General features: G+C 73.3%; 47 protein-coding genes and 1 tRNA gene (2 of these 48 only partly in view). 32 read left to right on the top strand and 16 right to left on the bottom strand.

The features are described from left to right. Together ACVW07_RS07220 and ACVW07_RS07215 are read right to left on the bottom strand one after the other, a co-directional pair. Positions 1-672, bottom strand: the 5' portion of a protein-coding gene (locus ACVW07_RS07220; protein WP_456818573.1) for a glycosyltransferase family 4 protein. It extends 459 nt beyond the left edge of the window; only the first 672 of its 1131 coding nucleotides appear in the window; its start codon is at positions 670-672; the stop codon falls past the left edge of the window. Continuing rightward, a complete protein-coding gene (locus ACVW07_RS07215) occupies positions 669-1577 on the bottom strand; it encodes a glycosyltransferase (protein WP_456818572.1) in 909 nt (302 codons plus the stop codon). The genes ACVW07_RS07220 and ACVW07_RS07215 overlap by 4 nt, the downstream gene beginning before the upstream one ends. A gap of 173 nt (positions 1578-1750) precedes the next feature. Here ACVW07_RS07215 and ACVW07_RS07210 point away from each other — a divergent pair, with 173 nt between their 5' ends. The 5 genes from ACVW07_RS07210 (at position 1751) to ACVW07_RS07190 (ending at position 6504) form a co-directional block, all read left to right on the top strand. Then, positions 1751-2770, top strand: a complete 1020-nt coding sequence (locus ACVW07_RS07210; protein WP_456818571.1) for a glycosyltransferase — start codon at positions 1751-1753, stop codon at positions 2768-2770. Positions 2771-2969: 199 nt separating this feature from the next. Continuing rightward, complete coding sequence (locus tag ACVW07_RS07205) at positions 2970-4163, top strand: DUF1972 domain-containing protein (protein WP_456818570.1); 1194 nt, start codon at positions 2970-2972, stop codon at positions 4161-4163. Continuing rightward, the gene (locus tag ACVW07_RS07200) at positions 4160-4972 is read left to right on the top strand and encodes a CDP-alcohol phosphatidyltransferase family protein (protein WP_456818569.1); all 813 of its coding nucleotides are present in this window, start codon (positions 4160-4162) and stop codon (positions 4970-4972) included. The genes ACVW07_RS07205 and ACVW07_RS07200 overlap by 4 nt, the downstream gene beginning before the upstream one ends. Further along, the gene (locus ACVW07_RS07195; protein ID WP_456818568.1) at positions 4969-5925 is read left to right on the top strand and encodes a glycosyltransferase family 2 protein; all 957 of its coding nucleotides are present in this window, start codon (positions 4969-4971) and stop codon (positions 5923-5925) included. The genes ACVW07_RS07200 and ACVW07_RS07195 overlap by 4 nt, the downstream gene beginning before the upstream one ends. 138 nt (positions 5926-6063) lie before the next feature. Then, positions 6064-6504 carry an adenylyltransferase/cytidyltransferase family protein gene (locus ACVW07_RS07190; RefSeq protein WP_456818567.1) on the top strand — a complete coding sequence of 147 codons (441 nt, stop codon included), beginning with the start codon at positions 6064-6066 and terminating at the stop codon, positions 6502-6504. A gap of 202 nt (positions 6505-6706) precedes the next feature. Here ACVW07_RS07190 and ACVW07_RS07185 read toward each other — a convergent pair whose 3' ends face one another. Continuing rightward, positions 6707-8392: a polysaccharide biosynthesis tyrosine autokinase gene (locus ACVW07_RS07185; protein WP_456818566.1), complete on the bottom strand. Its 1686-nt coding sequence runs from the start codon at positions 8390-8392 to the stop codon at positions 6707-6709. Positions 8393-8629: 237 nt separating this feature from the next. Here ACVW07_RS07185 and ACVW07_RS07180 point away from each other — a divergent pair, with 237 nt between their 5' ends. Both ACVW07_RS07180 and ACVW07_RS07175 read left to right on the top strand, forming a co-directional pair. Beyond that, complete coding sequence (locus ACVW07_RS07180; RefSeq protein WP_456818565.1) at positions 8630-9325, top strand: hypothetical protein; 696 nt, start codon at positions 8630-8632, stop codon at positions 9323-9325. Positions 9326-9466: 141 nt separating this feature from the next. After that, positions 9467-14845: a PKD domain-containing protein gene (locus ACVW07_RS07175; protein ID WP_456818564.1), complete on the top strand. Its 5379-nt coding sequence runs from the start codon at positions 9467-9469 to the stop codon at positions 14843-14845. Between the two features lie 104 nt (positions 14846-14949). On the opposite strand, the gene ACVW07_RS07170 is transcribed toward ACVW07_RS07175, so the two are convergent. Next, entirely contained in the window at positions 14950-16263 is a 1314-nt protein-coding gene (locus ACVW07_RS07170) for a hypothetical protein (protein ID WP_456818563.1), read from the bottom strand. 128 nt (positions 16264-16391) lie between these two features. Here ACVW07_RS07170 and ACVW07_RS07165 point away from each other — a divergent pair, with 128 nt between their 5' ends. The 8 genes from ACVW07_RS07165 (at position 16392) to eno (ending at position 28518) form a co-directional block, all read left to right on the top strand. Beyond that, positions 16392-17498 carry an acyltransferase family protein gene (locus tag ACVW07_RS07165; protein WP_456818562.1) on the top strand — a complete coding sequence of 369 codons (1107 nt, stop codon included), beginning with the start codon at positions 16392-16394 and terminating at the stop codon, positions 17496-17498. A 68-nt stretch (positions 17499-17566) separates the two neighbouring features. After that, positions 17567-18634: an acyltransferase family protein gene (locus ACVW07_RS07160; RefSeq protein ID WP_456818561.1), complete on the top strand. Its 1068-nt coding sequence runs from the start codon at positions 17567-17569 to the stop codon at positions 18632-18634. Between the two features lie 259 nt (positions 18635-18893). Continuing rightward, positions 18894-22592: a transcription-repair coupling factor gene (gene mfd / locus ACVW07_RS07155; RefSeq protein WP_456818560.1), complete on the top strand. Its 3699-nt coding sequence runs from the start codon at positions 18894-18896 to the stop codon at positions 22590-22592. A 73-nt stretch (positions 22593-22665) separates the two neighbouring features. Continuing rightward, positions 22666-23304, top strand: a complete 639-nt coding sequence (locus tag ACVW07_RS07150; RefSeq protein WP_456818559.1) for a hypothetical protein — start codon at positions 22666-22668, stop codon at positions 23302-23304. 10 nt (positions 23305-23314) lie between these two features. Further along, positions 23315-24037, top strand: a complete 723-nt coding sequence (locus tag ACVW07_RS07145; RefSeq protein WP_456818558.1) for a MazG family protein — start codon at positions 23315-23317, stop codon at positions 24035-24037. A 122-nt stretch (positions 24038-24159) separates the two neighbouring features. Next, positions 24160-25722 (top strand): Re/Si-specific NAD(P)(+) transhydrogenase subunit alpha, encoded by a 1563-nt coding sequence (locus tag ACVW07_RS07140; RefSeq protein ID WP_456818557.1) that lies wholly within the window; start codon positions 24160-24162, stop codon positions 25720-25722. Beyond that, positions 25722-27110: a Re/Si-specific NAD(P)(+) transhydrogenase subunit beta gene (gene pntB / locus ACVW07_RS07135; RefSeq protein WP_456818556.1), complete on the top strand. Its 1389-nt coding sequence runs from the start codon at positions 25722-25724 to the stop codon at positions 27108-27110. The genes ACVW07_RS07140 and pntB overlap by 1 nt, the downstream gene beginning before the upstream one ends. A 124-nt stretch (positions 27111-27234) precedes the next feature. Next, complete coding sequence (gene eno / locus ACVW07_RS07130; RefSeq protein ID WP_456818555.1) at positions 27235-28518, top strand: phosphopyruvate hydratase; 1284 nt, start codon at positions 27235-27237, stop codon at positions 28516-28518. Positions 28519-28683: 165 nt separating this feature from the next. On the opposite strand, the gene ACVW07_RS07125 is transcribed toward eno, so the two are convergent. Next, positions 28684-29205 carry an N-acetyltransferase family protein gene (locus tag ACVW07_RS07125; protein WP_456818554.1) on the bottom strand — a complete coding sequence of 174 codons (522 nt, stop codon included), beginning with the start codon at positions 29203-29205 and terminating at the stop codon, positions 28684-28686. 383 nt (positions 29206-29588) lie between these two features. Here ACVW07_RS07125 and ACVW07_RS07120 point away from each other — a divergent pair, with 383 nt between their 5' ends. Further along, a complete protein-coding gene (locus ACVW07_RS07120; protein WP_456818553.1) occupies positions 29589-30017 on the top strand; it encodes an FtsB family cell division protein in 429 nt (142 codons plus the stop codon). Between the two features lie 1717 nt (positions 30018-31734). Here the strand turns inward: ACVW07_RS07120 and ACVW07_RS07115 are convergent. Beyond that, the gene (locus tag ACVW07_RS07115; protein WP_456818552.1) at positions 31735-32475 is read right to left on the bottom strand and encodes a hypothetical protein; all 741 of its coding nucleotides are present in this window, start codon (positions 32473-32475) and stop codon (positions 31735-31737) included. A gap of 173 nt (positions 32476-32648) precedes the next feature. Beyond that, positions 32649-33305 carry a DUF6318 family protein gene (locus ACVW07_RS07110; protein ID WP_456818551.1) on the bottom strand — a complete coding sequence of 219 codons (657 nt, stop codon included), beginning with the start codon at positions 33303-33305 and terminating at the stop codon, positions 32649-32651. 167 nt (positions 33306-33472) lie between these two features. On the opposite strand from ACVW07_RS07110, the gene ACVW07_RS07105 reads away from it, so the two are divergent. The 7 genes from ACVW07_RS07105 (at position 33473) to ACVW07_RS07075 (ending at position 40148) form a co-directional block, all read left to right on the top strand. Beyond that, positions 33473-33976: a DUF501 domain-containing protein gene (locus ACVW07_RS07105; RefSeq protein ID WP_456818550.1), complete on the top strand. Its 504-nt coding sequence runs from the start codon at positions 33473-33475 to the stop codon at positions 33974-33976. Between the two features lie 20 nt (positions 33977-33996). Continuing rightward, positions 33997-34950, top strand: a complete 954-nt coding sequence (locus tag ACVW07_RS07100; protein WP_456818549.1) for a Ppx/GppA phosphatase family protein — start codon at positions 33997-33999, stop codon at positions 34948-34950. Positions 34951-35255: 305 nt separating this feature from the next. Beyond that, a complete protein-coding gene (locus tag ACVW07_RS07095; protein ID WP_456818548.1) occupies positions 35256-35585 on the top strand; it encodes a PadR family transcriptional regulator in 330 nt (109 codons plus the stop codon). After that, positions 35582-36790 carry a hypothetical protein gene (locus tag ACVW07_RS07090; RefSeq protein WP_456818547.1) on the top strand — a complete coding sequence of 403 codons (1209 nt, stop codon included), beginning with the start codon at positions 35582-35584 and terminating at the stop codon, positions 36788-36790. The genes ACVW07_RS07095 and ACVW07_RS07090 overlap by 4 nt, the downstream gene beginning before the upstream one ends. A gap of 39 nt (positions 36791-36829) precedes the next feature. Beyond that, positions 36830-38338, top strand: a complete 1509-nt coding sequence (locus ACVW07_RS07085) for a GH1 family beta-glucosidase (RefSeq protein WP_456818546.1) — start codon at positions 36830-36832, stop codon at positions 38336-38338. Positions 38339-38450: 112 nt separating this feature from the next. Beyond that, positions 38451-39950 (top strand): NAD(P)/FAD-dependent oxidoreductase, encoded by a 1500-nt coding sequence (locus ACVW07_RS07080; protein ID WP_456818545.1) that lies wholly within the window; start codon positions 38451-38453, stop codon positions 39948-39950. A 121-nt stretch (positions 39951-40071) separates the two neighbouring features. Then, positions 40072-40148: transfer RNA gene (locus ACVW07_RS07075), tRNA-Leu, on the top strand. Positions 40149-40154: 6 nt separating this feature from the next. On the opposite strand, the gene ACVW07_RS07070 is transcribed toward ACVW07_RS07075, so the two are convergent. The 4 genes from ACVW07_RS07070 to ACVW07_RS07055 form a co-directional block, all read right to left on the bottom strand. Further along, positions 40155-41015: a siderophore-interacting protein gene (locus tag ACVW07_RS07070; protein ID WP_456818544.1), complete on the bottom strand. Its 861-nt coding sequence runs from the start codon at positions 41013-41015 to the stop codon at positions 40155-40157. Positions 41016-41057: 42 nt separating this feature from the next. Next, a complete protein-coding gene (locus ACVW07_RS07065) occupies positions 41058-41531 on the bottom strand; it encodes a MarR family winged helix-turn-helix transcriptional regulator (RefSeq protein WP_456818543.1) in 474 nt (157 codons plus the stop codon). A 178-nt stretch (positions 41532-41709) separates the two neighbouring features. Continuing rightward, complete coding sequence (locus ACVW07_RS07060; protein ID WP_456818542.1) at positions 41710-42564, bottom strand: ABC transporter permease; 855 nt, start codon at positions 42562-42564, stop codon at positions 41710-41712. After that, positions 42561-43520 carry an ABC transporter ATP-binding protein gene (locus tag ACVW07_RS07055; RefSeq protein ID WP_456818541.1) on the bottom strand — a complete coding sequence of 320 codons (960 nt, stop codon included), beginning with the start codon at positions 43518-43520 and terminating at the stop codon, positions 42561-42563. Before ACVW07_RS07055 ends, ACVW07_RS07060 begins: the two co-directional genes overlap by 4 nt. Before the next feature lie 196 nt (positions 43521-43716). Here ACVW07_RS07055 and ACVW07_RS07050 point away from each other — a divergent pair, with 196 nt between their 5' ends. The 3 genes from ACVW07_RS07050 (at position 43717) to ACVW07_RS07040 (ending at position 47193) form a co-directional block, all read left to right on the top strand. Continuing rightward, positions 43717-44547, top strand: a complete 831-nt coding sequence (locus tag ACVW07_RS07050) for a Bax inhibitor-1/YccA family protein (RefSeq protein WP_456818540.1) — start codon at positions 43717-43719, stop codon at positions 44545-44547. A 98-nt stretch (positions 44548-44645) separates the two neighbouring features. Further along, entirely contained in the window at positions 44646-46052 is a 1407-nt protein-coding gene (locus ACVW07_RS07045; RefSeq protein WP_456818539.1) for a cystathionine beta-synthase, read from the top strand. A gap of 100 nt (positions 46053-46152) precedes the next feature. Continuing rightward, complete coding sequence (locus tag ACVW07_RS07040) at positions 46153-47193, top strand: acetylxylan esterase (RefSeq protein ID WP_456818538.1); 1041 nt, start codon at positions 46153-46155, stop codon at positions 47191-47193. Positions 47194-47464: 271 nt separating this feature from the next. On the opposite strand, the gene ACVW07_RS07035 is transcribed toward ACVW07_RS07040, so the two are convergent. The 3 genes from ACVW07_RS07035 to ACVW07_RS07025 form a co-directional block, all read right to left on the bottom strand. Next, positions 47465-48034 (bottom strand): aromatic ring-opening dioxygenase LigA, encoded by a 570-nt coding sequence (locus ACVW07_RS07035; protein ID WP_456818537.1) that lies wholly within the window; start codon positions 48032-48034, stop codon positions 47465-47467. Positions 48035-48379: 345 nt separating this feature from the next. Beyond that, complete coding sequence (locus ACVW07_RS07030; protein ID WP_456818536.1) at positions 48380-48967, bottom strand: TetR-like C-terminal domain-containing protein; 588 nt, start codon at positions 48965-48967, stop codon at positions 48380-48382. Next, a complete protein-coding gene (locus tag ACVW07_RS07025; RefSeq protein ID WP_456818535.1) occupies positions 48960-49832 on the bottom strand; it encodes an alpha/beta fold hydrolase in 873 nt (290 codons plus the stop codon). The genes ACVW07_RS07030 and ACVW07_RS07025 overlap by 8 nt, the downstream gene beginning before the upstream one ends. A gap of 100 nt (positions 49833-49932) precedes the next feature. Between ACVW07_RS07025 and ACVW07_RS07020 the strand changes: the two genes are divergently transcribed. Genes ACVW07_RS07020 through ACVW07_RS07010 form a run of 3 tightly spaced genes read left to right on the top strand, consistent with a single transcriptional unit; the run spans position 49933 to position 52335 of the window. Continuing rightward, positions 49933-50340 (top strand): FKBP-type peptidyl-prolyl cis-trans isomerase, encoded by a 408-nt coding sequence (locus tag ACVW07_RS07020; RefSeq protein WP_456818534.1) that lies wholly within the window; start codon positions 49933-49935, stop codon positions 50338-50340. A 59-nt stretch (positions 50341-50399) separates the two neighbouring features. Beyond that, entirely contained in the window at positions 50400-51278 is an 879-nt protein-coding gene (locus ACVW07_RS07015; RefSeq protein WP_456818533.1) for a MerR family transcriptional regulator, read from the top strand. 34 nt (positions 51279-51312) lie between these two features. Then, the gene (locus ACVW07_RS07010; protein WP_456818532.1) at positions 51313-52335 is read left to right on the top strand and encodes a transglutaminase-like domain-containing protein; all 1023 of its coding nucleotides are present in this window, start codon (positions 51313-51315) and stop codon (positions 52333-52335) included. Positions 52336-52410: 75 nt separating this feature from the next. Here ACVW07_RS07010 and ACVW07_RS07005 read toward each other — a convergent pair whose 3' ends face one another. After that, positions 52411-53661 (bottom strand): D-arabinono-1,4-lactone oxidase, encoded by a 1251-nt coding sequence (locus ACVW07_RS07005; protein ID WP_456818531.1) that lies wholly within the window; start codon positions 53659-53661, stop codon positions 52411-52413. Positions 53662-53990: 329 nt separating this feature from the next. Further along, positions 53991-54659: a peptide-methionine (S)-S-oxide reductase MsrA gene (msrA, locus tag ACVW07_RS07000; RefSeq protein ID WP_456818530.1), complete on the bottom strand. Its 669-nt coding sequence runs from the start codon at positions 54657-54659 to the stop codon at positions 53991-53993. A gap of 116 nt (positions 54660-54775) precedes the next feature. On the opposite strand from msrA, the gene ACVW07_RS06995 reads away from it, so the two are divergent. The 3 genes from ACVW07_RS06995 to ilvA form a co-directional block, all read left to right on the top strand. After that, positions 54776-56008 (top strand): cystathionine gamma-synthase, encoded by a 1233-nt coding sequence (locus ACVW07_RS06995; protein WP_456818529.1) that lies wholly within the window; start codon positions 54776-54778, stop codon positions 56006-56008. A 65-nt stretch (positions 56009-56073) separates the two neighbouring features. Beyond that, positions 56074-57390 carry an AI-2E family transporter gene (locus tag ACVW07_RS06990; RefSeq protein WP_456818528.1) on the top strand — a complete coding sequence of 439 codons (1317 nt, stop codon included), beginning with the start codon at positions 56074-56076 and terminating at the stop codon, positions 57388-57390. Then, positions 57387-57671, top strand: the start of a protein-coding gene (ilvA, locus tag ACVW07_RS06985) for a threonine ammonia-lyase (RefSeq protein WP_456818527.1). 915 nt of this gene lie beyond the right edge of the window; the window shows 285 of its 1200 coding nt (coding positions 1-285); its start codon is at positions 57387-57389; its stop codon lies off the right edge, out of view. Before ACVW07_RS06990 ends, ilvA begins: the two co-directional genes overlap by 4 nt.

The following is a 57671-nucleotide window of genomic DNA, read 5'->3' as shown; positions in this document are numbered from 1 at the left end:
GAGACCCTGGGCCGCGAGCAGGGCCACGGCCTCGAGGGCGACGTCCGTGCCCTTGCGCGGGGACAACCGCCCGACGGCCGCGAGGCGCCACGGGGCACCGGTGGCGTGCCCGGCGTCCGCGGGCGGAGAGGGCGGTGCGGGCACGCCGTTGTGGACCACCTCGGTGCGCGCGGCGAGCGGCGGCAGGGCGGCGACGAGGATCGCGGCGGCTGCGGCGCTGTTCGCGACCACGCGGCGGGCGAGGAGCATCGGTGCGGCGAGGGCTGCGGCCACGAGCCGGCCGCCGTCCTCGGCCTCGTGCACGTGGGCGAGCACGGGGACCCGGGCGAGCCGCCCGGCGAGCAGCCACACGGGGATCGTGACGGTGTTGACGTACAGGAGGTCCGGCCGCACGCGGCGCAGCCAGCGGGTCGCCCGCACGGTCGCGGTCGCGGACCGCCACAGCAGGCCCGGCAGCCGCAGCGGGTGCAGCAGCCGCTTGCGCAGCACGGGGAACGACGCGACGAGCACCTGGGCACCGCGGTCGCGGGCCAGCGGCAGCAGCGGGCCGTCCGCGGGGAGCACGAGCTCCACGGTGCCGCCGCGCCCCACGATCGCGCTGATCGACTCCAGGAGCTGGCGGTCCGAGCCGTACAGGTCCGGCGACGGGTGCGCGACGACGACGTGCGTCATGCCGTCACCGGGTGGTCGTTCCGCTGGTCGTCCCGGTGGTCGGCGCGCGCGAACCACAGGCCCTCGGTGGTCCCGCGCAGCGCCGCCCAGAGGGGGCCGGGTGAGCGCAGCAGCTGCCGCCTCCCGCCCCGCAGGACCACCAGCCGGGCGTAGCCGAGGGAGCCCCGCGCCCACGCCCGCACCGCGGGACGGTCGAGGTTGCGGGCCGCGAAGACCAGCCGGCCCCGGCAGTTGTGCCGGTAGTAGAGGTCGGACTTGCGACGGCTGCCCGCGGGCTCCTGCGTGCCACCGACGTCGTGCACCGCCGTGAGGCCGTGCTCGACGACGAGGTGACCCCCGGCCGCACGCACCCGCGCGGACAGGTCGATGTCCTCCCAGTACATGAAGAACGCGTCGCTGAACCCGCCGACCCGGTGCCACAGGTCCTCGTGCAGTGCGAGGCACGCGCCGGTCAGCCACACGGGCGACGGGCCCACGAGGTCCGGGCGCGTGCGGGTGCGTCCGGTGGCGACGTCGAGGTCGCCGCCGGCGAACCACACCGTGCCGTCGGGGCGCAGGATCCGCGGGCCGACGAGGGCGCCACGGTCCTGGCGGGCCGCGTCGAGGAGGCCCCGCGCGACGTCGGGTGCGAGCTCGAGGTCGGGGTTGACGAGGAGGAACACGTCGCACCCGAGCACTTGGGCGCGGGCCACGCCGCGGTTGACGCCCGCACCGAAGCCGTCGTTGGGGGCCGTCACGAGGTCCCAGCCGTGCGCGTCCGTCACGGCCCGGACGGCGTCCCGCTCCTCGTCCGTGGAGCGGTTGTCGACCACCACGACCCGGGCGTCGAGCCCGTCCGAGGTGGCCGCCAGGTTCTGCTCCAGCAAGGCGTGCGACCGGTGGTTGACGACGACGAGCGCGTCCACCGTCCACCTCCACCTCGCCGGGCGCGCCGCCGTCCCCCGCGCATCGGCGCAGGTCGCAGGCGCCCCCGTTGTCGTCCCTGGTCGGGAACTGTATCCGTGGATCGCCCCACCGGGGAGCGGCGGGGCGGGTGATGATCGGTACGATCCGGACGTCCCGAGCCCAGGAGGGTGCCGTGCCCGACCCCGTCGCCGGAACACGCCCGCGCGTGCTGCAGTCGTTCGCGGAGCCCGGCCCGACCACCAACCCGCACCTCGTGCTCCTGCTGCGTGCGCTGCGCCGCAGCACCGTCGTCGAGACCTTCTCGTGGCGTCGGGCCCTGCTGTCCCGGTACGACGTGCTGCACGTGCACTGGCCCGAGGTCGTCGTGACGAAGACCACGCCGATGCGCACCCTCGCCGCGGCCGGGCTCCTCGCGGCCACCCTCGTGCGGTGCCGCCTGCGCCGCACGGCGGTGGTCCGGTCGGCGCACAACGTCGCGCCGCACGAGCAGCTGCCCCGGGTCACGCGTGCCGTGCTCCGGCTGTGCGACCGGTCGACGACCTGGTGGATCCGGTTGAACCCGACCACGCCGCTGCCACCGGGTGCCCGGGCGACGACGATCCCGCTCGGGGACTACGGCGACTGGTACGCGGCCCACCCGGAGCCGTCACCCGTGCCCGGGCGGCTCGTGCACGTCGGCATCGTCCGGCCGTACAAGGGGGTCCTCGACCTGGTCGCCGCCTTCCGCGAGGTCGACGACGAGTCGGTGTCGCTGCGCATCGCCGGCCGGCCGGGCTCGCCTGCGACGGCCACCGAGGTCGCCGGTGCGGCGGCCGGGGACGCCCGCGTGTCCGTGGCGCTGCGGCACCTCGACGACGCCGAGCTGGTGGCCGAGGTGGGTGCCGGCCAGCTCGTGGTGCTGCCCTACCGCAACATGCACAACTCGGGGGCGCTGCTCCTCGCGCTGACGCTGGGCCGGCCCGTGCTCGTCCCCGCGAACGCCGTGACGGACGCGCTCGCCGACGAGGTCGGTCCGTGGTGGGTGCAGCGGTACGCCGGAGCCCTCACCGGGACGGTCCTGACGTCCGCGCTGACCGCCGTCGCGGGGCCGCCCCCGGCGCCGCCCGACCTGTCCGGCAGGGACTGGGCGGTGCTCGCCGAGCGGCATCTCGAGGTCTACGCGGACGCCGTCCGGGCGGCGCGCGGCGGCTGACCGGCGCGGTCCTGGCGCACCCCTGAGCGGCACGGTCGGGCCCCGCGCAGCCCGGTGCCGCGCGGGTCTGGACGAGCGTCCTAGCAGGTCCGAGGGGGTGAACCTCGGGCGAAAAAGGTCCGATCCGGTACCCTTCGTCCGATTTCTTGGGCACACTCGACGCGTCCACACAGCACGTTCGGGTCCGAGGAGACACGCCTTGTCGCACGCGGTACCCCTGCACGTCGCCCTCGTCGGCACCCGCGGGGTGCCCGCCCGGTACGGCGGCTTCGAGACCGCCGCCGAGGAGGTCGGGCGCCGGCTGGTGGACCGCGGGCTGCGCGTCACCGTGTACTGCCGGACCGGGCGGGCCGAACCCCGTCCGGACGCGTTCCTCGGCATGGACCTCGTGCACCTGCCCGCCCTGCGGCGCCGCTCGCTGGAGACGCTGTCGCACACCGCGCTCTCGGTCGGCCACCTCGTCCGCCACCGCGTCGACGCGGCGATCATGTTCAACGCCGCGAACTCGCCGTGGCTGCCCGGTCTGCGTGCCGCCCGCATCCCCGTCGCCACCCACGTCGACGGCCTCGAGTGGAAGCGCGCCAAGTGGGGGCCGTCGGGGCAGCGGTACTACCGGACGGCCGAGGCGCTCGCGGTGCGGTGGTCGGACGCGCTCGTCGCCGACGCCGTCGGCATCCAGGACTACTACCGGGCCGAGTTCGACGTGCCCACGGAGCTCATCAGCTACGGCGCCCCGCGGCTCGTCGACCTGCCGTCCACCCGGCTCGCCGAGCTCGGCCTCGAGCCGCACGGCTACCACCTGGTGGTCGCGCGCTTCGAGCCGGAGAACCACGTCGACGTGCTGGTCGAGGGCTACGTCGCGAGCGGGGCACGGCTCCCGCTCGTGGTCGTCGGCTCCGCGCCCTACGCCGACGAGCACACGGCGCGGATCCACGCGCTCGCCGACGACCGGGTCCGGCTGCTCGGCGGGGTCTGGGACGGCGAGCTGCTCGACACGCTCTACGCGCACGCCCGGACCTACCTGCACGGCCACTCCGTGGGCGGCACCAACCCGTCGCTGCTGCGGGCCATCGGCGCCGGCACCGCGACCGTGGCGTACGACGTCGGGTTCAACCGCGAGGTGCTCCGTGACGACGGCCGGTACTTCGGCAGCGCGGCGGACGTGACGGCGCAGGTCGAGGCGGCCGAGGCGGACCCCGAGGACTGCCTGCGTCGAGGGCGGGCGCTCGCCGGCCGCGCGCTCGACTACGACTGGGAGGTCGTCGCCGACCGGTACGAGGACCTGGCCCGCCGGCTGGCGTCCGGAGACCTGCGCCGCACCCGCGGCGCAGGCCGTCGCAGCGGTCTGGGTACCGCCGCCGTCAGCAGCCGGGTCCCGGCGGAGGTCGCATGAACCCCACCTATCGTCAGGCGCTCACGGAGCTGCGCGGCGCGCAGAAGGCGGTGGCCCGGTCGGCACCGGCGTACTCGCGGTTCGTCAACCGTCGCTGGGGCAGGTACCTCGCGGCGGGTGCGGCATCGCTGGGCCTGACGCCCGACGCGGTCACGGGCATCTCCGCGCTGTGCACCGCCGCGGGCATCGCCGTGCTGGCTCTCGTGCCGATCTCGGTCGTGTCCGGAGTCGTGGTCGCCGTCCTGCTGGCCCTGGGGTACGCGTTCGACTCCGCGGACGGCCAGGTCGCGCGTCTGCAGGGACGGAGCTCCACCGCGGGAGAGTGGCTGGACCACGTGGTCGACGCCGCCAAGTCCGTGCTGCTGCCGCTCGGGCTCGCCGTGGCGCTGTTCCGGTCCGAGGAGGTCGACGACCGGTGGGTGGTCCTGCCGCTCGTCTCCACGGTCGTCACGAGCGTCCTGTTCTTCGCGATGATCCTCACCGAGCAGCTCCGGCGCGTGCACGGCGTGCGGTCCAAGGCCGACACCGACCCGGGCTCGCGGTCGTGGGTGCGCGCTCTGCTCGTCGTCCCGATGGACTACGGCGTCCTGTGCTGGTCGTTCGTGCTGCTCGGCTTCCTGCCCGTGTTCCTCGGCGTGTACACCGTCATCACCGTCGGCACCGGCCTGTTCCTCCTGCTCGCAGCCGTCAAGTGGTACCGCGAGCTGGCTGCCCTCGACGCGGTCCGGGCCGGCGCAGCGGCGGCCGCCCCCGGCCGACCCGCCGTGCCGCCGGCCGCGGCGTCGTCGGCCGAGCAGGTCCCGGCATGACGCGCGCCGGCAACGCACCGGCGGCCGCCCACGCCGGGGCCCGCACCTTGCAGGTGGTCGTCGCCATGCTCACGTACCGCCGGCCGGACGACCTCGCGGTCGCCGTCCCGGCCCTGCTCGCACAGGCGGGCACCGTGCCCGACGAGGTCCGGCTGCTCGTGGTCGACAACGACCCGGACGGTTCCGCCCGCGGCCTCGTCGAGGCGAGCGGCGCCCACTACGTGCACGAGCCGCGCCCCGGCATCGCAGCCGCACGCAACGCGGCGATGAGCGCGGCGGCCGACGCCGACGTCCTCGTGTTCATCGACGACGACGAACGGCCCGTGGACCGGTGGCTGGCACTTCTGCTGGACACGTACCGCGACACGGGGGCGCCCTGCGTGGTCGGACCCGTGGTCTCCGAGTTCGCCGCACCACCGGACGCCTGGGTGCGCGCCGGTCGGTTCTTCGACCGCCGACGGATGCCCACCGGCACGCCGGTGACCGTCGCGGCGACGAACAACCTGCTCCTCGACGTGGCCATGCTGCGTGAGACCGGCGTGCGCTTCGACGAGGCGTTCGGTCTCAGCGGCGGCTCCGACACCCTGTTCAGCCGCACGCTGGTGGCCCGTGGCGTCCGCATGGTCTGGTGCGACGAGGCCGTCGTGGTCGACGTGGTGCCCGCCGACCGGTCCACCCGCTCGTGGGTGCTGCACCGCGCGCGCCGCAGCGGCAACTCCGCGAGCAGGTGCGCCGTCGCGCTGGCCAGCTCGCCGGTCGGCCGCTCCCGTGCTCGGGTGCGCGCCGTGCTGGAGGGGTCGGTCCGGATCGCCGCCGGGGCTGCCCGGACGGCCGTGGGCGCCGTCCTGCGCTCACCGGAGCACGACGCCCGGGGACGCCGCACGGTCGCGCGCGGCACCGGCATGGTGTCGGGCGCCGTCGGCCATGTCGTGTACGACTACGCACGAGCCTGAGGGGGCTGCAGTGAGTTCACCCGGAAGACGCCTGGCGGTCATGTCGTATTTGTCTGTAACGTCCCCAGCAATCGACTACGTCGGTGGGCCCTCGATGGCGCGGGTGTTCGTCACCATCTCGCAGAGGAAGGCTCGCGCATGATCACCGGCTACGCGCCCGGCGCCTACGACCTTTTCCACGTCGGTCACCTGAACCTCCTGCGGCACGCCGCCGCACGGTGCGACCGCCTGATCGCCGGAGTCGTCGACGACGACACGCTCGAGATCACGAAGGGCATCCGTCCCGTGGTCCCCATCGCCGAGCGGATCGAGATCGTCCGCTCCCTGCGGCTCGTGCACGACGCGGTCGTCGAGGACGTCCCCAGCAAGCTCGAGATGTGGGAGCGGCTGCAGTTCGACGTCATCTTCAAGGGCGACGACTGGCGCGGCACCGACAAGGGCCGCCGGCTCGAGGCGATGTTCGCGGAGGTGGGCGTCGAGGTCGTCTACTTCCCCTACACGATGCACACGTCGAGCACCGCGCTGCGGCGGGCGCTGTCCCGCCTCGACGGTGCGGTCTACGCGACCGCTGGTCAGTAGGCCGCTGCCGCTGACGCACGAAGGGCGGGACCGGTCACCGGTCCCGCCCTTCGTGCGTGCTGCCCGGCGTCAGGCGATCTCGACCTCGGTGTGCATCCGGGGGCGTGAGGTGCCGTCGTGCAGCCCGGCGGTCGCGACCAGCACCGCGCCCGCAGGCACGGGTTCGTCGTGGGCCTCGGGGTCGGCGTGCCGGCCGGTGGTTTCACCCGCCGTCGCCAGCCGGTCGGCGGGATCGGCGGCCGGACCGAGCTCGTCCGACTCGGCGATCTCGTCCAGGACGGGTCCGGTCGGCGCGGCGTGCGGTGCGACCGGCTCGAGCGGCGCGATCGGCTCGACGGGCGTGACCGGCTCGACGGTCGTGATCGGCGCGACGCGCGCGACCGGCTCCAAGGGGGCGACCGGCTCCAAGGGGGCGACCGGCTCCACCGGCACGACCGGCGCGACCGGTCGAGCAACCGGAGCGACGGTCTCCACCGGCTCCGCCGCGGTGACCGACGCGCCCGCGTTCCGGCCGGAGCGCCGCGTGCTCAGCAGCCGCCGACGCGGCTCCATGTACCCGTACGACGTCGCGCGGCGCATCCGCGGGCCGCCGTTGAGCACGATGCCGAGACAGGGGGCGCCGAGCGTGTCGAGCGTCGACAGGGCGCTCGGCGAGGTGGTGCCGGTCGACCTTGCGGGCCCGTGCCACGACGATCGCGCCGTTGGTGCGGCGAGCCAGCACGGCGGCGTCGCTGACGGCCAGGAGCGGGGACGTGTCGACGATGACCATGTCGTAGCTGGCCTTCGCCTCCTCGAGGAACGCCGCGATCGCCACGGAGTCGATGAGCTGCGTCGGGTTGGGCGGCACGCGCCCGGCGGTCACGACGTCGAGGCCCTCGACGCCCCACGGCTGGCGGACGTCGGCGAGGGTCGCCTTGTGCGCGAGGATCGTCGTGAGACCCACCTCGCCCTCGAGGCCGCAGATGCGGGCCACGGCAGGACGCCGCAGGTCGGCGTCGACGAGCAGCACCCGGCGGCCGGTGTGGGCGAGGGCGAGCGCGAGGCTGACGGACGTCGTGGACTTGCCCTCGCGCGGCACCGTGGACGTGACGACGAACGCGCGGACCGGCGCTGTCGAGTCGAGGAAGTCGAGGTTGGCCCGCACCCGCCGGTAGGCCTCGGCGAGGGCGCCGCGGGGGTGCTCGATGATGGTGCGCGGGCCCTCGGTGGAGATCGACCGGTCGAACGGGATCAGGCCGAGCAGGGGCCGTGCCGGCTCGCGCGGGAGGTCGGCGGTACCGCGCACCTTGGTGTCGAGCCGGGCCCACGCCAAGGCGATGACGAGACCGAGGGCGAGGCCCAGCGCTCCGCCGGTCGCCACGAGCAGCTTGGTCTTCGGGGAGAACGGCGCCGCTGCCGGGGTCGCTTCGCCGACCATCGTGATCTTCACGCTCGCGACGCCGTCGCCCGACGTCGGGGACAGCGACTCGACGGTCGTGGAGAGCTGGTCCGCGACGGCGTTCGCGACGGCGGACGCCCGTTCCGGCGACTGGCTCGTCGCGGAGATCTCGATGAGCATCGTGTCCAGCGGAGCCTCGGCGTGCACCACCGACGCCAGCTGCTTGGGCGTCACCGTCAGGTCGAGCCGGTCGATCACCGGCTTGAGGACCGCGGGGACGGTGGCGAGCTGCACGTACGACTCGACGAGGTTCCGGGTGTAGGTGGACCCCTGCACCAGGTCGGCCACGGTGTCGCCGCGCGCGAGCGACACGAACACCTTCGAGGTCGAGCGGTACATCGGCGTGGCCGCCTGTGCCTGCTGGTAGCCGATGCCGGCGCCGAGGACCGCGAGCACCACGATCACGTACCAGCGCTTGCGCAAGGCGGCGAGGTACTCGCCGATCTCCATCCGACACTCCTTCGGTCCCGCCTCGGTCGGTGTGGCGCAGGGTGTGCCACGACCACCGGGACGACTTCCCCCCGGCCCTGCGGTCGTCGAACGCTACGGCGGGAATGCAGCAATTCTGGCACCAGTGCCTGAATTCACCCGATTGTCACGAGGGTGAACCGCAGTTCTGCACGGCTCCTGCACACCTACACTGGCGCGTGCGCCGACCCGGGCGCCCTGGTGGACGGTGGTTCGAGCATGAGCGACGAGACGGCTCCCGACCCCGGCCGGCGGCCCTGGGTCCTGTGGACCGGTGTCGGCGTGCTCGTCGTCGCGGTCGTGCTGACGGTGGTGCTGCTGATGCAGGGCCCGGACGACGACACCGCCGGGGGCGCCACTGCGAGCGCGTCCCCCAGCACCACGTCGGCGTCGCCGACGGTCTCGGCCTCGGTGCCCGCCGAGGTGTCGCCGGCACCGTCCGCGACCGACGAGCCCGGAGAGCCTGCGCCGCAGCCCGGCGTGCCGGGCGCGACGGCCGGCCCGGACGGCCGGCCCACCGCGCCGCCGGTGGCGCTCGACGCGCCCGCGCAGGCCGCCGAGGGCGTGACGGTCCAGCTCGGGTCCATCGAGCAGGTCACCGGCGAGGCGACGGTGCCCGGCGAGGTCGGCGGTCCGTCGCTGCGGTTCACCGTGGCGGTCGCGAACCGTTCGGGTGCCGCGCTCGACCTGTCCACGGCGGTCGTCAACGCCTACGCGGGTGACGACCTCGCGCCGGCGACGCCGCTGCAGAAGCCGGGCGGCCAGCCGTTCCCGGGCCAGCTGAACGTCGGCGGATCGGGCTCGGGGGTGTTCGTGTTCAACGTCCCCGTGGAGGACCGCGGGCACGTCCGGCTCGAGGTCGACCTCGCCCCCGGCCTCACCGTGGTCCTGTTCGACGGTTCCGTCCCGCAGTAGGCGGATTCACCCGATCTGGACAACAGTTCACCCGGGTGCTTATGACCCCAATTGTCCGAACTCACCTAAAGTCGCTCCCGATCGTCTACGGCCCGCCGACCCCGGCGCGGGACCGCTGACGCGTGTGGAGGGAAACCGATCATGGTGGGACCGTCGAAGCTCTCTCGACTGGTAGGGCTGCTCGGCGCAGGTGCGCTCGCGATCACGGGACTGCTGGTCGCCGCTCCCGCGCAGGCCGACACTGCACCGCCGAACCCGGCGGACCCGGTCACGGTGAGCGCCGACGCGCTGCCGACGGCGCAGATCAACGGCGTCGTGTGGAACCAGCAGGTCGCGGGGGACACCGTGTACGTCGGCGGTGAGTTCACGCGGGCACGGCCCCCGGGGGCGGCGGCCGGCACCAACGAGGTGGTCCGCAACCACATGATGGCGTACAGCCTGAGCACGGGGGCGCTCAGCACCACGTTCGCCCCGTCGTTCAACGCCGAGGTGCGGGACCTCGCCCTCACGCCGGACGGCACCAAGCTGGTGGCCGTCGGCGCCTTCACGGCGATCAACGGCGAGAACCGCTACCGCGTCGCCGCGTTCGACGTCGCGACGGGCGCGCTCATCAGCTCGTTCCGTCCCACGGTCAACTCGGCGGTCAACGCGGTCGCCGTCACCAACAGCACCGTCTACATCGGCGGGAACTTCTCGTCCACGAACGGCGTCGCCCGCAACCGGGTCGCCGCGTTGCGGCTCGACACCGGGGCGACGCTGCCGCTGACCGCCGACGTGGCAGACGGCGCGGTGGAGGCGATCACGGTGGCGCCGGACGGTGCCTCGATTGTCATCGGTGGCGCGTTCACGTCGGTCAACGGGTCGAGCGACCCCGGCTACGGCCTGGCGCGGCTCGACGTCGCGACCGGCACGAGCCTGGCGCTCCCCGTCAACACGCAGATCCGCAACGGGGGCGCGGAGTCCGCCATCCTCAGCCTGGAGACCGACGGCGACACGTTCTACGGCACGGGCTACCACTTCGGCGGCGGCGGCAACGTGGAGGGCACGTTCTCGGCCGACTGGGCCACGGGCTCCCTCCGGTGGGTCGAGGACTGCCACGGCGACACCTACTCGTCGTTCCCGCGGGGCGACGTCATCTACTCCGCGAGCCACAAGCACTACTGCGGCAACTCGGGCGGCTTCCCGCAGACCGACCCCTGGTCGGTGTACCGGGCGACGGCGCTGTCGAAGTCCGCGACGGGGATCAACACGCCGGACATCTACGGCTACCCGGACCACGACGGCGAGCCCTCGCCGACCATCCTCAACTGGTACCCGACGATCAACACGGGCACCTACACCGGCAAGTCGCAGGGCCCGTGGACCGTGACGGCGGCGGGCAAGTACGTGCTCTACGGCGGCGAGTTCACCCAGGTCAACGGGGTCGGCCAGCAGGGCCTCGTGCGCTTCACCACGGTCGACCAGGCGCCCAACAAGCAGGGTCCGCGCCTCTCGGGCACGAACTTCCCGCTGTCGGTGGCGTCCTTCTCGTCGGGCGAGGTCCGGCTGTCGTGGAACTCCAACTTCGACCGGGACAACGAGACGCTCCGCTACGACCTCTACCGCGCGACGCAGACGGCCCCTCCGATCTACTCGGAGACGATGTCCACGACGTTCTGGAAGGTCAGGACGATGAGGTTCAAGGACCTCGGACAGACGCCGGGGACCTCGGTCCGGTACCGGGTCGTCGCGACGGACCCGTTCGGGAACACCGCGTCCTCCGCGTGGATCACGGTGACGGTCAGTGACGCCGTGCTCTCGCCCTACGCGGCCAAGGTGCTCGACGACAACCCGACGAACTTCTGGCGGCTCGGAGAGCCCACCGGCACCACGGTGACCGACTGGGTGGGCGGGTCCGACATGGTGACCCAGGCCGGCGTGACGCGTGGCGCCACCGGCGCCCTGGGGACCACGGACACCGACCTGGCGTCGTCGTTCAACGGCACGCCGACGGGGCTCGCCTCGACGCAGACCGCCATCACGGGTCCGCAGACGTTCGCCCTCGAGGGGTGGTTCAAGACCACCACGACCGCCGGCGGCAAGATGTTCGGCTTTGGCAGCGCGAACACCGGCAACAGCGGCAGCTACGACCGGCACATCTACATGGACACGGGCGGGCGCGTGCTGTTCGGCGTGTACCCGGGCACGTCCCGCACCCTGTCGTCCACCGCCAAGTACAACGACGGGCAGTGGCACTACGTGGTCGGCTCCCTCGGCGCCGACGGCATGAAGCTCTTCCTCGACGGGAAGCGCGTCGGTCAGCGGTCCGACACCACGTCCGCCCAGAGCTACTCCGGCTACTGGCGGATCGGCGGGGACAACTCGTGGAGCGGCGCCCCGTACTTCAGCGGCACGGTCGATGAGGTCGCGGTCTACCCGGCTCCGCTCACCACGACGCAGGTCGACGCGCACTGGGTCGCGTCGGGCCGCACGTCGACCGCTCCGCCCGCACCGGCCGACGCCTACGGCGCCGCCGTCTACAACGGGCAGCCGGACCTGTACTGGCGGCTCACCGAGGCGACGGGGACCACGGCGAACGACACCGGCGTCCTGAACAACACCGGCACCTACAGCGGGACCCTCACCCGGAACCAGACCGGCGCGCTCGTGGGCGTCAACAACGCGGCGGTGAAGTTCAGCGGGACCAACGGCCTGCTCGCGAGCACCGCACAGTTCAACGACCCGTCCGTGTACTCCGAGGAGCTGTGGTTCAAGACGAACACCACAGCCGGCGGCAAGCTCATCGGCTTCGGTGACGCGGCCACAGGGCTGAGCGGCAGCTACGACCGGCACGTGTACATGGAGACCGACGGCCGCCTCACCTTCGGCGTCTGGACGGGCACCGCCAACACCATCACCACGGCGGCCGCGTACAACAACAACGTGTGGCACCACATGGTCGCCACGCAGGGTCCGGACGGCATGAAGCTGTACGTCGACGGCGTGCTGCGCGGCACCAACCCGCAGACCGACCAGCAGGCCTACTCCGGCTACTGGCGGGTCGGCGGGGACAACACCTGGGGCCCGCAGCCGTGGTTCGCCGGCACGATCGACGAGGTCGCGGTGTACTCCGCCGTGCTCACGCCGACCGCGGTGGCGCAGCACTTCTCGCTCGGCTCGGGCACCCCTGCGCCGAACGTCCCCCCGACGGCGGCCTTCACGGCGACCCCGACGGACCTCTCGGTCCAGGTCGACGGCACGGCCTCGAGCGACCCGGACGGCACGATCGCGTCCTCCGCCTGGACCTGGGGCGACTCGACCCCGGACGGCACGGGATCCACCGCGTCGCACACCTACGCCGCCGACGGCACCTACACGGTGACGCTCACGGTGACGGACAACCGCGGGGGCAGCGCCTCCGTGAGCCACGACGTGGTGGTCGCCGCGCCGCCGCCCAACCAGCCGCCGCTGGCCTCGTTCACCACCGCGGTGAACGTGCTGACGGTCGGGGTCGACGGCTCCGGGTCCAGCGACCCGGACGGTGCGGTCGCGTCGTACGCCTGGAGCTGGGGCGACTCGACCCCGGACGGCTCCGGTGCCACCGCGTCGCACACCTACGCCGACACCGGCACCTACGCGGTGACGCTGACGGTCACGGACGACGACGGCGCGACCACCACGTCCACGCAGAACGTGTCGGTCACCGCCCCGCCGCCCAACCAGGCGCCGACGGCAGCGTTCACCTCGACGGTGAACCAGCTGGGAGTGCAGGTCGACGGCTCGGGCTCCGCCGACAGCGACGGGACGCTCACGTCCTACGCCTGGGGCTGGGGTGACTCGACCGCCGGTGGCACGGGCGCCTCGGCGTCGCACACGTACGCCGCGGCCGGCACCTACCCGGTGACGCTCACGGTGACGGACGACGACGGCGCGACCGGCACGATCACGCACGACGTGACCGTGACCGCTCCGCCGCCGGATGCGCCGTTCGCGCAGGACTCGTTCGCCCGGACGGTCACGGCCGGCTGGGGCGTCGCCCCGACGGGCGGTGCGTGGACCACGGCCGGCACGGCGAGCCGGTTGTCGGTCGCGGGTGGCCGCGGCGTGCTGACCGACCCGGTGGGCGGCACCGTCGGTGCCTACCTGGGGTCGGTCGTGCAGACGAGCTCGGACGTCACCGCGACGCTGAGCACGGACCGGCTCTCCACCGGGACGTCGTACGCCACGCTGCAGGGCCGTCGGGTCGGGAACGACGCGTACGGCGCCCGGGTGCGGCTCGGTGCCGACGGGTCGGTCCAGGTCCACGCGACGCGTGAGATCGCCGGGACCACCACGGCCGTGGCGGGCGGTGCGGTCGCAGGCCTGACGTTCGCGGCGAACGACCAGCTCCTGGTCCGCACGCAGGTCGAGGGCGTCTCGCCGACGACGGTGCGGGTCAAGGTCTGGAAGGCCGGCACCTCCGAGCCGGCCGACTGGCGGGCCACGATCACCGACTCCGCAGCGAGTCTGCAGGTCGGTGGCGGCGTCGGCGTGACCGTCTACCACGGCGGCACGTCCGGCAACCCGGCCGTCGCCTTCTCCTGGGACGAGCTGACGGCCAAGAACGTCGGGTCCACCCCGCCGCCCCCGCCGCCCCCGCCGCCCGCGAACGTCGCACCGGCCGCCGCGTTCACGGTCGGGGCCGCGGGCCTCACCGCCAACGCCGACGGCACGGGTTCGACCGACAGTGACGGGGTCGTCGCGGCGTACGCCTGGAGCTGGGGTGACGCCACCGCCACGGGGTCCGGTGCCACGGCGTCGCACACCTACGCGGCCGCCGGGACGTACACGGTGACGCTCACGGTGACGGACGACGACGGCGCCACGGCGTCGACCACGCACGACGTCACCGTCAGCGAGCCGCAGGTCGGCGACGCGTTCGCCCAGGACGACTTCGCCCGGACGGTGGCCGGCGGCTGGGGCACCGCGCTCGTCGGTGGTCCCTGGACGACGGTCGGGACGGCGAGCCGGCTGTCGGTCGACGGTCGAGGGCTGTTCACCGACCCGGTGGGCGGCACCGCGGGCGCGTACCTGGGATCGGTGGTGCAGGCCAGCACCGACGTGACGGCGACGCTGAGCGCCGACCGGCTCTCGACGGGGACCTCCTTCGCGACGCTGCAGGGCCGCCGGGTCGGCAACGACGCGTACGGTGCGCGGGTGCGGCTCGGTGCCGACGGGTCGGTGCAGGTGCACGCGACGCGTGAGGTCGCCGGGACCACCACCGCGCTGGCGGGCGGCGCGGTCGCGGGCCTGACGTTCGCTCCGAACGACCAGCTCCTGGTCCGCGCCCAGGTCCAGGGGGCCTCCCCGACGACCGTGCGGGTCAAGGTGTGGAAGGTCGGCACGACCGAGCCGGTCGACTGGCGCGCGACCACGACGGACGCCTCGGCGACGCTCCAGGTGGGTGGCGGTGTCGGCGTGACCGTCTACCACGGCGGCACCGCCGGCAACCCGGCTGTGGCGTTCTCGTGGGACGACCTGGCGGCTCGCCCGGTGCAGTAGCAGCAGGGCACGACGAGCAGGGGGCAGCAGACCGCAGGGGGTGCGGGGTACGGACGGGCGAGATGCCTGCCGTGCCCCGTGTGTCGTCTCCGGGGCAGGAGCGCTCAGGGACGTGCGGTCGGCGGTGTCCGTCGGACCGCGAGCAGCCCGACGGCGAGCGCGAAGAGGACCACCGAGCTGGACAGCGGGCTGAACAGGACGTCCCAGAGCGAACGGATCGCCAGGTAGGTGAGGAGCGCGCTCGCGGCGTGCCGGCTGAAGGCCAGCGTGTAGCCGCGCACCACGATCCACAGGGCGTAGAGGGCGAGAACCAGCCCGGCCAGGCCGAACCTCGCCCACAGGTCGGCCGCCGTCGAGTGCAGCTCGATGCCGTTGCCGAACATGTACCGCTCGACGTACCCGTTGTCCGGGTTGTACCGGAGCTGGGCCATGCCCGCCTTGGCCACGAGCAGGTCCTGGGTGCTGGGCATCGTGCCGACGCCGAAGCCGTAGGGCCGGTAGCGCACCAGCGCGTCGGTCGCGCCGAACTCGGGGCGCGCGCCGGCGATGAGGGAGCCCGAGAGCGCGATCTGCTCCTCGGTCCGTTCCTGGGCGTCCTTGCCGAGGTACCCGTCGAGGATCGCCGCCTGCCCCAGGTAGTAGAGCGCCACGCACAGGCCGCCGACGAGCACGACCGCGCGCACGCGGGACGCCGCCTTGGACCCCCGGCGACGCCAGGCCGACTGCTGGAGGGTGACGACGCCGGCGAGGAACAGCATGGCGGCCATCGACCGGCCTCCGTTGGCGGCGGACATGCCCGCGAGCGCGAAGGCGGTCACCACCTGCAGCCAGCCGCGTCGGGACATCCATGCCAGGCCGAGCAGCAGCACCGTCAGGGGGATCGAGAACCCGAACCGCCACGGGCTCTCGGCGAACCGGCCCCCCGTGTCGATACCCAGCACCATGCCGAGCCCGAACAGGGACGCGACGGTGGCGTCCCGCATGCGCGTCCGCGCCCACACCACGACGGCCGCCCCGAGCACCGCCTCGAGCAGCACGAGGACGCCGTTGATCGTCATGCGCGTCGGGGTCCGGTGGTCCTCCGACGCCAGCTCGGTGAGCCACACGCCCATGACGACCGCGAGGCCGCAGAGCAGCAGGAGCGTGCGCACGTCGTGGTACGACCGGGTGGAGCGCCACCACACCGGGATGAGCACGACCGCTAGGAGGGCGCCGAGGGTGAGCGACTGGTAGAGCGGACGGGACATGCCGGTCGCGACCAGGGCGACGGCGGCGACCGCCGTCGTCGCGGGCACACGGGTGCGCAGCAGCGACCGCCGTTCCGGCTCCTCGGACCCGGGTCCGACCGCGACGGAACCGCTCTGCGCGCTGCCGTCGTCCTCCGCGCCCTGGTGCGCGGCCACGGGGGCCCCCGTCACGTCGCTCGGCCTCCTGGTCCTGGTCCGGCAGCAATCGTCGCACCACGCCGACGGAGGGCGGTCCAGGGCACACCTTTTTCGCCCGCTTCGCACCTGTTCGGCATGATCCGGCCGCCTAGACTCGGCGCATGACCAGCCCGGCACCCGCCCCGTCGCCGCTCGGCGCCAAGGTCCGGGTGACCTGGGTGGACACCGGACGTGGCATCGCCATCACGCTCGTCGCGCTGTTCCACGCGACCAACTGGCTGCTCGGTGCGGGTGCGCACGTGGAGTGGTGGGTCGAGGCCAACCTCGTGATGTCGTCGCTGCGGATGCCGCTCTTCTTCACGCTCGCCGGCCTGTTCGCCGGCAAGTGGGTCGCCGGCGCCTGGCGGCCGCTGTGGCGGCACAAGATCCGGCTGTACCTGTGGGTGTTCCTCGTGTGGGGCGCCATCGGGTCGGTCACCTACTACCTGGGTCTGCGCATGCGCGGCGCCGGCTCGGTGACCAGCAGCATCATCCAGCCGTACGTGCTGTCGCCGTTCATGCCGCGCCTGGAGCTCTGGTTCATCTGGGCGCTCGCGGTGTACTTCGTCGTCGCGAAGCTGACGTCCCGCATCGCGCCCGGCGTCCAGGTCGCCGTGGCGATGGCCGGTGCTGCGGTTGCGCTCAGCGGCTGGGACACCGCCAGCCCGGGGTGGAGCGGCGCCGTCAAGTACTACGGGTTCTTCCTCGTCGGCATGTACGGCCGGGACCTCGTCCTGCGGCTCGGTTCCACCGCCGGACGTCCGGTGCTGGTGGCCGCGTTCGTCGTCTGGCTGGCGGTCGCGGTCGGGCTGTGGGCGCTCGGCTGGCGCGAGGTTCTGGGGCTCTACTTCGTCAACTGCCTCCTGGGCGTGCTCGGCGGCATCGCCCTGAGCCGCGCGCTCGCCCGGTTCGCCCTGCTGCGTTCGCTGGGCTCGCAGACGCTGCCGATCTACCTCGCGCACACACCGATCGTCATCCTGTGCGCGGTGCTTCTGAGCCACACCGGACTGCTCACCGTCCCGCTGGTGGACGTGCTCGGTCCGCCGGCCCTCGCCGCGGTGGCCATCACGCTCGCGCTCGGCCTGCACCGGGGCGCACAGCGGGCCGGTGCCGGTTGGCTGTACGCACCACCCGACTGGTTCGACGTCGACGGTCGCAGCGCGGTGGGCCGGCGCCGCGACGACGCCGTGACGGTCCCGGTCGTCACCACGGCGGAGCCGCGGCCGTGACGACCCGGTCGCCGACCGTGGACAGGACGCCCGCGGGAGCCCCGCGTCGTGGTGCTCGGCTGGAATGGGTGGACGCGGCCCGCGGGTACAGCGTCGCCGCGGTCGTCGTGGCGCACGTGGTGCTGTGGCACGTGCAGGACCCGGGCGTGCCGGTCGCGCACCTGGGCGCGTCGTTCTGGGACCGCGTCTACGGGCTCATGGGCAGCGTGCGGATGCCGGTGCTCCTGGCGGTCTCCGGTCTGGTGATGGCGCGGCGGGTGCGCGCGGGCTTCCGGGCGGGCGGGCTGCTGCTGAGGTCGGTGCGCAACTACTACCTCTACGTCGTGTGGCTCGTGGTGTATGCGGTGTTCTACGCCGTCGTCGCCGAGCCGACGCTGCCCCACCACATCGACGGGGCCGCCGACGCGGCCCGCCAGCTCGTGGTCCCGGACACGACGCTCTGGTACGTGTTCGCGCTCGCCGCGTACATCGCGGTGCTGGGCGCGCTGCACCGGGTCCCCGCGTGGGTCGTGCTGACGGCGCTGTCCGTGCTCTCGGTCGTCATGCACGTGACCACGTCGTCCGACCAGGTGTGGAGCAAGGTCCCGGAGCTGGCGGTGTACTTCGCGCTGGGCGTCTACGGCGCGGACCTGCTGCGGCGGCTCGCGGACCGGGCGTCGGTGGTCGTCGTCGCGGTGGCGGCCGTGCTGGCTGCGGGGGTCACGCTGTGCGGTCGGCTCACGGCGGGGAACGAGATCGCGGAGGGCGTCCTGTTCCTCGTCCGCGGGGCCGCGTTCCTGGTGCTCGCCGTCGCCGTCGTCGCCGTCGCGGTGCGGTGGTCGCCGGTGCTCCGGCTGGGTGTCGCGCTCGGGCGCCGGACCCTGCCGGTCTACGTCCTGCACCCGCTCTGGATCGCGCTCGTGCTGCTCGCCGCTGCCGGGTTCGCGCACGGCGCGCTCGCCGACGTGCTCGCGTCGCCCGTCGGTGCGCTGCTGTACCCGCTCGTCGTCGCCTCGGCGGTCATCGCGCTGTGCCTCGGGACGCACGCCCTGGTGGCACGGGTGCACCTCACGGTGCCGCTGTTCGAGATGCCGCGGCGCTGGGTGGCGCGGCTCGACCGCCCGAGCGCCGTCACGGCCGAGCGCACGGAGGCCTGACCGGCGCGGCCGGCGCGGCCGGCGCGGCCGGCGCGGCCGGCGCGGCCGGCGCGGCCGGCGCGGCCGACGCGGCCGACGCGGCCGACGCGGCCGACGCGGCCGACGCGGCCGACCCCGGGGGACGTGCGGACGGCGGGCGATCCCGACGCCCCGCGGGACGGGCGCCACCTCGTAAACTGGCGCCAACCCCGTGGTCTCGCCGACGCGGGGCGTTCGTGCTGCGCCGGTGTGCCGGCCGTCGACCCTGCGAAGGACCCTCATGGACCTGTCCGGCCTCCTCCCGACGCTGCTCGCCGACCCTGCGGCGGCGCACGCCGTCGAGCTCGTCCGGGCGCGCGGTGAGCTCGACGTCGTGAGCCCGGCAGGGGTGCGCCCGCTTCTGCTGGCGTCGCTCGCGGGGGCCGCGCCGGGTGTGAAGGGTCGGCCCCTGGCGGTCGTGACGGCGACCGGGCGCGACGCCGACGAGCTCGCTGCGGCGCTGCGCTGCTACCTGGAGGACGACGACGTCGCGGTGCTGCCGTCGTGGGAGACGCTGCCGCACGAGCGGCTGTCGCCGCGGTCCGACACCGTGGCGCGTCGGCTCGCGGTGTTCCGCCGGCTCGCCCACCCGGCGGAGCAGCGGGGACCCGCGGGGCCGATCCGGGTGCTCGTCATGCCGGTCCGGGCGCTGCTGCAGCCGGTCGTCGACGGTCTCGGGGAGCTCGAGCCCGTCTCGGTGGAGGTCGGGGACCGGGTCGACCTGACCGCCCTCTCGGAGCGGCTCGTCGCGGCGGCCTACCAGCGGGTCGACATGGTGGAGAAGCGGGGCGAGTTCGCGGTGCGCGGCGGCATCCTCGACGTGTTCCCGCCCACCGAGGACCACCCGCAGCGCGTCGAGCTCTGGGGCGAGGACGTGGAGGAGATCCGGTGGTTCTCCATCGCCGACCAGCGCAGCCTGGAGATCGCGGACCACGGGGTCTGGGCGCCGCCGTGCCGGGAGATCCTGCTGACCGACGACGTGCGGGCGCGCGCCGCCGAGCTGGTGCCGCAGCTCCCGGGTGCCATGGACATGCTCGACAAGCTCGCCGCCGGCATCGCGGTCGAGGGCATGGAGTCGCTCGCACCGGTGCTCGTCGAGCGCATGGTGCCCGTGCTCGACCTCGTGCCGGACGACACGCTGCTCGTCCTCGCCGACCCGGAGCGGGTGCGCCGGCGGGCGCACGACCTGGTGGCCACGACGCAGGAGTTCCTCGAGGCGGCGTGGACGTCGGCGGCGGCCGGCGCCGCGACGCCGCTGGACCTGTCGGCCGCGTCGTTCGCATCGTTCGCCGAGGTCAGGGCGCTGTCCGCGGTCCGGGGACTGGGCTGGTGGACGCTCAGCGGCTTCACGCTCGACGCCGAGGCCGCGGTGGCCGCCGGCGCGCCGGGCGCCGACCCGGAGGAGCACAGCACCGCGCGCACCACGCAGGCGCAGCGGACACCCACCGCGGCCGACCGTGCGGCCGACGCGGCCGACGACCTGCTCGCGGGGGAGCGGACGGTCGTGGTCGCCGCGCGCGACGTGGAGCGCTACCGCGGCGAGGTGGCCCGCGCCGTCGCCGACGTCCGCACGCTGCAGCAGGCCGGGTGGCGGCTGGTGCTGGCCACCGAGGGGCACGGCCCGGCGCAGCGCATGGTCGAGCAGCTCAGGGCCGCCGACGTCCCGGCGAGGCTCGTCGGCGGCATCGAGCAGGAGCCCGAGGGCGGCGTCGTCCTCGTCGTTCCCGCACCCGTCGGCGCCGGGTTCGTCGCCGAGCCGCTGCACCTCGCGGTGTTCTCCGAGGCGGACCTCACGGGCCGGGCGGGCAGCAGCACGCGGGACATGCGGCGGATGCCGAGCCGCCGGCGCAACGTCGTCGACCCGCTACAGCTGCGGCCCGGCGACTTCGTGGTGCACGAGCAGCACGGGGTCGGCCGGTTCGTGGAGCTGGTCCAGCGGACCATCGGCACGGGCGCGAACGCGGCGACCCGCGAGTACCTGGTCATCGAGTACGCGAGCAGCAAGCGGAACCAGCCGGGCGACCGGCTGTTCGTCCCCAGCGACCAGCTCGACCAGGTGACCAAGTACGTCGGCGGCGAGGCGCCCACGCTCAACAAGATGGGCGGCGGCGACTGGGCCAAGACCAAGGGCCGGGCGAAGAAGGCCGTCAAGGAGATCGCCGCCGAGCTCATCCGGCTCTACAGCGCACGGATGGCGACGGCGGGCCACGCGTTCGCCCCGGACACCCCGTGGCAGCGCGAGCTGGAGGACGCGTTCGCGTACGTCGAGACGCCCGACCAGGCGGCCACGATCGACGAGGTCAAGGCCGACATGGAGAAGCCGATCCCGATGGACCGCCTCGTGTGCGGCGACGTCGGCTACGGCAAGACGGAGATCGCCGTCCGGGCCGCGTTCAAGGCCGTGCAGGACGGCAAGCAGGTGGCGGTCCTCGTGCCCACCACGCTGCTGGTGCAGCAGCATCTCGACACGTTCAGCGAGCGCTACAGCGCCTTCCCGGTGACCGTGCGGGCCCTGTCGCGGTTCCAGTCCCCGAAGGAGTCGAAGGAGGTCGTCGCCGGCCTGGCGGACGGGTCGGTCGACATCGTCATCGGCACGCACCGGCTCATCACCGGCGAGGTGCGGTTCAAGGACCTCGGGCTCGTGGTGATCGACGAGGAGCAGCGGTTCGGCGTCGAGCACAAGGAGACGCTCAAGGCGCTGCGCACCAACGTCGACGTGCTCGCGATGAGTGCTACGCCCATCCCGCGCACGCTGGAGATGGCGGTGACGGGCATCCGGGAGATGTCGACGCTCGCGACCCCGCCGGAGGAGCGGCACCCCGTCCTCACGTTCGTCGGCGCGTACGACGAGAAGCAGATCTCCGCCGCGGTGCGCCGCGAGCTGCTGCGCGAGGGCCAGGTGTTCTACGTGCACAACAAGGTCGAGTCGATCGAGCGGGCGGCCTCCCGGATCACCGAGCTCGTCCCCGAGGCCCGCGTCGCGGTCGCCCACGGGAAGATGAACGAGCACCAGCTCGAGCGGGTCATCGTCGACTTCTGGGAGAAGCGGTTCGACGTGCTCGTCTGCACCACCATCGTCGAGACCGGCCTGGACATCTCGAACGCCAACACGCTCATCCTGGAGCGGGCCGACCTGCTCGGTCTCTCGCAGCTCCACCAGCTGCGCGGGCGGGTCGGCCGGGGCCGCGAGCGGGCGTACTCCTACTTCCTGTACCCGCCGGAGAAGCCGCTCACCGAGACGGCGCACGACCGGCTCCAGACGATCGCGGCGAACACCGACCTCGGCGCCGGCATGGCCGTCGCGATGAAGGACCTCGAGATCCGCGGGGCGGGCAACCTGCTCGGCGGCGAGCAGTCGGGGCACATCGAGGGCGTCGGCTTCGACCTGTACATCCGGATGGTGGGCGAGGCGGTCGCCGGCTTCCGCGGGGACGTCCCCGAGGAGCTGCCCGACGTCACGATCGAGCTGCCCGTCGACGCCCACCTGCCGCACGACTACATCGCCCACGAGCGGCTCCGCCTGGAGGCCTACCGCAAGATCGCCGCCGCCGCGGACGCCGCGACGCTCGGCGAGGTCCGGGCCGAGCTCGTGGACCGGTACGGCGCGGTCCCGCCCGCGGTCGACAACCTGTTCGAGGTGGCGGAGTTCCGGATCGGGGTGCGTGACGCCGGGCTGGCCGACGTCACGGCGCAGGGCAAGTTCGTGCGGTTCGCGCCGGTCGAGCTGCCCGAGTCGGCCCAGCTGCGGCTCAAGCGGCTCTACCCGGGGTCGGTGCTCAAGCCCGCGACGCGCACCGTCCTGGTCCCGTTCCCGACGACCGCGCGGATCGGCGGCAAGCCCTTGCACGGGCGCGACGTGCTGGTGTGGGCGCGCCAGTTCGTCGACGCCGTGGTGCGCGGGGACGTGGCTGCCGCGGCGAGCGTCGGGACCGGGCGCTGACGATGTCGCCGCGCACGTGGCCGGGGGCTCTACGATGACGGCGATCGACGAGCGACGACGCAGGAGGTCCCAGGTGGCGGTGCAGTGGCGTGCGGGTACGGCCGGTCGACGGCACCCGGTCCGCGGGGTGCTCGTCGCGAGCGTGGTGGCAGCGACGGTCGCGGGCACTCTCGCCGGGTGCTCGGACGGCGAGCCGGGTGACGCCGCGGTCGTGAACGGGACGGCCATCCCCACGGCCGACGTCCGGGCCGCGAAGCAGGAGCTCGGCCCCTACCTGCAGGCGGTGACGTCGCTCAACATCCTCAACGTGCTCGTGGAGGCGCCGACGTACCTCGCCGTCGCGGACGACGAGGGCGTCGGCGTGTCCGACGAGGACGCCCAGGCCCTGCTCGACGCGATCGTCGAGCGGAGCGGCACGCCGGACCGGCCCACGTTCACCGAGCCGTCCCTCACGGTGGCCAAGTACTCGATCGCGTTCAACAACCTGCAGGCTCTGCCGAACGCGAAGGACGTCGCGGCGCAGGTCAGCGAGGACCTCGGCAAGCTCGACGTCACCGTGAACCCCAGGTTCGGCGAGCTGGCCGACGGCAACCAGATCTCCGCTCCCGGGCGGCAGCCGTGGATCGTCGAGCCGAAGGGTGCCGGCGGGTCCGACGGCGGCTCGGACGCACCCGCGCCCGACGCCACGCCGACCCCGACCCCGACGTCCTGAGCCCTCGCGGATGAGCCCTCAGCCGGACCTGCCGGGCGGCTCCCAGGAGAGCGCGCACGACGACCCGCTGCGTCGGCTCGTCGACGTCATGGACCGGCTCCGCTCGCCCGGCGGCTGCCCCTGGGACGCCGGGCAGACGCACCGGTCGCTCGTGCCGTACGCGCTCGAGGAGGCCCACGAGCTGGCCGAGGCGATCGAGACGGACGACCGTCCCGGCGTGCGCGAGGAGCTCGGCGACCTGCTGCTCCAGGTCGTGTTCCACGCCCGCATCGCGCAGGAGGACACGCAGGACCCGTTCGACGTCGACGACGTGGCCGACGACCTCGTCGCGAAGCTGGTCCGTCGCCACCCGCACGTGTTCGGCGACGGCCCGGCCGACTCGGCCGACCGGTCGGGAACCACGGACGTCGAGGGCATGCACGTCGCCTGGGACCGCATCAAGCGCACCGAGAAGCGTCGTGCGTCCGCGCTCGACGGCGTGCCGCTGAGCCTGGGGGCGCTGGCCCGCACCCAGAAGGTGCTCGCGCGCGCCGAGCGGGCCGGGCTCGCGGTCGACGGCCCGGCGGGCGACGGCCTCGGCGAGCGGCTCTTCGTGCTCGTGGCCGAGGCGCACGCGGCGGGCCTGGACGCCGAGGGGGAGCTGCGTCGGGTGACGCGCGGCTGGGAGCAGGACGTCCGCGAGACCGAGCGTGCCGGTGCGGGGTCCGCCGGCCCGGAGGCACCCTCGGTGTGACCAGGGCGGACGTCGCGGCCACGGATGTGGGACCTGCGTCTCAGACGCCCACCCGTCGGGTCGATACCCTCGGCCCTCTGGCCCACAGCTCGACCCGACTGCCCAGCTCGACGGAGGTACGTGTGACGACGATCGGTGTCCCCCGGGAGATCCGCGCCGGCGAGCGGCTGGTGGCGGCGACGCCCAGGACGGTCGCCCAGCTGCGCGCGCTCGGCTACGAGGTGGTGGTGGAGACCGACGCGGGCGCGGGGGCGACCTTCACGGACGCCGCCTACGAGGCCGCCGGTGCGGTGGTCGGCGACGCGACCGAGGTGTGGGGCAGCGACGTCGTCACGGCCGTCGGTGCACCGTGGGGCACCCAGGTGGACGCGATGCGGCCTGGCGCGACGCTCGTCGCGATGCTGCAGCCGGCCACCCGGGCGGACCTCCTCGAGCGGCTGGCCGCGCGCCGCGTCACGGCCCTGTCGCTCGACGCGGTGCCGCGCATCTCCCGGGCGCAGAGCATCGACGTGCTGAGCACGCTGTCCAACGTCGCCGGCTACCGGGCGGTCGTCGAGGCGGCCGAGGCGTACGGCGGGATGTTCTCGGGCCAGGTCACCGCGGCGGGCAAGACGCCGCCCGCGAAGGTGTTCGTCATCGGTGCCGGGGTGGCCGGTCTCGCGGCGATCGGCACGGCGGACAGCCTCGGTGCGCAGGTCCGGGCGTTCGACGTCCGGCCCGAGGTCGGCGAGCAGATCGAGTCGATGGGCGCGACGTTCGTCCGGGCTGACCAGGCGCAGCAGCAGGTGAGCGCCGACGGCTACGCCTCCGCTCTGACGGCCGACCAGGAGCGGCTCACCGCCGAGGTGTACGCCCGGGAGTCGGCGGAGGCGGACGTGGTCATCACCACGGCGCTGGTCCGCGGCCAGGCGCCCACCACGATCACCGCGGAGATGGTCGCCGCGATGCGGCCGGGCAGCGTGATCGTGGACCTCGCGGCCTCGGGCGGCGGGAACTGCGAGCTGACCGTGCCGGGACAGCGGCTGGTCACCGACAACGGCGTGGTGATCGTCGGGTGGACCGACCTGGCCGGGCGGCTGCCGCAGCACACGTCGCAGCTGTTCGGCACCAACGTCGTGCACCTCCTGCAGCTCCTGACGCCCGGCAAGGACGGCGTGCTCGTGCTCGACCTCGACGACCCCGTGCAGCGGGGCATGACGGTGACGAGCGCCGGCGAGCTCATGTGGCCGCCGCCGCCCGTCGCGGTGTCGGCGGCGATGCCCGGCCCGTCCGGCCCGGCACCGACCGCGGAGGATCTCGCACGTGCCGAGGAGGCCGCGCACCAGGCGGCGGCCCGGCGACGGCAGCGAAGGACAGTCGGGCTCGCGCTCGCGGCCGTGCTCGTGACGCTCGCGATCTCGTTCGCACCGGCCGCGTTCCTCGGCCACTTCACGGTGTTCGTGCTGGCCGTGGTGGTCGGCTTCTACGTCATCTCGAACGTGAGCCACTCGCTGCACACGCCCCTGATGGCACAGACGAACGCCATCTCCGGGATCATCCTGGTCGGCGCCCTGCTGCAGATCGGGTCGTCCGACCCCCTCGTCACGGTGCTGGCCTGCATCGCGGCGGCCGTCGCGAGCGTCAACATCTTCGGCGGCTTCCTCGTCGCGAACCGCATGATCCGCATGTTCCGGAAGGACGCCTGATGACCCTGACGTCCCTCGCGCAGGCGGTCTACGTCCTGGCCGCGCTGCTGTTCGTGCTGAGCCTCGCGGGGCTGTCCCGTCAGGAGAGCGCCCGTCGGGGGAACGCCCTCGGGATGGTCGGCATGGTCCTCGCGCTCGCCGCGACCATCGCCCTGTCCCTCGACGCGAGCGAGCGGCCCGTGCCGACGACGGCCACCCTCATCGCCGTCGTCCTGCTGGTCGGGGCGGCCGCCGGGACGTGGCAGGCGCGCCGCGTCGAGATGACGCAGATGCCCGAGCTCATCGCGATCCTGCACAGCTTCGTCGGCCTCGCCGCGGTGCTCGTCGGCTACAACTCGTTCCTCACCGAGTCCACGCCGGACGCCGTGCACCTCGTCGAGGTGTTCCTCGGCGTGCTGATCGGCGCGGTGACGTTCACCGGGTCGGTGGTCGCGTACCTCAAGCTGTCGGCGAAGATCCCGTCGGCGCCGCTCACGCTGCCCGGCCGGAACTGGATGAACCTCGGCGCGCTCGTCGCGTCGGGCGGCCTGCTGTGGTGGTTCGTCGGCGCGCAGTCCGTGGTGCCGCTGATCCTCATGACGGTCGTCGCCCTCGCGCTCGGCTGGCACCTCGTCGCGTCCATCGGCGGCGGGGACATGCCGGTGGTCGTCTCGATGCTCAACTCGTACTCGGGCTGGGCGGCCGCGGCGGCCGGCTTCATGCTGAGCAACGACCTGCTCATCGTCACCGGTGCCCTCGTCGGCTCGTCCGGTGCGATCCTCAGCTACATCATGTGCCGGGCCATGAACCGGTCGTTCGTCAGCGTGATCCTCGGCGGCTTCGGCACCTCCGAGGGGACGGTCGTCGCGGGGGACCGCGACTACGGGGAGCACCGCGAGGTCAGCGCCGTCGACGTCGCGGACATGCTGCGCGACGCCCGCCGGGTCATCGTCACCCCCGGCTACGGCATGGCCGTCGCGAAGGCCCAGTACCCGGTCGCGGACCTCGTCGCGAAGCTCCGGGCCCGCGGGGTCGACGTGCGGTTCGGCGTGCACCCGGTCGCAGGGCGGCTGCCCGGGCACATGAACGTGCTGCTCGCCGAGGCCAAGGTGCCGTACGACATCGTGCTGGAGATGGACGAGATCAACGGCGACTTCGGCGACACCGACGTCGTCCTCGTGATCGGCGCGAACGACACCGTGAACCCCGCCGCGCTCGACGACCCGGGCTCTCCGATCGCCGGCATGCCCGTGCTGGAGGTGTGGCACGCCAAGCAGGTGATCGTGTTCAAGCGGTCCATGGCGACCGGGTACGCCGGCGTGCAGAACCCGCTGTTCTTCCGGGACAACACCGCGATGCTCTTCGGGGACGCCAAGGACCAGACGGAGAGGATCGCGCAGGCCGTCTGACCAGCGCGACGACCTCCCTACTCCCGCGGTCGTCCTGTGTCCAAGGTCCGACGTCCCACGACGACCGTGCCGGGGCGCCACTAGGGTGAGGTCGTAAACCCACCCTGCTGTCGAAGGAGCACGCATGGCCAGCATCGAGGCCGTCGGCGCCCGCGAGATCCTTGACTCTCGCGGCAATCCCACTGTCGAGGTCGAGGTGGCACTCGACGACGGCACCATCGCGCGTGCAGCTGTGCCCTCGGGCGCCTCCACGGGCGCGTTCGAGGCGGTGGAGCGTCGCGACGGCGACAAGTCCCGCTACCTGGGCAAGGGCGTCGAGGAGGCCGTGAACGCGGTCATCGACGAGATCGCCCCGGAGCTCATCGGCTTCGAGGCCACGGAGCAGCGTCTCGTCGACGCCGCACTCATCGACCTCGACGGCACCCCCAACAAGGGCAAGCTCGGCGCCAACGCCATCCTCGGCGTCTCGCTCGCCGTCGCGAAGGCCGCCGCCGACTCGGCCGACCTGCCGCTGTTCCGCTACCTCGGCGGCCCCAACGCGCACGTCCTGCCCGTCCCGATGATGAACATCCTCAACGGTGGGTCGCACGCCGACTCCAACGTCGACATCCAGGAGTTCATGGTCGCCCCCATCGGTGCGACCACGTACCGCGAGGCGCTGCGCAGCGGCGTCGAGGTCTACCACTCGCTGAAGGCCGTGCTCAAGAGCAAGGGCCTGTCGACGGGCCTCGGCGACGAGGGCGGCTTCGCGCCGAACCTGTCGAGCAACCGCGAGGCGCTCGACCTGATCCTCGTCGCGATCGAGAAGGCCGGCTTCACGCCGGGCGTCGACCTGGGCCTCGCGCTCGACGTCGCCGCCACCGAGTTCTTCAAGGACGGCGCCTACCAGTTCGAGGGCAAGTCCCTGTCGAACGAGGAGCTGTCGGCGTACTACGAGCAGCTGGTGAACGACTACCCGCTGGTCTCCATCGAGGACCCGCTGTCCGAGGACGAGTGGGAGGGCTGGTCCCACCTGGTCGCCACCATCGGCGACAAGGTGCAGATCGTCGGCGACGACCTGTTCGTCACCAACCCGGAGCGCCTGCGCAAGGGCATCGAGCTCAAGGCCGCCAACTCGCTGCTGGTCAAGCTCAACCAGATCGGCACGCTGACGGAGACGTTCGAGGCCGTCGAGCTGGCCCAGCGCAACGGCTTCACGACGATGACCTCGCACCGCTCCGGCGAGACCGAGGACACCACCATCGCCGACCTGTCCGTCGCCTCGAACGCCGGCCAGATCAAGACCGGTGCACCCGCCCGCGGCGAGCGCATCAACAAGTACAACCAGCTGCTCCGCATCGAGGAGGAGCTGGACGACGCCGCCCGCTACGCCGGCCGCTCCGCCTTCCCGCGGTTCCGCCAGGCCTGACGGCGCCCGTGACGCGCGGCTGACGCTGCGCGTCCGGGTCACAGCACCACCACGAGAGCGTGCGCTCCGAGCCTTCCGGCCGGGTCGCACGCTCTCGTGCGTGTGGCCCCTCGGGCGTGCCCGGGGCGGGCACGGTCGTCGAACCAGGCCCTCCGCGCAGCGGCTCTACGGGAGCGGCGGCCCGGTCGGGGGTGCCAGGACGCAGCGCATCTCGTAGTTGGGTACCACCACCCCGCCGGGGGCGGTGTTGTCGGGGCGGTAGGTCACCACCGTGAACCCGAGGCGCTCGAACGCCGGCTCGGCGCTCCGGCTGGCGAACGTGCGCAGGACCGTCATGCCGCGTGCGCGGGCGTCGTCCTTGACCGCTTCGACGAGCAGGCGCGCCACGCCTTGCCGACCCGCCCGCGGATGGACGAACAGCATGTCGACCAGGCCGTCCTCGCAGAGGTCGGCGAAGCCCACGACCGCGCCCCCGGCTTCCGCCACGAGAGTGGTCGCCTGACGGCGTCGGTGGTCCCAGCCCGTCAGGTCAGGGTTCGGTGGGCCGGCCCAGGCCTCGATCTGCTGCGGGTCGTAGACGGCGGCGGCCGTCTGCCGGATGGCAGCCTGGAACACGTCGAACGTCGCCTGGGCGTCGCCCGGGTGTCCGTAGGTCCGGAGGGTGACCGACGGCGCGTCGCTGCTCACACCCCCGAACGCTACTCACACGGTGGCCTCGGGCGGCGCGCCCGGTCGACGTCCGCGCAGGTCGATGGGGTCCAAGGCACAATCGACGCATGTCAGCCCCCCGTCGTCCGGTGCAGCCGGGTGCGTCCGGGCGGCGACCGGTACCGCCGAGGACCACCCCGTCGGCCTCCCCGCCCACGCCGTCGTCGGGCACGCCACGGGCAGCATCCGGCCGTCCCACGGCCATCCGGTCCTCGTCCCCCCGCTCCGGTGCGACCCCGCGCGTGGGTGGCGGTCCCACGGCGGCCCGCGGACCGGCGCCCCGGGCCGGCGCATCCGGGCCGACCTCGCGGACGCCGACCCCGGCGCGCGGCACACCGCGGGCCGAGCGCGTCCAGGTGCGGATGCCGAGGCTGTTCACCGTCCGGGTGCTCGTGTTCTCGCTCGTCCTGCTGCTCGCGTTCATCCTCGTGTCACCCACCCTGCACTCGTACCTTCAGCAACGGCAGGCCCTCGAGGAGCTGCGTCGTGAGGTCGCGGCGGCGCAGGCCCGCAACGACGACCTCGCGGCCGACCTGAAGCGGTGGGACGACCCCGCGTACGTCGTCGCGCAGGCCCGTGAGCGGCTGTCGTTCGTGATGCCCGGCGAGATGGCGTTCCGTGTGAAGGACCCGGAGACCGTTCCCGACACCACCGTGACGACGTCTGGACCCGCCGCGACGGTGCAGGGCGACGGCGTGACCCGGCCGTGGTACGCGACGGTCTGGGAGTCGGTGCAGATCGCGGGCGCGACACCGGCCGACACTGTCCCTGACGCCACCACGACGCCGTAGCTCTGGCCCGTCCCGCCACCAGCACTGAGGAGACCCGCGCACTCAGGTGTTCTTCAGCGTCAGCCGGACACCATGGGCGGATGAACGCGCGCGACGCACCGACCGTGTCGCCGCCCGCGCGCGCGGTCGCGCGGTGCGTCGCGGCAGGGGCCGCGCTCCTCGCTATCCTGGTCCGGTGGAGCGCGCTCGGCGGCGCGAGCGGGTTGTACGGCTACCACGGGTACGACGACGGCGTCTACTTCGCCTCAGCGGTCGCGTTCGTCCACGACCGCCTGCCGTACCGGGACTTCCTGCTGCTGCACCCGCCAGGGATCATGCTGGCACTCGCCCCCTTCGCGCTCCTGACGCGATGGCTCAGCGACTCCGAGGCCCTGGCCGCGGCCCGCCTCGGATTCGTCTGCCTCGGAGCGATCAACACCATCCTGGTCACCCGGCTCGCGAGGCGCTGGGGCACCTCAGCCATGGTCGTCGCCGGCCTGCTGTACGCGGTCTCGTCGGCGGCCGCGTACGCCGAGCGGCTGACGCTCCTCGAACCGCTCGGAACGCTCACCCTGCTCGCGTCGGTGCTCCTGCTGCTGCGGGCGCGGGTCGCGGGGGCGACGTCGTGGTGGCTGTGCGCCGGCGGTGTCGTGCTCGGACTGGGCCCGGTCGTGAAGATCTGGAACGTCGTGCCGGTCGTGGTCGTGATCGCGTGGGTCGGTGTGACCCGCGGGTGGAGGTCGGTGGCCCTCGTCGCCGGGGCGGCCACCGCAAGTGCCGCCGCGGTCCTGCTCCCGTTCGCGATCGCGGCCCCGTCGAGGATGTTCCGACTCGTGATCCTCGATCAGCTCGGGCGCCCGCGCACGCCCGGCTCGGTCGTGCTCCGTCTCGAAGGGATCACGGGCGTCGACGTCACCGCAGCCGCCCCGATCGCGGCGCAGACCGCGCTCGCGGCTCTCGTCTGCGCCGCCGTGACGGCCGCGGCGATCGTGACGTGGGTGCACCGACGCGCCCGACTCTGGGTCGTCCTGCTCGGGACCCAAGTGCTGGTCATCCTGGTGTCACCGTCCTTCTACGCCCACTACTCGGCGTACTCGGCCGCGGCCCTCAGCGTGGTGACGGCCGCCGCGGTCTCGCTCGTCCCTGCGTCGCGTCGTCCAGCTGTCGCGGTAGCGGCCGGTGCCCTGTTCGCGCTCACGGCCGCCGCCGTCCCGGTCCACCCCGTCCCTGCATTTCCGGCCGCCGCGGTACGCGGTCTTCTGCCGGCCACAGGGTGCATCCGGTCGGACTCGCCCGGCGCCCTTGCGCTGCTCGACGTGTTGACCCGCGACGTGGTCCGGCGTTGCGACGTGCCTGTCGACGTGTCCGGGCAGACCTACGACGTCGGCAGCCGAGACGCCGCCGGCCGGCCCGTACCCCGGATCCGCAACCAGCGCTGGCAGGCCGCCGCCACCACGTACCTCACGTCGGGGTCCGCCACGATCATGGTTCGCGGGGTCGGGGACGGCTTCGACGCCGCGACGCTGCGTGCTCTGCAGTCACAGATGACGACCGAGCGGCTGCACGGGGTCCGTCTACTTCTACCGAGGCGGCCCGATCCCGAGGACCGATCGTTCACACGTGATGGGGTTGCCGAGCCCTGGCCTGCGGCCTGTCCGCGTCCACGGTGGTGTCCGATACGTGCCCCATCGGGAGGGCGACCGGTTCCCTTCGATGCACCCTCGGGTCGGTGGGTGGTTCAGCAGTCGGCTGGTTGGGGGATGTCGGTGCAGAGGCCGCTGACGAGGTGGGAGCGGCGTTCTTGGACGTCGAAGGGTGCGCCGGTGATGGTGGTGTGGGCGGTGCCGGTGATGTCGCGCCAGATGCTGGTGCCGTCGACCCGGTAGCGGCCGGTCCAGGTCGTGGTCAAGGTGATCTGCCGGGTGCCGGTGCTCTGGTAGACGTGCGCGGTGTCCTGGTGGGGCCAGGGGTGGCCGGGGCTGGTGGTGACCAGGCCGTCCAGGTCGTCGCCGAAGTCGTAGTCGAAGGTGGTCGGGGTGGCGATGACGTCCACGCCGTAGCCGAGCAGGTCGGTACGGAAGGACTGTGGGGTGGGGTCGGTCATCACGATGGTGTCGATGTTGACCAGGACCCAGCCCTGGTCGGGTTCCATCCGCAGGACCGGTGGTGGCAGGGGCAGGCGTCGGAAGTCGGCCTCGGTCATGGTCGGCACGGCGTCCTCGGGGCAGGAGTACCCGATCGCCAGGGTCCAGGGCAGGCCCGCCCAGGAGTCCGTGATCGAGGCGCGGGTCTGGCGCCACAGCGGCAGGATCGCGGGACCGTCGATGCAGGTCGGCACGATGATCGTCGCGTTCGTGCTGCCGCACGCCGGCAGCGCGCCGCCGTCCACGGGCGCCGGCCCGACCGGCGCACCCGGCTCCGCGGCACCACCGGTCGGCACGTTGCACTGCGGGGCACGCATGTACCGGGTGGTCAACAACGCCGGATCCTGCCGCGCAGCCGCCTCATAGAACTGCCTGGCTTGGAACGCGGTCAGGTGAATCGTGTCGTCATCGGCTCGGCTGTCTGTTGTGAAAGCTTGCGCGCATGGCGTGAACGTGGCGCCGATCACGACGATGAGGAGAGCGACGGCGGAGAGGCGCCCGCGTGCCGTCAAGGGCCGACCTTCTCATGAGAAACGCCCCGAACGGTCCACGCACCATCTCGATAGAGAACGATGCCTTGGACCTTATAGGTGCTTTCCTCCGGGTAGTCCTTCGTCAGCGTCCCGAACTGATTTTCTTCGTGAGACGGCGCCTCATGCATGATCAGGTCAACCGTGTACCAATGGCCCGCGTCCAGTTCTGTCACCGCTGGCTCGGCGATGGACACGCCTCCACCGACAGAGTGGATCTGGTTGTTGACCATTCCTGCTACACCGTCGATCTCGCTCGCACAGAACAAGCACTCCGGATCGCTGAGCGCCTTGATGTCTGACAGGTCGCCCGTGTTCTGTGCGTAGGGACCGAGTTGCAGGAAGTACGCAAGTACTGCGGCTGCGAGCTCGGGCGACGGCGCTCCTTCCATGCCCGAGGGTGGAGCTGGCTTCACTCCGTCTGGGAGAGCGGCAGTCACACCTGGCGCCGGGGCCGGGGTGCTGATCGTGGGCGTAGGGGTGGGCGTCGCGCTCTCCGTCAGCCACGGCGCCGCGGTCGAAGGCGCCGGCCGCAACCCTGGCCCCTCGCCGGTGCACCCGCCGAGAGCCGCGCACGCCACCCCGGACAGAAGGATCGCGACGACGCGTCGGACGGCTGCACGGCGGTGAGGCATGGCCGCGAACCTACTGGAACCGCGCATCCCGGAACGAGGCCCGACCCAGCCTGTGGATGACCAGCGATGACCGAGGCCCGCAGTCCCGGGAGACAATGGAGGCCGACCGCCCCCGCCGCACGCCGCACCGCGGCCGCGCCGGACCGCCCGACGCGAACAGGACCCGCATGCCGCCCACCCCTGACACGACCGTCACGGACCAGGACCTGGCGGTGCTGGCCGAACAGCTCGGGCGTCCTCCGCGCGGCGTGGTCGGCGTGGCGGCGAGGTGCGTGTGCGGCCGGCCGCTGGTGGTCCGCACAGCCCCGCGGCTGGACGACGGCACGCCGTTCCCGACGACGTACTACCTGACGTGCCCGCCTGCGGTCGCCGCGGTCAGCACGCTGGAGGCGTCGGGCGTCATGAAGGAGCTGACGGCGAGGATCCAGGACGACGAGGAGCTCGCGGCAGGCCATCGTCGGGCGCACGAGGCGTACCTCGCGGACCGGGAGGCTCTCGGGCACGTCGAGGAGATCGCGGGCATCTCGGCAGGGGGGATGCCGACGCGCGTGAAGTGCCTGCACGTCCTGGTGGGGCACGCACTCGCGGCCGGCCCGGGCGTGAACCCCGTGGGCGACGAGGCGCTGGCGCTGGTCCGGGACGAGTGGCGGCCGGACCGGTGCACGTGCTGACCGGTGCAAGGATGACGGGCGTGACGCGCGTGGCAGCCATCGACTGCGGGACCAACTCCATCCGTCTGCTCGTGGCGGACGTGGACCGGGAGGCGGGCACGCTCGTCGACCTGGACCGCCGCTCGGAGGTGGTGCGGCTCGGGCAGGGTGTCGACCGGACGGGCCGGATCGCCCCCGAGGCGATGGCGCGCACGCTCGACGCCGCGCAGCGGTACGGGCGGATCTGCGACGACCTCGGTGTCGAGGCGGTGCGCTTCGTCGCCACGTCGGCGTCGCGCGACGCCGAGAACCGGGCGGAGTTCGTCACCGGCGTGCTGGACGCGCTCGGGGTGGAGCCGGAGGTGCTGGAGGGCACCGAGGAGGCCGCGCTCTCGTTCCGCGGGGCCACGGGCGTGCTCGCCGCGCGCCACCCGGGGCCGTACCTGGTCGTGGACCTGGGCGGTGGCTCGACGGAGCTGGTCCTCGGCACGGCGGCGCCGGACGCGGCGTTCTCGATGGACGTCGGGAGCGTCCGGATCACGGAGCGCCACCTGCTCGGCGACCCGCCGACCGCCGACGAGATCGCGGCCGCCAAGGCAGACGTGCGCGCGGCGCTCGACGTGGCCTCGGCGGTGGTGCCGCTCGGCAAGGCCGTGACGCTGGTGGGGCTCGCGGGTTCGATCACGACCGTGACCGCGCACGGACTCGGCCTCGACAGCTACCAGCCCGCCGTCATCGACGGCGCCGTGCTCCCGGTGGAGACGGTGCTGGCGGCGTGCGACGACCTCCTGAGCCGGTCCCACGCGGAACGCGCCGCCCTCGGCTTCATGCACCCGGGCCGGGTCGACGTGATCGGGGCCGGCGCCTTGCTGTGGCACGAGGTGGTGAGCAGGGTGCGCGACGAGGTGGCCGCTGCCGGAGGCAGCCTGACGGACGTGGTGACGTCCGAGCACGACATCCTCGACGGCGTCGCCTGGAGCGCGGCCGAGGCCTGATCCGTCGCCACCGACCGGCAGGCTCGGCCGGGACGCCCGCTCCCGCTGACAGGGTCCCAACGGCGGGCTCGCTCCCGCTGAGAGGGTCCCAACGGCGGGCTCACTCCCGCCGACCGTGTCCCGGCGGCGAGCCCGCTCCCGCCGACGGGGTCGCGCGACTCGGGCCGTCCGCGCCGGTGTGCCGCCCTGGACGGTAGTGCGCAGTGTGCACTACCGTCCGACGTGCGGGGACCTGAGGGGGTCCCCGCACCAGACATCGCGGCGCCTTCCAGGGCGGCCGGTGCGCGCGAGACGAGGGAGGTCGCATGGACACCACCCAGCTGCTCAAGGGGGTGCTCGACCTGGCCGTCCTGGCGGTGGTCGCGGACGAGGACGGGTACGGCTACGACGTCGTCCGACGGCTGCGGAACGCGGGCATCGACGAGGTCGGCGACGCGTCCGTGTACGGCACGCTGCGCAGGCTGTACTCGTCGGGCGCGCTGACGTCCTACGTGGTGCCGAGCGACGAGGGTCCGCACCGCAAGTACTACGGCATCAACGCCCAGGGCCGGGCGATGCTCGAGGCGCAGCGCAAGGACTGGCAGGAGTTCGCGGGCACCATGGCCCGGCTGCTCGGGACGGAGACCGTGCGATGAGCATGCCCGCAGACCCCACCGGCCTGGACGTCGCCGGCTACGCCACGGCCGTGCGCCGCAGCCTCGTCGGGCTGGAGCAGGAGCAGGTCGACGACCTCACCGACGACCTCGAGGCCGACCTCGCCGACGCCCTCGCCGACGAGCGCCGCACGGCGCACGGCCAGGGGCTCGTCGAGCAGTTCGGGACGCCCGAGGCCTACGCCGCCGAGCTGCGGGCGGCCTCTGGCCTGGCACCCGCGGACGGCAGGCGGTCACGCTGGGACCAGCTCTTCCCCGACCCGGTGGAGCAGGCGCAGCGGCTGGGCCGCGGGATGCTCGTGGCGCTGCGCTCGCAGGCGTGGTGGCCTCCGGCGGAGTCCTTCCTGGTGTCGCTCCGACCGGTGTGGTGGGTGTTGCGAGGGTGGCTGGTGCTCCAGCTCTGCAGCGCGGTGGTGCTCGGCAGGCACCGGATGGCGTGGATGCCGCGGGAGCTCGTCGAGTGGCTCGTGCTGGTTGGGCTGGTCGTGCTCAGCGTGCAGTGGGGCCGGGGCGCATGGTTCCAGTCGCGCGGCACCCGGTGGCTCCCGGTGCTCGCCAACACGGTGGTCGTCGTCGCGGCGCTGCCCGTCCTGGTGACGATGCACGCCCAGTACGACCGGGTCGAGGCCGTGTACAGCGCCTGGGCGTCGGGGGCGTTGAACGGTGACGGGCAGACCGTCTACCAGGACCGGCCTGTCGACGGCGTGGTGGTCGACGGCATCCAGGTGAGCAACCTGTTCGTGTACGACGCGCAGGGCAACCCGCTGCAGGACGTGCAGGTCTACGACGACCGTGGCCGCCCGGTCCGCACCACCTTCGACGACGGACGCGGCCAGTTCTGGTTCCCGGAGGCCGATGAGCCCTGGTCGTTCGTCCCGGCCGCGGACGCCGACGGGCGTTCCCGCTGGAACGTGTACCCCTTGCGCGGGGCACCGTCCGCGCAGTTCGTGTACAACGACGACGGCGCGCCCGTGCTCCGGGTCGGGTTGACGGCGGGCACGCCACCGTGGCCGTTCGCGAAGGCGCCCGCGCTCGCCGGTCCGGGGGATCTGCCGGCGGCGGCGGACGGGACCGTGAGCGCGTCGGGCCACCCGTCGACGAGCCCGACGCCGACCACGCCGGGTGACGTGAGCCCCGGCCCCACCACGACGCCGACCCCGGAGCGGACCGCGCCGGCCGACGGCTGACCGCGACACCCGGGGCGGGCCTCGACAAGGAGCAACGACATGCCCGACCGTGCACGACCCACAACCCGCCCCTGGGACCTGCCCGTGGACCGCCGGACCGCCCTCCGGCTCGGCGGGGGACTCGTCGCCCTCGGAGCCCTCGCGGCCTGCACGCCGGACGACGCCGGCCCCGACTCGCCGACGCCGACGCGCAGTGCCTGGGCTCCGCCCTCGGACCCGATGACGTTCCCCGCCGCGTTCCTCTTCGGCGCGGCCACCTCGGCGTTCCAGGTGGAGGGCTCGACGACGGCGGACGGCCGCGGCCCGTCGATCTGGGACACCTTCGCGGCGGTCCCGGGCAACGTCGCCGGCGGTGCGACAGGTGACCCGGCGGCGGACCACTACCGGCGGTGGGAGCAGGACCTCGACCTCATGGTCGACCTCGGCCTGCAGACCTACCGGTTCTCGGTGGCGTGGCCGCGGATCCAGCCGGCCGGTTCGGGACCGGTCAACCAGCCGGGCGTCGACTTCTACCGCCGCCTCGTGGACGGGCTCGTCGCGCGCGGCATCGCGCCCGCTGTCACGCTCTACCACTGGGACCTTCCCCAGCCTCTGCAGGACGCGGGCGGCTGGGCCGTGCGGGACACGGCGGACCGCTTCGCCGACTACGCCGGGATCATGTTCGGGGCGCTCGGCGACGTCGACGCGACCTGGCTCACCATCAACGAGCCGAAGACGACGGCCGCCGTCGGCTACGGCACGCCGTACCACGCGCCGGGCGCCGCGGACGTCGAGCAGTACGTCGCCGCCGTGCACCACCAGCTGCTCGCGCACGGGCTCGCCGTGCGGCGGTTCCGCGAGAGCGGGGCGAAGGGCGGCATCGGGATCGCGCTCAACCTGCTGCCCGTCTACCCGTCGGGCGACGGCGCGCAGGAGGCGACCACGAGGGCGGACGCGGTCGAGAACCGGTTGTACCTCGACCCGGTGCTGCTCGGCGCGTACCCCGACGACGCGATCGGTGAGGAGGCCGGCCAGGTCCCCGCCGACCCGGCGGCGTTCCGGGCGCTGGTCCACCCGGGCGACCTCGACGCGATCAGCGAGCCGCTCGACGTGCTCGCCGTCCAGTACTACGGCGTCGCCGGCATCGACCGGACGGGCAACGTCGTGACGATCGCGCCGCAGTCCGACGCCCCGTGGCAGCAGATCCGCCCGGAGGGCCTGTACGACGTGCTGACCCGGGTCAGCCGCGACTACCCCGACGCGCCGCCGCTGCTGGTCACCGAGAACGGCATCCCCGACCGCACGGCACAGGGGACCACGCAGGACGAGGAGCGCACCGAGTTCCTGCGCGCCCACTTCCAGCAGGCTGCCCGGGCCCTGCAGGACGGCGTCGACCTGCAGAGGTACTACGTGTGGTCGCTGCTGGACAACTTCGAGTGGGCGGAAGGGCTGACCCAGCGCTGGGGCCTGGTCCACGTCGACTTCGAGACCCAGGAGCGCACCCCCAAGGCCAGCGCGCTCTGGTACCGCGACGTGATCGCCGCAGGAGCGGTGCCGCCGGCGGGGTGAAGGCGGGTGTCACGGCAGCGTCCGGCGACGCACAGGAGGCGCTCAGGTGGTGTGCCGAGCGTCACCGTCCAGCGGTGAGGCGGGGTATGTCGGGCGGCGATACCGTGAATCCATGCCCCAGACTGTCCCCGCCCCGGCCGACGCGTCCCCCTCCGGCGCCTCCGCCGTCGCCCCACGGCCCAAGCCCCGCAAGGTGCCGCGCGTCGTCGTGCTCGGCGGCGGCACGGTCGGCCTGTACACCGCCCGCCGGCTGCGCAAGCGGCTCGGCAAGCGCGAGGCGGCCATCGTGGTCGTCGACCCCCGGCCGTACATGACGTACGCGCCGTTCCTCCCGGAGACGGCCGCAGGCTCCATCGACGCCCGCAACGTCGTCGCGCTGCACCGTCGCGCGCTCAAGGGCATCGACGTGCTGCAGGGCAAGGTGACGCAGATCCACCACGCCGAGCGGACCGTCGAGATCACGCCCGAGGAGGGCGACGCGTACTGGATCACCTACGACCACCTGGTCGTCGGCCTCGGGTCGGTCGCCCGCACGCTGCCGATCCCGGGTCTCGCGGAGCAGGGCATCGGCTTCAAGAACGTCGAAGAGGCCATCGCGCTGCGCAACCACGTGCTCAACCGGATCGACGTCGCGTCGAGCACGTGGGACCCCGAGCTGCGCCGCAAGATGCTGACGTTCGTGTTCGTCGGTGGCGGCTTCGCCGGGATCGAGGCGCTCGCCGAGGTCGAGGACATGGCCCGCGTCACCGTGAAGTACTACAAGGCCATCGAGCAGGGTGAGCTCCGGTTCGTCCTGGTCGAGGGCTCGCCGCGCATCCTCCCGGAGGTCAGCGAGGAGCTCGGCGGCTACACGCTGGAGCAGCTGCGCAAGCGGAACATCGAGATCTTCCTGTCCACGTTCCTCAGCTCGTGCGTCGACGGCCACGTGGTCCTGTCGGACAAGACGGAGTTCGACGCCGAGACGATCGTGTGGACCGCCGGCGTGAAGGCCAACCCCGTGCTGCGGAACTCGGACCTGCCGCTCGACAAGATGGGCCGCGTCACCACGAACGCGAAGCTGCAGGTCGTCGACGCCGACGGTGCCGTGGTCCCGGACGCCTACGCGGCCGGCGACTGCGCCGCGGTGCCGGACCTCTACAACCCCGGCGGGTTCTGCCCCCCGAACGCCCAGCACGCGCTCCGTGAGGGCAACCACCTCGGTGACAACCTCGCCCGGGTGCTGCGCTCCGCCGAGCCGACCGAGTACAAGCACAAGAACATCGGTGCCGTCGCGTCGCTCGGCATGTACAAGGGCGTCGCGCAGATGTTCGGCCGGATCAAGGTCCGCGGGTTCCTCGCGTGGGTGCTGCACCGCTCGTACCACGTGGCGGCGATGCCGACGTGGAACCGCAAGATCCGCATCGCGGCCGGCTGGACGGGGTCCCTCCTGCTGCGTCGTGAGGTCGTGGCGCTGGGCGCGCTGCACGACCCGCGTGCGGAGTTCCGTGCCGCGTCGGTGCCGGCGAAGCCGCGCGCCGTGGAGCCCGGTGAGAAGGACCCGTCGCTACCGGCGATCAAGGCCGAGCCGGGTTCGCCCGCCGCCAAGGGCCGTGAGGCCAAGAACGCCAGCTGAGGTCGTGCCCAGGCTCGAGCCCTCGCCCGACCGGGCGGGGGCTCGAGCCGTGCCGGGTCGACGGCTCGAGCCGTGCCGGTAGGCAGGCCGCGCGGGCTGGCAGGATGAGGCCGCCGGTGGAGCCCCCGTAGCCCAATCGGCAGAGGCAGCCGGCTTAAACCCGGCCCAGTCCGGGTTCGAGTCCCGGCGGGGGCACCATGTGGGTCAGGCGAGCCCGGCCGCGAGCTCCGACTCCTCGATGCCGGCGAGCCAGGTGCGCTTGGCGGCCCGCCAGCCCTCGTCGTCGGCGCCCAGGCGCCAGTAGCCGGACGCCGACAGGTCGTCGCGGGACACGCCCCGGTCGACCCGCAGGTGCCTGCGCAGGTCGCGCACGGCGCCGGCCTCGCCGTGGACGAACGCGCTGACCGGTCCGGGCAGGGCGGGCAGGGCGGTCACGTGCTCGACGAGAGCCGTGCCCGGGATGCCGTCGCCGAGGTGCACCCAGTGGACCTGCACGTCGGACGGTGTGTCGAGCGGGAGCTCGTCCTCGGGTCCGTGCACCTCGACGACGACATGGCCGACGGCGTCGGCCGCCAGGCGTTCGACTGCGACCGCGATCGCCGGCAGAGCGCTGAGGTCGCCGGCGAACAGGTGCGAGGCCGCCGACGGGTCGGGGGACCAGGCACCGCCGGGCCCGACCAGGAGCACCTCGTCGCCGGGACGGGCGCGGTCGGCCCACGGCCCGGCGACACCGGTGTCGCCGTGCACGACCATGTCGAGCGTGAGCTCGCCACCTGCGAACGCGCGGACGGTGTACGACCGCCGGCGCGGCTGCTGCTGCGGCGGGAGCGCCGCGCACAGGGCGTCGAGGTCGAGGCGGCCGTCGTCGCGCAGCGGCCGGTGCGTGCCCGCCGCCGGGGGCAGGAACACGAGCTTCACGTACGAGTCCGCGTGCGTGGACGGCACGAAGCCCGCGAGCCCGGCACCGCCGACCACGACGCGCACGAGCGACGGCGAGAGGCGTTCGACGCGCAGGACCTCCCCGACGAGCGGGGCAGGGCGCGGACGGGCGGGTGCGTCGGTCACCGGGTCACGGTAGCCGCGGCTCCGAGCCGGGCAGGACGGTGCTCACCGGCCGGTCGCGGTGGTGCTCCCCGTCAGCGGGCGTCCGATGCGGGTGTCCATGTCGGCGTTCAGACGGGTGAGCAGGTCGGCCAGGAGCTGACGGTCGTCGGGCGACCAGTCGGAGAGGAGGTCGTCGTACACCTCGGCGCGCGCCTGCCGGGTGGAGGCGAGGGCCTCGGCGCCCGCCCCGGTCATGGTCACGACGGCCCGGCGGCCGTCGTGGTCGTCGCGCTCCCGGGTCACGTGGCCCGCGGCCTCCATGGCGAGCACCTGGCGGGTGACCGTCGAGGCGTCGAGGCGCAGGTGGTCGGCGATCTCGTTGATGCCGCACGGTCCGTGTGCGGCGAGCTGGCGCAGCGCCAGGTAGGCGGAGCGCTCGAGCGTGCCGTCGAGGCGCGGGGTCCGTCGCCGGCTGCGGTCGGCCAGGCGGAGCAGGAGTGCGATCTGCAGCTCGACGTCCTGGACGGGGTCGTCCACGGGCTCACCTCCGGCTCGGCACACGCTCGTCGACACCATCCTGCCTGCCGTGCGCACCACCAGGTGGCGGATCGAGCCCCGGTCCTGCGTGGGTCGTCGTCGAGCACCCAGGAACGACGACGCCCGGCCGGACCATGGGGTCCGACCGGGCGTCGTCATGACGGGTCGAGCGCCGCTCTCAGGCGTCCCGACGCTTGAGCAGCACCGCCGCGAACGCCAGCACGATGACGACGTACGCCGCGAGGACACCGAGGCCCTGCCACGCCGTCAGCGTCACGATGTCCGGGTTGGCCGCGGCCATCGCCTGGATCTGCTCGTTCGTCTGGGTGATCTGCGAGCCCGCCACGTTCGGCAGGAACGGCGACGCCTCGTGCAGCGGCTTCCACGGGATGAGGTTGAACATGATCGGCAGGATGAGCAGCGCGCCGAGCACGGTCGCGATGGCCGCGGCGGAGTGCCGCATCAGGGCACCGAACGCGAACGAGAGCAGCCCGATCATCGCGATGTACACGCCGTAGCCGACCAGCGCCCGCACCGTCTGCGGGTCGGAGATGTCGACGGCCATGTCCTTGTTGCCGAAGATGGCCGCCTGCAGGAGCGCCGCGATCCCGATCGAGATCGTCGAGACGACGAACACGACGAAGGTCAGCACGATGCCCTTGGCCCACAGCACCGGCAGGCGGCGCGGCTCCGCCGTCAGACTGGAGCGGATCATCCCGGTCGAGTACTCGCCGGTGATCGACAGTGCGCCGAGCACCGCGACGGCGAGCGGGCCCAGGTAGACGTTGAGGCTGAAGGCGTCCAGCGGGTTCGTCGGGGCCCCGGAGCCCTCCGGCGCGTTGACGACGGCCAAAGTCAGCAGCAGCGTGAAGCCGATGAGCGCCACGGCCGTGATCGACAGCGTCCAGATCGTCGAGCGGACCGACCAGAACTTGATCCACTCCGACTTGAGCAGGTGGGCGAACGACAGCTTGTACGTCGTCGTCGGGCGCGTCACCTCGGCCCGCGCGGGGGCGACGGTGGTGGTGCTCATCGGGCGATCTCCTCGTGGGTCGGGGCGGCGCCGGCGCCGGGGGCGTCCGGGACCGCGGCCGAGTGGTACTCGACGGCGTCCTGCGTGAGGCTCATGTAGGCCTCCTCGAGCGACCCGCGCACCGGCGTGAGCTCGTGCAGCACGATCCGTCCGGCGGCGGCGATCTCGCCGACGGCCTCGGCCGTGGCGCCGTGGACCTGCAGCAGGCCCGGCTCCTCGGAGGTCACCGTGACGTCGGGCCCGGCCAGGAGCCCGGCGAGCTGGGCGGCCTGCGGCGAACGGACCGTCACCGTGGCGCGGGTGGCCTGGTTGACGACCTGGTCCACCGGGCCGTCCGTGATGATCCGGCCGCGGCCGATGACCACCAGGTGGTCGGCGGTGAGGGCCATCTCGCTCATCAGGTGGGACGAGAGGAAGACCGTGCGGCCCTCCGACGCCAGGTACTTCACGAGGTTGCGGACCCACAGCACACCCTCGGGGTCGAGGCCGTTGACCGGCTCGTCGAGGATGAGCGTGCGCGGGTCGCCGAGCAGCGCCACGGCGATGCCCAGCCGCTGGCCCATGCCGAGCGAGAAGCCGCCGACGCGCCGCTTGGACACGTCATGCAGGCCGGTCATGTCGATGACCTCGTTGACGCGCTTGTCGCCGATGCCGTGCGTCGCGGCGAGCGCGCGCAGGTGGTTCTTGGCGCTGCGGCCCGTGTGGACCGCCTTGGCCTCCAGCAGCGCCCCGACCTCGGTCAGGGGCGAGCGGTGCTGGTCGTAGGGGCGACCGTTGACGGTCACCGAGCCGGCCGTCGGGCGGTCGAGCCCGACGATCATGCGCATGGTCGTCGACTTGCCGGCGCCGTTCGGGCCGAGGAAGCCCGTCACCTTGCCGGGCTGCACCGTGAACGAGATGCCGTCCACGGCGGTCTTGGTGCCGTACCTCTTGGTCAGGCCTTGGGCCTCGATCATCATCGGTCCTCAATCGGGGAAACTGTGACCGTTCGACAGTAGGGGCTGGCCCCGGCCGTTGTATCCGTCATTGGGTGGATATCCGGGACGGTTCAGGGTGGACCCTGAGTCGTCCTCAGGAACGATCCGGGGTGCGCCCGCGTTCGGTACGGTGAACGCGCACTCTGCGTGCCGACGAGCCGTCCAGGAGGACGACGTGACCAATCCCGTCTTCGACAACAGTCCCGTGTTCCAGGACCCCGCCGAGCGGCGGGCCCGCACCACCGCGCAGCCGGGCGGTGCGACCGCGACGTCCGGTCAGGGCAACGCGCGCACGGTCGACGCGCGGCAGCTCGACGAGATGTACGCCATGCCCGCCGCGGGTCCCCGCGAGACGGGCCGGATGACGTACGACGACGTGATCATCCGCACGGGCGGACTGCTCGCCCTGCTCGTGGTCGTCGCCGCGGCGACCTGGGTGGTCGCCCCTGGGCTGTGGATCGTCGGTGCGATGGCCGGCCTGGTGCTCGGCCTGGTCAACGCCTTCAAGCGCAAGCCGAGCCCGCCGCTCATCATGCTGTACGCCGTCGCGCAGGGCATGTTCCTCGGTGGTCTCAGCAGGTACTACGAAGAGGCGTTCAAGGGCATCGTCGGGCAGGCCGTGCTCGGCACCCTCGCGGTGTTCGCCACGTCGCTGTTCCTCTTCCGGTCCGGCAAGGTCCGCGTCACCCCGAAGTTCCAGCGCATGGTGCTGCTCGGCCTCGTCGGCTACCTCGTCTTCTCGCTGCTCAACCTCGTCCTGATGCTCTTCGGGGTCGGCGGCGGCGTGTACGGACCACTGCGGAGCGGCTGGATGGGCGTCGCCGTCGGACTGGTGGCCGTGGCTCTCGCGGCCGCGAGCCTGGTCATCGACTTCGACTCGATCAAGCGCGGCGTGGAGCAGGGTGTGCCGTCGCAGTACGCCTGGTACGCGGCGTTCGGCCTCGTCGTGACGCTCGTCTGGCTGTACCTCGAGCTGCTGCGCCTGCTCGCGATCTTCCGACAGTGACCGTCCGGGCCGCCACGACGGTGGCCGTCCGGTGACCGCCCGCCTGTGAGTGCGCGCCTCGGCGCGTCATCCGTGACGCGCCGAGGCAGACTCGGGACGTGAGGTACGCAGAGCACATCTCCGAGCTCGTGGGCGGCACCCCGCTCGTCCGGCTCTCGTCCGTGACCGACGGCCTGACGGCGACGATCCTCGCCAAGGTGGAGTACCTGAACCCCGGCGGGTCCGTGAAGGACCGCATCGCGGCGAAGATGATCGAGGCCGCGGAGGCGAGCGGCGCCCTGCGGCCCGGTGGCACGATCGTCGAGCCGACCAGCGGGAACACCGGTGTCGGCCTCGCGCTCGTCGCGCAGCGCAAGGGGTACCGCTGCGTGTTCGTCTGCCCGGACAAGGTCAGCCAGGACAAGCGGGACGTGCTGCGGGCGTACGGCGCCGAGGTGGTCGTCACACCGACGGCGGTTCCCCCGGACCACCCCGACTCGTACTACTCGGTCTCCGACCGGCTGGTGCTGGAGATCGACGGCGCCTGGAAGCCCAACCAGTACGCCAACCCGAACGGCCCGGCGAGCCACTACGAGAGCACCGGGCCAGAGATCTGGGCGGACACCGAGGGGCGGGTCACCCACCTCGTCACGGGCGTCGGCACCGGGGGAACGATCACCGGGACCGGCCGGTTCCTGCACGAGGTGTCGGCGGGACGGCCCGCGGCCGACGGCGGCCGGGTGGTCGTGGTCGGCGCCGACCCGGCGGGGTCCGTCTACTCGGGCGGGGACGGACGGCCGTACCTCGTCGAGGGCGTCGGCGAGGACTTCTGGCCCCCCGCGTACGACCCGACCGTGCCCGACGAGATCATCGCGGTCTCGGACGCCGACTCGTTCGCGATGACCCGCCGGCTGGCCCGCGAGGAGGGCCTGCTCGTCGGGGGGTCCTGCGGCATGGCCGTCGAGGCGACGCTGCGCTACGCGCGGGCGCTGCAGGAACGGGAGCCCGAGGCGGCCGCCCGGGCCGTGATCGTCGTGATCCTTCCGGACGGCGGGCGCGGCTACCTGTCGAAGATCTTCAACGACTCGTGGATGCGGTCGTACGGCTTCCTGGCCGCCCACGAGGGTGCCACCGTGGCGGACGTGCTCAGGACGAAGACCGGCGCGCTGCCGGACCTGGTGCACACCCACCCCAACGAGACCGTGCGCGACGCCATCGAGATCCTGCACGAGTACGGCGTCTCGCAGATGCCCGTGGTCGGTGCGGAGCCGCCCGTGAAGATCGGCGAGGTCGCCGGGGCCGTCTCCGAGCGGGCGCTGCTCGACGCGGTGTTCGCCGGCGCTGCGGCGCTCTCCGACCGGGTGGACCGGCACATGTCCCCGCCGCTGCCCCTCATCGGCGTGGGCGAGGGCGTCCAGAGCGCCCGGGCCGCACTGCAGGAGGCCGACGCGCTCATGGTCGTCGACGACGGCGCGCCCGTCGGCGTGCTCACCCGGCACGACCTGCTCGGCTTCCTTGCCCGCTGACCTCCCGGGTACCCTCCGCTGAGCGCACGGCCGCCGCCGGTGCACCGTCCCGCCGCGCCGACGACCACCGCCGGCGTGCACCGCCGTCCGAGGGAGCACGATGGCCCTGTTCGACCTCCCCCTGCCCGAGCTCGAGCGCTACCTGCCCGAGCTCGACGAGCCGGCAGACTTCGACGTGTTCTGGTCCTCGACCCTCGTCGAGGCCCGTGCGCACGACCTCGCGCTCACCGCGGTCCGGACCGACACGGGTCTGCGGCTCGTCGACACCGACGACGTGACGTTCGCCGGCTTCGGCGGGCACCCGATCAAGGCCTGGGTCACCCGGCCCGCAGGCAGTGCGGAGTCGGGACAGCGGCTGCCGGCGGTCGTCGAGCTCCTCGGGTACGGCGGCGGTCGCGGGCTCGCGCACGAGCGGCTCGCATGGGCGGCTGCGGGCTACGTGCACCTTGTCATGGACACGCGCGGGCAGGGGTCGGCGTGGGGGAGCGGTGGCCACACCGCCGACCCCGTGGGCACCGGCCCGGCGTTCCCCGGCGTGATGACCCGCGGAATCGAGGATCCGGCAGACCACTACTACCGCCGGCTGATCACCGACGCGGTGCGCGCGGTCGACGCGGTCCGGGCACTGCCGGGCGTCGACGCCGACCGGGTCACCGTGACGGGGATCAGCCAGGGCGGCGGTCTCGCGCTGGCGGTCGGCGCCCTGGCCGACGGGCTCGTCGCCGTGATGCCGGACGTGCCGTTCATGTGCCACTACCGCCGTGCGGTGGACATCAGCGACGCCAAGCCGCACGGCGAGCTCGTGGACTACCTCGCGGTGCACCGGGACCGCGAGGAGATGGTGTTCCGGACCATGTCGTACCTCGACGGGGTGCACTTCGCCCGACGCGCGAGCGCCCCTGCGCTGTTCTCCGTCGCCCTGCGGGACGTCACCTGCCCGCCGTCGACCGTGTACGCGGCGTACAACCACTACGCGGGCCTGGCCCCGGAGCGGCCCCCGACGGAGATCCAGGTGTACCCCTACAACAACCACGAGGGCGGACAGGCCTACCAGGTCGACCGGCAGATCCGGTGGCTCGGCGCGAGGCTCGACAGCCGGGCCGAGGCGACCGCGGCGGGCGCGGCGGGAACTGCCGACTGAGAGTGGGGGGGACGGCGCCAGGGCGGTGATGTCCGCCGCACCCCGCCGAGCTGGCGCGGGCGGCCGGTACCGTCGGACGCCGGCGGCCCGCATCGGACTGGTGACGCCCTCGCGCCGCCGGCCGGGCGGTCCGAGGATCCCACCCCGACGCGTGGAGGCCGGCACCCGCGTGGGGTGCCGGCCTCGCCGGTGGTCGTGCTCCCGGTGGTCATGCTCGCGGTGGCTGTGCTCACCGGTGGTCGTGCTCGCGGCGGGCACGCCGCCGCGCAGGTCAGGCGGTGGCGAGCACCGGCTGCGTGACTCGCGCGGTCGAGGGTGCGGTCACCGCGGCGGTGGCGCCGGACATCGACCGGATCGCCCAGCCGGTGAGGCCGAACGCCACGCCGAGGCCCATGACCAGGAGCGCGACACCGAAGGCGACGACCGAGGTGAACAGCGACGCCCGCAGGAACGAGCCGGTCATGACCGTGCCCTTGAGGCCGTTGATCTTCGCGTACTCGGGGTCGGCGTTCATCTCGGCGGGCGTCTTGCCCTCCGCGGTGAGCTTGTCGCCGAGCGCCTTCGCCTGGCCGCTGACCTCGGCGTACGTCTGGCCGCCCGTCGCCTTGAGCGCGTGGTGCTTGATGATGTCCGCCTGGGCGAACGCCTCCCACGGCGTGTCGACGAGCTGCCCGCCGAAGTGCGAGGCGTCGGGCGAGACGGTGATGTTCTCCGCCTTGAGGTTGCTCGACACCGCCGCCCACGTGACGGCGCCGGAGACGAGGAAGATGCCGCCCAGGACCATGACGATGATGCCGAGCAGGCCGGTGCGGGATGCGGGACGAGCGGTGGTGGTGCTCATGTCGTTGGACTCCTTCGAGTTCCCCCGGTGTGCGGGTCTCTCGGACCCGAAGAGCCGATCGGGCTCATGTGGAGATCGTTGCCCACCGCCGAGCGATCCCCTCGGGACCCAGGTCCCAGGAGCGGGTGAGATGACGCCGCAGGTCAGTGCACGTGGCGCGGACGGTCGTGGGCGCGCGCGGAGGAGGGCGCGTCCGCACCGGGGAGCCCGGACGTGCCCTCCTCCTTGCCGGCCACGCATCCCCACGCACCGGCGGTCGCCCCCTGCTGCCCCGGCCGACCGCACCCGCCGGACCCGGGGTCATGACCGCCATCCGACCGCACCCGCGCAACCCGCACCCGGGACCTAGGTCACTGCCACCCGCTGCAGGCCGCCCACGAGGCCCTCGACCAGGAACTCGAACGACCGGTCGACGTCGTCGGGCATGCCGAAGCCGCCGTCGAGCTCGAGGGCCACGAAACCGTGCACGGCGGCGCGTACCGCACGGACCGCGTCGATATGGCGTGCGGCGGGGACCCCGAGCTCGGCGACGGCGGCGGACAGCTCGGCGACGACCGCTCCGCCGGCGGCGCGCACGGCGTCCCCGGCGGGGTCGTGGATCCACAGCCCGCCCTGCACGGCCTGGTAGCGGCCGGGGGAGCGGTGTGCCAGGTCGCGCACCGCCTGGGCGATGGCCCGCAGGCGGTCGGGGCCGTCGTGCTGGGCGCGGACGGCCGCGAGCCGCTCGCCGAGCTCCGTCACGCACGTCAGCGCGACCTCGCGGCGCAGCGCGGGCAGGCCGTCGACGTGCTTGTACAGGCTGGGCACCGCGACCCCGGCACGAGCGGCGACGGCCGCGAGCGTCAGGTCGGTGAACCCGGTCGGCCCGCCGTCGTCGACGACCGCCAGGGCGATCGCGACGACGGCGGCCCGGTCGAGGCCCGCCCTAGGCACGGGTGGAGGCCCGGACCTGGAACCTCCCGGCGGCGTCCCGGGGGAGCCCCTGGAGGAAGGCCAGGGTGCGGGGGACGACGACCTCGGGTGCCTGGTTCTGCGGGTAGTGGCCGACCTCGGGGATCAGCGTGACGTCGGCGTCGATGGCACCGCGGATCCACTCGGCCTCGGCCGCCGGGTCCTTGAAGTCGGGGTCGACGGCGCCGACGAACGCGACGGCGGGGGCGACGACCTCGGGCACGCGCGCCTCCACCGGGGCGTGCGTGAGCTGGACGGTGAGGTGCCGGAACGAGCGCAGGTGAGCGGGGTCCTTCATCGCCGCGCGCAGGTCGGCGACGTGCTCGTCGAGCCACGGCGCCTTCGTGCCGCGGTTGAGGTACCCGCGGTAGTAGGCCGCCCACACGGCGGCGCCCCACGGGCGGGCGAACAGGGCGCGCTCGAGCCCGTGCATGGTGGCCGTCACGACGGCGGGCAGGGACGGCTCGCGCAGGAACGGTCCGGTGAGCACGAGGCCGGCGACGAGGTCCGGGCGCTCGGCGGCCGCCCATGCGGCCGCGCTGGCGCCCATGGAGTTGCCGCCCAGGACGGCGGGGCCGCCGAGGTGCTCGACCAGCGCGAGGACGTCCTGCCCGGTCACGACGTCGCCGTGGGTGGTGAACGTGGTGTCGGAGTCGCCGTGGCCGCGCAGGTCCATGACGGCGACGCGGTGACCGGACTCGAGGAGGGGGCCGACGAGCTCGCGCCACGTGCTGCGCAGGTCGCCCATGCCCGGGACCAGGACGACGAGCGGGGCCTGCGCCGGGCCGTCGACCGTGTAGGCGATGCGGCCCTCGGGCCGCTGCAGGTGGTGCACCGTGGTGGTCATGGAGAAAAGCTAATGGCATTAGCCAAGCCGGTCAAGAGGTGAGCTGTCGGCCGCTGTTGGCAAGATGGTCCGGCACTGTCATCCATCGAAGGAGTACGTCATGTCCGCAGCGCTTCCCGAGGCGTCCGGGTCGTTCGGCGAGAAGCCCACGCTCACCTTCCCCGACGCGCAGGCACCTGCCGAGCTCGAGGTGCAGGTCCTGTCCCGCGGCGACGGCGCGCTCGTCGAGGCCGGCGACGACATCGAGGTGCACTACCTCGGCCAGACGTGGGGCGGTCACGTCTTCGACAACTCCTACGACCGCCGCGAGTCCATCAGCTTCCCGATCGGCGTCGGCGCCGTCATCGGCGGCTGGGACGAGGGTCTCGTCGGCCAGCAGGTCGGCTCGCGGGTGCTCCTGTCCATCCCGTCGCACCTCGGGTACGGCGACCGTGGCGCGCCGCAGGCGGGCATCCGTGGCGGCGACACGCTGGTGTTCGTCGTGGACATCGTCAACACCAGCAACTGAGGCACCACGACCCCGCCGTCCGGTCCGCCGGCGGCGGGGTCGTGCGTAGGGTCGGGAACGTGCGACCGGACGCCGACCTCACGATCGGAGAGCTCGCCCGCAGGTCGGGCCTGTCTCTCAAGGCCCTGCGCCTGTACGACGCACGGGGCATCCTCCCGCCCGCCCGGGTCGATCCCGACAACGGGTACCGGTACTACTCGCCCGACCAGCTGGAGCAGGCGCGCACGATCGCCCTCCTCCGGAGGCTGGACATGCCGTTGGCGCTGGTCGCCGACGTGCTGGCCGGGCCGGGCGACGAGCTCGCCGGGACGGTCCGCACCTGGTGGGCCGACCGGCGCCGGGAGCTGGACGACCGGGGACCTGCGGTCGACCTGGTCGTGCGGACCCTGGCAAAGACGGCCGGGCGGCCGGTCCTGGCGGTGACCGGGTTCAGCACGTCCGACGTCGACGTCCGGCAGGCCCCTGCCCGACGCGTCGCCTCGATCCGCCGCCATGTGGGCCAGCCGGAGCTCGTGGCGGCGTTCACGTCGGACGTGCTCGCGCTGCGCCACCACCTCGCCGGGTCGGGGGCGACCACCGGCTGCGAGTTCTGGGTGCTCTTCCACGGCGCCGTCGGCCCCGACGGGGACGGGCCGGTCGAGACCTGCGTGCCGTACGAGGGTCACGCCGACCCGGCCGGGGAGGTCGTGCTGCGCGAGGAGCCCGCCGCCCTGCTCGCCGCCGTGCCGGTGACCGCGGCCCAGTGCCGGTACCCGCAGATCATCGGGGCGTACCTGGCGCTCGACGGGTGGTTCGTCGAGCAGGGGATCGAGGGATCCGGGCCGCTGCGCGAGCTCTATCCCGTGCCGTGGTCGGACGAGGGCGTCGTCGCCCACGTCGCGCAGCCCGTGCCCGCCGGCGCGACGTCGGTGCGGACCTCGGGGAGACCGACCTCTTGACCCTGCCCCAGGGGCAGACCGGAGGCTGACTGCCATGCCCACCATCGACGCATACGCCCAGCACAGCCGCTACTCCGACCCCGGCATCCACGCCGCGCTGCTCGCCGACATCGCACCGACACCCGCCGCGCTGCACCAGGCCGCCTGCGCGACGCTCGTGCACTACCGCGGCCAGGCCTCCGAGCTCGCCGACGGCCAGGTCGCCGACGTCGACCTGCGCTGGCTCGCCGACGTGCTCGACGTCGCGACGGCACGGGTGCCCGGCCCGCTCGCCACCGACCGGCCGGTGCCCGACCGGGTCGCCGGGTGCTGCCGGGACTTCACGCTGCTCGCCGTGGGTGCGCTGCGGGAGCACGGGATCCCCGCGCGCAGCCGGATCGGGTTCGCCGGGTACTTCGAGGAGGGGTTCCACTACGACCACGTCGTCGCCGAGCGCTGGGACGGCCACCGGTGGGTCAGGTTCGACGCCATGCTCGACCCCGCACGCGGACTGCGACCCGGACAGCGACCCGGCCCGCAGGGCTGGGGTTTCGACGTGCACGACATCCCCGCCGGTGCGGGAGCGCCGTTCCAGACGGCTGCCGAGGTGTGGCTGCAGGTGCGGGCCGGGACGGTCGACGCAAGCGTCTTCGGCGTCGACCCGTCCCTGCCCGAGCTCGGGGGCGCCGAGTTCGTCCGGCAGTACGTGCTGATGGAGCTCGCACACCGGCAGCGCGACGAGCTCCTGCTGTGGGACCTCTGGAGCGCCGTGCCGGACGACGTCTGGCGTGCCGTGCCGAAGGACGGGCCGGACGACGGGCCGGAAGGCGGGCCGGGCCAGGCGCCGGCCGGCATGCCGGCCGCTCCCGGCGACGACCTCGACCGTGTCGCCGACCGGGTCGCGGAGCTGCTGGTCCGGGCCGACGCCGGGGACGCGGGTGCCGAGGCTGCGCTCGACGAGGTGTACGCCGCGGCCTCGCTCGTCAACCCGAACCGCGCGGCCGTCGTCACGATGTCGCCGACCGGCCGGGTGGGCGACACCGACCTGGAGGCGCGGCGGACGCTCTGGCGGTCGTGACCCGGCTCGGGCCGCGGGCGGTCCTGACCCGGCTCGGGCCGCACGCGGTCCTGACCCGGCTCGGGCCGCACGCGGTCAGCCGGCGAGCACGTGCCGGTCGAGGAAGTCGTTGCGGAACACGCCGTCGGGGTCCGCGCGCGCGACGAGCGCCCGGAAGTCGGCCGACCGCGGGTACAGCCGGGCCAGGTCCCGGTCCACGTCGGCGAACAGCTTGCCCCAGTGCGGCCGCGCCTCGAAGGGGGCGAGCGCGGCCTCGATGGTGGGGAGCAGCGCTCCGACCTCGGCCTGGCGCGGGAGCCACGTGAAGTGCAGGCCGACGACGTCCTCGCCGTACGCCGTCGACAGCCACAGGTCGTCGGCCGCCACGGTACGCAGCTCGGTGACCTGCAGGAGCGGCGCGATCCGGTCCCGCAGCTCCCGGAGGGCGGAGATCGCCCCGACGGCATGCCGGCGCGGCACGAGGTACTCGGACTGCAGCTCGTCGCCGTTGCTCGGCGTGAACGCCACCTTGAAGTGCGGCAGCCGCTCGTGCCAGGGGCCGGGGACGCCGAGCTGCTGCGTCGCGTTGACGGGGTCGATGCCGGGGAGCATGTGCCGCTGGCTGTCGGCCGGCGTCCCGCCGAACAGGTCCTCCCGTGGGGCGTACGAGGAGGTCACCCGGGTCTTGCGCCAGACCTGCCGCAACGTGGGTCCGGCCCAGTCGGTGAACACGCTCACGGAGTCGGCGCTCGACGTGAGCTCGTCGAAGTGCTCCAGGACCGCGTCCCAGGGGACGTCGAGGTGCACCTCCTGGGCGACGTCGAAGGTGGGCTCGACGTCGAGGGTGACGCGGGCAGCGACGCCGAGCGCACCGAGTGCCACGACCGATCCCGCGAAGTCGTCGTCGCCCCGGGCCACGTGCCGCAGCTCCCCACCGGGCCCGACGAGCGCGAGAGCCGAGACGGCGGCCGCGAGGTTCTGCGACCGGTCGCCCGACCCGTGCGTCGCCGTCGCGACCGCACCGGCGACGCTGATGTGGGGGAGCGACGCCAGGTTGTGCACGGCCCAGCCGGCGGCGTGCAGCTGCTCGGCCAGCGCCCCGTAGCGCACCCCGCCCCCGACCGTGACGGTGCGGGCGTCCGTGTCGAGCACGACGTCCGGCTCGATCGCGTCGAGCACCACGAGGGCGTCCGGTCCGTCGGCGACGTCGTTGAAGCAGTGCCGAGTCCCGAGCGCCCGGACGTGGCGCGCACCCGCGACGACCTCCTGCAGCTCGTCGACCGTGGTCGGGCGGTGCACGGTCCGGGCGGTGTACGTGTAGTTGCCGGCCCACGTGGTCAGAGTCATGTGCGGTCCCCCGTCGACAGGCCTCCCGGCCCTGGTCGGGCCCCGTCTCGACCCGTCGGGCCAACGTACGTCAGGTGCCTGACCTGGACCTCGGTCCGGCGCGGCGTGGACGTGCATGGACCGTGCAGCACCCGTGTCATTACCGTTCGTGACAAGCCGCTCCGACGGGTTGTGCACGAGCCACCACCGGAGGCGGCAGGTGACGGGTCACGGGGGCCCCGGCCTGCTGCACGGCGGGCGGGCGGTCGACGAGGGGCGCGTCGGCCGCCCGCCCGACGAACTCCGGCCGGCTCCCCTCGGGAGAGCCGGCCGGAGCGTCCTCGACGAGGTCAGGCGCCGGTCGGGCGGGGGCAGGACACCCCGGTGCCGCCCAGCCCGCAGTACCCGCTCGGGTTCTTGTCGAGGTACTGCTGGTGGTAGCCCTCGGCGTAGTAGAACGTCCCCGCCTCCGACGCCGGGCGGATCTCCGTCGTGACGGCGCCGAAGCCGGACCGGGTCAGCCGCGGCTGGTACTCGTCCCTGGTGCGCTTCGCGGCCTCCGCCTGCTCGGGCGTGGTGGTGTAGAGCGCGGACCGGTACTGCGTGCCGCGGTCGTTGCCCTGCCGGTAGCCCTGCGTCGGGTCGTGCGACTCCCAGAACGTCCGGAGCACGTCGTCGTCGGAGATCACCGTCGGGTCGTAGGCGACGAGCACGGCCTCGGTGTGCCCGGTCAGGCCGGTGCACGTCTCCTCGTAGGTGGGGTACGGCGTGTAGCCGCCCTGGTAGCCGACGGCCGTGGTGACCACTCCGGGGGTCTGCCAGAAGGCGCGCTCCGCACCCCAGAAACAGCCCATGGCGACGTACAGCACCCGGGTGCCGTCCGGCCAGGGCCCGTGCAGCGGGGTGCCCAGGACCGTGTGCGTCGTGGGTACCGCGTAGGCGTAGTCGTCTCGACCGGCGAGAGCCCGCTCGGGCTCGACCATCGTGGAGGAGAGTGCGGATCCGAACAGCCAGCTCATGGTGCGGGGTCCTTTCCCGGGAGGCGTCGGGGTGGCTGGGTCGCCGCCTGATCCTTCCCGGCGTGTGCAACCGCCCTGGACCTGCCGGTGTTCCCGTCACCACCTAGCCTGAGGGCGTGACGACCGACCCCCGCGCGCCCGGGTACGACTGGACCGCCGCCGGCTTCTCCACCCGCGCCATCCATGCAGGTCAGGAGCCCGACGCGGCGACGGGAGCCGTCGTGCCGCCCATCTTCCAGGTCTCCACGTACAAGCAGGACGGGGTCGGTGGTCTGCGCAGCGGGTACGAGTACTCGCGCTCCGCCAACCCCACCCGGACGGCCCTCGAGGAAGCGCTCGCGGCAGCGGAAGGGGGAGCGGCCGGGTTCGCGTTCGCGTCGGGTCTCGCGGCCGAGGACACCCTGCTGCGTGCGGTGCTGCGACCGGGCGACCACGTCGTCGTCCCCGACGACGCCTACGGGGGCACGTACCGCCTGGTGGCCAAGGTGTTCGGGCCGTGGGGGGTCGAGCACACGGCCGTGGACCTGTCCGACCCGGCGGCCGTGATCGCCGCGATCGAGCCCGGCCGCACCAAGGTCGTGTGGGTCGAGACGCCGACGAACCCGCTGCTCGGCGTGGCGGACGTCGCGGAGCTCGCGGCGCACGCCCGGTCGACAGGCGTGCTGCTCGTCGTCGACAACACGTTCGCGACGCCGTACCTGCAGAACCCGCTCGCGCTGGGGGCGGACGTCGTCGTGCACTCGACGACGAAGTACGTGGGCGGCCACTCGGACGTGGTGGGCGGTGCCCTCGTGGTCGCGGACGGCGCCCAGCTCCCGGTGGGGCTCGCCGGGCCGACGGGGACCACGAACCTGGCTGACGCCCTGCGGTTCCACCAGAACGCGTCCGGGGCCGTCGCCGGGCCGTTCGACGCGTGGCTCACGCTGCGCGGGCTGCGCACGCTCGCCGTGCGGATGGACCGGCACGTCGCCAACGCGACCCGGGTCGCCGAGTTCCTGGTGGCGCACGACGCCGTCCCGCACGTGATCTATCCCGGGCTCCCCGAGCACCCCGGCCACGAGGTCGCCGCCCGGCAGATGCGCGGCTTCGGCGGCATGGTGTCGTTCCGGACCGGCAGCGAGGCCTCGGCGGTGGCCGTGTGCGGGGCGACCGAGGTCTTCACGCTCGCCGAGTCGCTCGGTGGCGTCGAGTCGCTCATCGAGCACCCCCACCGGATGACGCACGGGTCGGTGGCGGGGACCGCACTGGAGGTCCCCGACGACCTCGTGCGTCTCTCGGTGGGCATCGAGGACGTCGACGACCTGCTCGCCGACCTGGACCGTGCGCTCGCCGCCGGGCGGACCGCGTGAGCGCCCGCGACGTGGTGCCCGGCACGGCCGAGCCAGTGATGCCCGACGACCGCAGGAGGGAACCCATGACGAGCCAGGCCACCCGTCCGGCGGAGGAACGCGCCGTCGTCGTCGTCGCGAGCCAGGGGGCGGAGGCCGCCCGGCCGGTGCCGCAGTCCGTGCGTACTGCGGCGTCCTGGTCGTGGCGGCTGCTGCTGATCGGGGCCGCGCTCGCCGTCCTGATGTGGCTGCTGTCGGTGCTGAAGGTCGTCGTCGTGCCGGTGGCGGTCGCGCTGCTCGTCACGGTCCTGCTCACACCACTCGTGCACTGGCTGCAGGCCAAGGTCAGGCTGCCGAGGGTGGCTGCGTGCGCGGTCGCGCTGCTCGGGCTCGTGGCCCTCGTCGGCGCCCTGCTGACGCTCGCCGGACGCTCGATCGTCAAGGGCATCGGCGAGATCTGGGACCAGGCCGCCGAGGGCATCGACAAGATCACCGAGTGGCTCTCCACCGGGCCGCTGGGCCTGTCCAGTGCGGACCTCACCTCGTTGACCGACCAGCTGCGGTCGGCGACGGGCGGCGGGGGCAGCTCGCAGCTCGTCTCCGGGGCGCTGCACGCCACCACGACGATCGGCCACGTGCTCGCCGGGACCCTGATCGCGCTGTTCTGCACGTTCTTCTTCCTGCTCGACGGCCGGACCATCTGGGCCTGGGTCGTCGGCCTGCTGCCTCGCGGGTCGCGCGAGCACGTGCACCAGGCGGGCCGGCGCGGCGTCGTGACGCTCGGCGCGTACACCCGCACCCAGATCCTGGTGGCCGCGGTGGACGCGATCGGCATCGGGCTCGGCGCCGCGATCCTGCAGGTGCCGCTCGCGCTGCCGCTGGCGATCCTCGTGTTCCTCGGCTCGTTCGTCCCGATCGTCGGCGCGGTCGTCACCGGGTCGATCGCGATCCTCGTCGCGCTCGTCGCACAGGGCCCGGGGGCCGCCCTGATCATGCTCGCCGTCGTGGTGACCGTGCAGCAGATCGAGGGCCACGTGCTGCAGCCGTTCCTGATGGGGCACGCCGTCTCGCTGCACCCGATCGCCGTGCTGCTCGCCGTCGCCGCGGGCTCCTTCGTCGCCGGCATCATCGGCGCCCTCTTCGCCGTGCCCGTCGCCGCCGTGCTGAACACGATGGTGCTGTACCTGCACGGGCACGACAAGTTCCCCCAGCTCGGCCGTGACGACCACGTCTCCGTGCGTGGGCGCGGCCACCCCGTGCTCGACCGGGCGATCGCCCAGGTGGTCGAGCGTGAGTCCGAGCTGCGCGCCGAGTCCGACGAGGTCGACGACGAGCTCGGTGACGAGCCGGCGACCGGCCCGGACAGCAGCGCCGTCGCCGCACCGGAGCGCGACCGTCCGTGATCGGCCTCGCGGACGTCCAGAAGGCTGCCGAGCTGCTGGAGGGCGTCGCGGACCCCACGCCGGTGCAGGTCAGCAGGGCCCTGTCGCGGCTCGTCGGCGGGGACGTGTGGCTCAAGTGCGAGAACCTGCAGCGGGCCGGCTCGTTCAAGATCCGTGGCGCGTACGTGCGGATGGCGCGGCTGAGCACAGCGGAGCGGAACCGCGGTGTGGTCGCTGCCAGCGCCGGCAACCACGCCCAGGGCGTCGCCCTCGCCGCCCGCATCCTCGGCATCGGTGCGGTG

The sequence above is a fragment of the Cellulomonas sp. URHB0016 genome (assembly GCF_054057935.1).
This window is presented reverse-complemented; position numbering and strand designations above follow the sequence as displayed.

Coding starts and splice junctions, on each gene's coding strand:
- ACVW07_RS07165 (WP_456818562.1), top strand. CDS start 16,392: ATGACCAGCCCGGCACCCGCCCCGTCGCCGCTCGGCGCCAAGGTCCGG.
- ACVW07_RS07060 (WP_456818542.1), bottom strand. CDS start 42,564: ATGAGCACCACCACCGTCGCCCCCGCGCGGGCCGAGGTGACGCGCCCG.
- ACVW07_RS07040 (WP_456818538.1), top strand. CDS start 46,153: ATGGCCCTGTTCGACCTCCCCCTGCCCGAGCTCGAGCGCTACCTGCCC.
- ACVW07_RS07055 (WP_456818541.1), bottom strand. CDS start 43,520: ATGATCGAGGCCCAAGGCCTGACCAAGAGGTACGGCACCAAGACCGCC.
- ACVW07_RS07105 (WP_456818550.1), top strand. CDS start 33,473: ATGCCGCCCACCCCTGACACGACCGTCACGGACCAGGACCTGGCGGTG.
- ACVW07_RS07095 (WP_456818548.1), top strand. CDS start 35,256: ATGGACACCACCCAGCTGCTCAAGGGGGTGCTCGACCTGGCCGTCCTG.
- ACVW07_RS07110 (WP_456818551.1), bottom strand. CDS start 33,305: ATGCCTCACCGCCGTGCAGCCGTCCGACGCGTCGTCGCGATCCTTCTG.
- ACVW07_RS07180 (WP_456818565.1), top strand. CDS start 8,630: ATGAGCGACGAGACGGCTCCCGACCCCGGCCGGCGGCCCTGGGTCCTG.
- ACVW07_RS07195 (WP_456818568.1), top strand. CDS start 4,969: ATGACGCGCGCCGGCAACGCACCGGCGGCCGCCCACGCCGGGGCCCGC.
- eno (WP_456818555.1), top strand. CDS start 27,235: ATGGCCAGCATCGAGGCCGTCGGCGCCCGCGAGATCCTTGACTCTCGC.
- ACVW07_RS07035 (WP_456818537.1), bottom strand. CDS start 48,034: ATGAGCACCACCACCGCTCGTCCCGCATCCCGCACCGGCCTGCTCGGC.
- msrA (WP_456818530.1), bottom strand. CDS start 54,659: ATGAGCTGGCTGTTCGGATCCGCACTCTCCTCCACGATGGTCGAGCCC.
- ACVW07_RS07120 (WP_456818553.1), top strand. CDS start 29,589: ATGCCGAGGCTGTTCACCGTCCGGGTGCTCGTGTTCTCGCTCGTCCTG.
- ACVW07_RS07025 (WP_456818535.1), bottom strand. CDS start 49,832: ATGACCACCACGGTGCACCACCTGCAGCGGCCCGAGGGCCGCATCGCC.
- ACVW07_RS07200 (WP_456818569.1), top strand. CDS start 4,160: ATGAACCCCACCTATCGTCAGGCGCTCACGGAGCTGCGCGGCGCGCAG.
- mfd (WP_456818560.1), top strand. CDS start 18,894: ATGGACCTGTCCGGCCTCCTCCCGACGCTGCTCGCCGACCCTGCGGCG.
- ACVW07_RS07010 (WP_456818532.1), top strand. CDS start 51,313: ATGCCCACCATCGACGCATACGCCCAGCACAGCCGCTACTCCGACCCC.
- ACVW07_RS06990 (WP_456818528.1), top strand. CDS start 56,074: ATGACGAGCCAGGCCACCCGTCCGGCGGAGGAACGCGCCGTCGTCGTC.
- ACVW07_RS07085 (WP_456818546.1), top strand. CDS start 36,830: ATGCCCGACCGTGCACGACCCACAACCCGCCCCTGGGACCTGCCCGTG.
- ACVW07_RS07080 (WP_456818545.1), top strand. CDS start 38,451: ATGCCCCAGACTGTCCCCGCCCCGGCCGACGCGTCCCCCTCCGGCGCC.
- ACVW07_RS07145 (WP_456818558.1), top strand. CDS start 23,315: ATGAGCCCTCAGCCGGACCTGCCGGGCGGCTCCCAGGAGAGCGCGCAC.
- ACVW07_RS07090 (WP_456818547.1), top strand. CDS start 35,582: ATGAGCATGCCCGCAGACCCCACCGGCCTGGACGTCGCCGGCTACGCC.
- ACVW07_RS07185 (WP_456818566.1), bottom strand. CDS start 8,392: ATGGAGATCGGCGAGTACCTCGCCGCCTTGCGCAAGCGCTGGTACGTG.
- ACVW07_RS07005 (WP_456818531.1), bottom strand. CDS start 53,661: ATGACTCTGACCACGTGGGCCGGCAACTACACGTACACCGCCCGGACC.
- ACVW07_RS07020 (WP_456818534.1), top strand. CDS start 49,933: ATGTCCGCAGCGCTTCCCGAGGCGTCCGGGTCGTTCGGCGAGAAGCCC.
- pntB (WP_456818556.1), top strand. CDS start 25,722: ATGACCCTGACGTCCCTCGCGCAGGCGGTCTACGTCCTGGCCGCGCTG.
- ACVW07_RS07190 (WP_456818567.1), top strand. CDS start 6,064: ATGATCACCGGCTACGCGCCCGGCGCCTACGACCTTTTCCACGTCGGT.
- ACVW07_RS07175 (WP_456818564.1), top strand. CDS start 9,467: ATGGTGGGACCGTCGAAGCTCTCTCGACTGGTAGGGCTGCTCGGCGCA.